This is a genomic window from Nakamurella lactea DSM 19367 (assembly GCF_000426645.1).
Classification (GTDB): Bacteria; Actinomycetota; Actinomycetes; order Mycobacteriales; family Nakamurellaceae; genus Nakamurella; species Nakamurella lactea.
In genome coordinates this window covers 215001-272671 of the sequence record NZ_KE384549.1, presented here as the reverse complement: position 1 = coordinate 272671, position 57671 = coordinate 215001, and the positions used below count along the sequence as shown (strand labels likewise).

The window sequence follows — 57671 nt, the reverse complement described above, 5'->3', positions numbered from 1 at the left end:
CTACAGTCGCCCCGTGCCGTCCCCAGCGCCGCCCGTCGAGCCGGAACCCCCGGCCGGGTCGGACACACCCGAGACGCATCGTCCGGCGGACTTCGGTCACGACCCTCGACCCTGGCGCAGCATTCTCGGCGACGCGATCTCGGTGCCCTGGCAGACGCTGCGGCTGCTCGGCCGGCACTTCCCCGCCTTGTTCGTCACCGCCTTGGCCGGGCTGGTGCTGCGCAGTCTGACCATCGATCTGGCGGTCACCGCCTCGTCGCTGTCCGGCCTGCTCGGGCAACTGGTGCTGGTACTCGCACCGCTGTGCGTCCTCACTTCGTACGTGGTGATCCTGCGGATCGTCCGGATCTCGCTGCCGGCGGTCGCGCCGGCCACCGCGGTCAGCCTCAGTGGCGAGCTGCCCCGCGGCCGTCGGGCCATTGCGGTGCGGGTGAACACCGCGCTCAACGAGATCGGTGGCCTGCTGATCCCGTTCCTGCTGGTCTACGCGACCAGCGGGCAATTGCGGTCGGACTACCTCGCCTACTCCAACGGGGTCCTCGACCAGGTGAACACCAACGCCGCCATCGCCGGTTTCTCCGGCGGCGTCGTCGATGACGGTGAGCTCGGCCGGCGGCTGCTGTGGGGAGCGGGAGCCTGGGTCTGGGTGCTGATCGGCGGTGCCTTCCTGCTCCGCACCGTGATGCCATGGGTGATCAAGAATCTGCACTGGGGCTGGCTCGGTCTGCTCGCGGCCTACGCCGAGTCGCTCTGGCTGATCAGTGCGACTCCGCAGATCACGAGCTTCCGTACCGCGTTCACCGGATGGGTCGGCGGGCGTGAGTTCGTCGTCTGGTGGCAGACCTGGTGGCACAGCCTCCTTGATCATCTCGGGCCGTTGTTGCCGGTGGCCCAGTGGATCGGCGCCCAGGTGTCGACGATTCTGGGCGGCGCCACCGCCTTGCTGGTGGTGCCGCTGTCCTGGCTCACCGTCGGCGCGGTGGTCTACGGACAGTTGATCGACGCCGGCGCCCAGATCTACCGACCGCGCTGGACGCAACGGGCCCGGACCCGCTGGGATCGACTCGACGCCAGGGTGCAACGGGCAGCCGGCGACTTCGGCAGCGGGCTGAGCAGCCGGTTCGGCCAGCTGGCAAAGGGCTTCGGCCTGATGCGCAGCTCCGGCATCGTCGCCATGGTGCTGTTCAGCCTGATGTTCCAGGCTGCCCAGTACCTGACCGGCGGGCTCTGGCTGGCCGAGCGTGCGCTGATCGGTCCGCAGGATCTCGGGCTGGTCTGGATGTCCATCGACCGCCCGCTACAACTGCTCAACGACACGATCACCACCATGGTGCTGCTGTGTGTGGTGGCCGCCGGGGTCGATCGCGCCGTCCGCGCCAGGGCGCTGGCCGCCGCCGGGGGGCCACCGAGGCCACCGAGGCCACCGAGGCCACCGAGGCCACCGAGGCCACCGAGGCCACCGAGGCCACCGAGGCCACCGAGGCCACCGAGGCCACCGATGACGGTCAGCGATGACGGTCAGCGACCGACGTCGGCTAGCCCGAGCGTCGGGGCCTGATACCGGTCCGCGATCCGCAGTTGCTGCGGCGTGGCATCCGCGGGGATCAGGAACAGCGCGGTGCCTGGCAGGTCGGCGGGTGCGCTCGGCTCCGAGGATGCCGTCGGCGCCGTCGCGGCGGGATCCGCCGGCGCCGGCGGCAGGTCGATCCGCAGACAATCGTTGAGATAGCCGTCGCCCAGGTCTCGCGGCCCGGCCGAATATCGACGCCCGTCCGAGGCCTGCACCGACAACCCACACAGGGTGGGCGTCTGGGTTGACGTCCGGAGTGTGCCGGTCAGTTGCCACGCCATGGTGCCCGCCGGCAGCGCTGTCCCGGGACCAGCGATGGCGGTGAGGTCCGCAGCGTCGAGGGGCGCGAGCTCGTCGAGGCGGAAGCTGCTGTCGCCCAGTACGATCCACCCGTCGGCGCCCGGTCCGACCTGCTGGTGATTGGCATGATCGAGGTATCGATCGCGAGCATCGGCACTACTCACCCAGACGGCCGCGGCGACCACCGGCAGCAGGGCGGCCAGCGCTACCGCGTTGCGCCGCCACCACCCTCGTCGCGACGTCATCCGCCGATGCCCGGTGTCACGGGCAGACTTTCGGGTCGGGCGACGAGCACCGGCTCGGTGCGCTCGGCCCATCGGGACAACTCGTCGGCGGCCGGCCCCAGCGGTACCACGGCCTGCGAGTCGAGTCGCTCGTCGACCGCCGCGGACACCAGCAACTGCAGGCCGGACGCATCCGGCGGTACCTCGAACACCGGCTGCACCCTGGTCGGGATCCGCGGTTCCACCTTCGTGCCGACGCACTCCTGGTTCCACCGGTCGGTGGCGGAGAACTGCCGGCCGGCGCTGTCGCGCAACACGTATCGCGAGATCGCCGTCGTCTCCGAACGCGCCTGCAGCACCGCCGTCACCACGATGAACACCGCACCGGATCCGGTCGTCGTCTTCGCCAGCGGCGAGCTGACGGTGACCTTGCTCGATCCGTCGACCCGCTCGACCGTCAGCTGGAACTGCCGGACCCGCACCGGCTCACCGATGGCGCCGGAGACCTCGAACGGTCCGTTACGCAGTTCCGGAGCCAACCGGTGGAAGGCGTCGGTGCCGCCCTGGGAGGTGCTCATCCAAGAGGCGAGGCCCAACGCCACCAGCATCAGGGTGAGCGCGGCGATCCGGCGGGACCACCGGCGCAGCCACGACCGCCGATCAGCCATCACCGCTCCCCGTGCTGGCGGCGGCCTTGGCGACGCCGACCTGCACCGGAACCGTCACCTCGGCGTGCGGTTCCCAGTTCAGCCACACCCAATTGCCCCCGGAGTCGCGGATCCGGTCGCTGTTGTAGACCGTCACCCGGAGCTCCGACGGCGTCGGCGCCGAATCCTCTTGCTCCCACAGGAATGCCACCTTCTCCGATACCCCCGGCTGCAGGTGCATGTTGGTGGCCCCGTCCCGGGTCAGGGCGACCCGGTCGGGCCGGTCGGCCTCGATGCCGGTCGCACCCTCGATGGTGAGCAGGCCGGGTTTGCCGTCGCCGAATCCGGTCGGCAACTGCGGGTCGTCCGCGGTCACGTCGACGATCGCAACCACGGCCAGCCAGTGCCGGTTCTTGTTCAGCGGCCTGATGGTGCCCAGCGAGTCCGCGGGCACCACCCGCGCGGAATCGATGGTGACGTTCCACGGCGCGCCCTCGATCAGCTGGCCGGGGCCGGCGAGCACCAGGCCGGGTTCGGGCTCTGTCCTGAGCCCGCCGAACACGCCGGTAGCGCCCACCACCGCGGCCAGCATCAGTGCGACGCGGCGGCGGTAGGACTGCCCGCCGGCCAGCTCGCGGACCTTGATGTTCCGGACCGCCGTGCGCAGGTCCCGCTGCGCTACAGCCCATAAGGGCTGTCCGGTGGCCGGATCCGTGACGGTCGGCGGTTCGGTGACGGTCGGCGGTTCGGTGACGGTCGGCGGTTCGGTGACGGCACCCAGCTCGCCAGCAATGCCCGGATCGGTGGCAGCGCCCGGGTCGGGCGGCTGGGGTGGAAGCGTCCCCCCGGACCGGGCCTCGGGACCCTGCTCGGAGGTCACCGGTGGAGCCTAACCGGAACGGCCGGGACTTTCCGGCTTTCCGCGCAGATCGAAAGGACGGGGGCCGGTGCGTCCGCAGCGGCCTTGCCGGTTCCGTCAGACCCGTGCGAACATATGTTCGTGTTGAATCCTCGGCCTGCGGCGACCATCCTGCACGCTGACCTTGACGCGTTCTACGCCTCGGTCGAGCAGCGTGACGACCCATCGTTGCGCGGCCGTCCGGTGATCGTCGGCGGCGGTGTGGTGGTGGCTGCCAGCTACGAGGCGAAGGCCCGCGGTGTCCGGACCCCGATGGGCGGCCGGCAGGCGCGCGCGTTGTGCCCGGACGCGATAGTGGTGCAGCCGCGGTTCGACGCCTACCTGCAGGCCAGCCGGAAGGTATTCGCGATCTTCGAGGACACCACCCCTGTGGTGGAGGGCCTGTCCATCGACGAGGCATTCCTGGACGTCGGTGGCCTCGGTCGGCTGGCCGGGACTCCGCTGGCCATCGCCGAGCGGCTGCGGCGCCGGGTGGCCGACGAGGTGCACCTGCCGATCACCGTCGGGGTGGCCAGGACGAAGTTCCTGGCGAAGGTGGCCTCCGGGGTGGCGAAACCGGACGGGCTGCTGCTGGTGCCGCCCGAAAGCGAACGCGAGTTCCTGCACCCGCTGCCGGTGGAGGCGCTCTGGGGCGTCGGCAAGGTGACCACCGCGAAACTGCACGCGCTCGGCCTGTACACGGTGGCCGACGTGGCCCGGACCGACGAGCCCGCACTGGTCTCATTGCTCGGCCCACATGCCGGCGCGCACCTGTCGGCGCTGGCGCAACTGCGGGATCCGCGTCCGGTCGAGGTCGGGCGACGGCGGCGTTCCATCGGTGCGCAGCGGGCACTGGGTCGCGGCCGGCACACAGTGGCCGACCTCGATGCCTCGCTGGTCACCCTCACCGACCGGGTCACCCGCCGGATGCGCAAGGCGCACCGCAGCGGCCGGACCGTCGTGCTGCGGCTGCGGTTCGCCGACTTCACCAGAGCGACCCGCTCCCGGACGTTGTGGCGGACAACCGATTCCACCGAGGCCATCCTCGGTGCCTGCCGCGAACTGCTGAGCCTCGCCCGACCGCTGATCACCGAACGCGGCATCACGCTGATCGGAATCGCCGTCACCAACTTCGATCGGCCGGACCAGCCCGAGTTGCCCTTCGACGACCGACCGGCGGCCCTGGACGTGGCGATGGACAGCATCAGGGACAAGTTCGGCGGCACCTCCGTCACCCGTGCGGTGCTGCTCGGCCGCGACCCCGACCTGACCGTCCCGATGCTGCCCGACTGACCCCCGGTGGCGCTTATCAACATCGCATCCGCTTGCGAACGCCGACGAGGTGGGACGGGTGTGACCCGAGTGTGCGATTTCGGAAGCGCCGGGCTGACGGTAGGTTGGCGATCATGGCGAGCGCGGACGCGATCGAACTCGAGGCCGGCGACTACACCGTGCGACTGAGCTCGCCGGACCGCGTGTACTTCCCCGAGACCGGCGCCACCAAGCTGGATCTGGCGAAGTACTACCTGGCGGTGGCCCCGGGCATCGTGAACGCACTGCGCGAGCGGCCATGCATGCTGCACCGATTCCCGAAGGGGCTGGCCGGCGACAAGGTGCACCAGAAGCGGGTTCCCAGCGGCGCTCCGCCCTGGCTGGAGACGGTCCGGGTGCATTTCCCGCGGTACAACCGGGACGCCGACGAGTTGTGCGTCACCAAGGCGGCCGACGTGCTATGGGCGGTGCAGATGTCGACCGTCGAGTTCCATCCCTGGAACTCCCGCCGGCCCGACGTCGAGAAGCCGGACGAGTGGCGCATCGATCTGGATCCGGGACCGGAGTGCCCGTTCGACCGGGTCCGCACGGTGGCCGCTGTAGCCCGCGAACTGCTCGACGAGCTCGGCGCAGTCGGCTGGCCGAAAACCAGTGGCGGCAAGGGAATGCACATCTACGTGCGAATCGAACAGCGCTGGGGCTTCACCGACGTGCGCCGGGCAGCGCTGGCCTTCGCGCGTGAGCTCGAACGCCGCGCCCCCGACGACGTGACCACCACCTGGTGGCGCCGGGACCGGGATCCGGCTGACTTGTTCGTCGACTACAACCAGAACGCCAGGGATCACACCATCGCGGCCGCCTACTCCGTGCGCGGCGTCCCCGATGCCCGGGTGTCAACGCCGATCCGTTGGGACGAGGTGGATTCGGTGGATCCGCGGGATTTCACGATCGCGACCGTGCCGGCCAGGTTCGCCGAACTGGGCGATCTGCACGCCGGCATCGACGACGCACCGTATTCGCTGCAGACGCTGCTGGAGTGGGCCGAGCGCGATGAGCGCGACGGCGCCGAGAACCCGCCGGACACCACCGATCTCACCGACACCCCGGAGGCCCCGTGACATCCACCGCCCGCGACGTATTGGCCACCCTGCCGGGTGGCGTCACCGTCGTTCGCGCGACCGAGGACGACATCCCGGCGATCGTCGCGATGCTGTTGGACGACGGGATCGGCAAGTCGCGCGAGACGGACCCGGCAGATCCCCGCTACCACAAGGCGTTCGCCGAGATCTCGGCCGATCATCAGCAGCTGTTGGTGGTGGCGATCGACCAGGCCGGTGTCAGCTGCGGGACGATGCAGTTGACCATCGTCCCCGGCCTGTCCCGGCGCGGCAGCAGCCGGGCCATCGTCGAGGCAGTCCGGATCGCCGGCTCACACCGGGGTTCGGGCCTGGGCACCGCGTTCATGCAGTGGGCCATCGAGTACAGCCGGGGCCGGGGTGCGAACCTGGTGCAGCTGACCACCGACCAACGACGGGTTGACGCACACCGGTTCTATCAGCGGCTGGGTTTCGTCGGTAGTCACCTCGGGATGAAACTGGTTCTCGAGCAACCGGAATGACGGCTGCCGCCGGTGCCGCTACCCGAGCCGCTCGCCGCCGGCCCCGCAGTCACGGTTCTCTGCTGACCAGCGCCGGCCTATCCCGCGCCCGGCGCGATCCTGGGATCACCGGTCCCAGGCAACAGGTGAGCGTCGGCGGCCACTCCAGGCCACACTGGAAGTCATGAATCGCCGTGAACTCGCCGAGGTACTGCGCCGGGCGCGCGGCCGACTCTCCCCGGCTGACGTCGGGCTGCCCGCCGGCGGCCGCCGCCGGGTGGCCGGCTTGCGCCGGGAGGAGGTCGCGCAGTTGGCCGGCGTCAGCTCCGACTACGTGGTCCGGCTGGAGCAGGCCCGCGGACCGCAGCCTTCCCCGTCGGTGCTCGGCGCGCTGGCCAGGGCGCTGCGGCTCAGCGACGACGAGCGGGACGAGTTGTTCCACCTGGCCGGCACTGCCCCACCGCTGCCCGGCCGGATCTGTCTGACGGTCCGGTCGAGCGTGCAGCGCCTGCTGGACCGGATGGCGGACCTGCCGGTGATGGTGATCAGTGCCAAGGGCGACATCGTCGCCTGGAATCCACTGGCCGCGGCACTGGTCAAGGACTGGTCCGAGGTGCCCGCCGGCGAGCGCAACATCATCTGGCAACAGTTCCTCGGCGATGACAGTCGGGTGGTGCTGGACGCCGAACAGCGGCAGGAGGCGCTCCTGGCTTCGGTGGGGACCCTGCGGACCAGCGCCGCCCGATACCCGCACGATCCGGGTCTGGCCAGGCTGTTGCGCGAGCTGCGCAGCGGCAGCCAGGCCTTCCGCGATCTGTGGAACAGCGGTGCCGTCACGCCGTGGCGCAGCCGCACCAAGACCATCGACCACCCGACCATCGGGCCGATCGTGCTGGAGTGCGACTCGCTACAGGTCCCGGCGGACGACCAAACCGTGATCGTCTACTCGGCCGAGCCGGGTTCATCCGCCGCCGAGGCCCTGGAGCTGCTGAGAGTCGTTGGATTGCAACGGATGACGGCGGACTCACGGCCGCAGTAGGCGCCACCCGAACCCGCGGGTTAGCCGACGGCGGTGCCGAACAGCGCTCCCACGCCGAAGGTGAACAGCAGGCCGGCAGCTCCTCCGATCAGCATCCGCAGCACGGCGTGGCGAATGTGGGACCGGCCGACCGTCGCGCTGATCGCACCCGCACCGGCCAGGGTGAGCAGGACGACCGCGAACGTCACCGGGATCCGCCAGGACGGCGGCGGCAGCAGGATCGCCAGCAGCGGCACGATCGCGCCGAGGGTGAAGCTCACCGCACTGGACAGCGCCGCGGTCCACGGGTTCACCAGATCGTCCGGGTCCAGCCGCAGTTCGGCGTCGACATGCGCGGCCAGAGCATCGTGCGCGGTCAGCTCCTCGGCGACCAGCCGGGCGGTCGAGCTGGACAGGCCCTTGCCCTGGTAGATCTCCGTCAGCTCGGCCAGCTCGGTGTCCGGGAAGGTCTCCAGCTCCCACTTCTCCTTCGCCAGCATGGCCCGCTCGCTGTCGCGCTGGCTGGACACCGACACGTATTCGCCGAGGGCCATCGACACCGCGCCGGCCACCAAGGCCGCGAGTCCGGCGGTGAAGATCTCTGCACGCTGTGCCCCGGCGGCGGCCACCCCGATCACCACGCCCGCCGTGGACACCACACCGTCGTTCGCGCCCAGCACGCCGGCGCGGAGCGCGTTCAGCCTGTCGCTGTGGTTCGGCGCGTGGGGTTCGTCCTGGTGCCGGTCCGGTTGTTGCCGACCCGCGTCCTCACCGTTGTGTTTCATGGTCGACATCGTTGCGCAACCGCGGCCGAGGCGACGGCCGGCATCCGCATTGCGCCGACATCCGGTCGGGCACCGCCGCAGGGTCAGGTCTTGGCCGGCAATGACCCGGCGTACCCGGTGCCCAGCTCGACCCAGTCAGCGAGTTCCTCGACCGTGTCCACACCCGGGACCTGCAGCCAGCCCGTCATCCGCCGACCGCCCATCACCGCGACCTCGGCGTTCGACCGAGCGACGATCTCTGCGGACTCCGCCGGGTCGACCCTGACCAGCAGCCCGCCCTTGCTGTTCGCCGCGATGGCCATGTGCCCGCCGATCAGAAAGGCGAGCCCGCCGAACATCTTCTTCTCGGTCAGGCCGATGGTGCCGGTCAGCAGGTCACGGATCCGGTCGGCGAGTTCGGCATCGAAGGCCACCACGTCAGCCTAGAAGGGTTTCGGTCGCCGCGCACCGATCGCCTTGGTGCCGATCAGCCGGCACCGATGTGCCCTAGCACCAGGCCGATCGGGATGCTGACGATCAGTGTCGCCAGCACCGCCCGATACAGGCCGGCGAGCAGCGGGCGGCCGCTGCCGCCGGCGCTGCGGAACTCGACGACCAGCGCCATCAGCAGCAGCACTCCCCCGAGGTCGCTCAGCACGGGGACACCGATCAGGATTCCGGCGATCACCGCGATATTGCCGAGATTCCAACCGATCAGCTGGCCCCAGCGCGCCCACCGGACGCTCGGAAGCGTCAGGTGGGCGCGCACCTCACCGAACGCACTCTGGGCCATGCCGCAGACCAGGACGAGATAGGCAGCGGTCCAGCTGCCGTGCTCGAGATCCAACGGCCCGGTGACGGCGGCGACCAGCCCGCCGAGCACCACCCAACCGGCGCCGACCAGCACCAGCAGCGAATTCCAGCGGCTGCCGGCAGGGCCGTCGGGCTGCGCAGCCGGGTCGGTTCCCCGGAGTGCATACGTCACCCCTGGATTTTACACAATGAAGTGTTGTGGAAATAGGCGGAGGACAGCGGCGCGGTGCCCAACGGCCGGATCAGCGCAGGAGTCCGACAGCGCGCTCAGCCACCCACCCGCGACGTTGAGTAAAACCGCGCGCTGATTCGTAGTTGAGGTGTGAGCGAAACCCGGCTGGACGCCGAGGAACAGTCGTTCGGCAGCCGCTACCGCGAGCTGACCGGCCCACTGACTGCGCATGTCCTGCGGCTGGTCGGCGGCGACCGCCAGCTGGCCGAGGACATCGTGCAGGAGACCATGTTGCGCGCTTGGACCAGGGCCGCCGAGTTGCCCGCCGCTGCCCAGCGACCTTGGGCCTTCACCACGGCCCGCCACCTGGCGATCGACGCGATGCGGGTGCGACGCGCCCGGCCGACCGGAACCTTCGCCGAACTGTCCGCGGCGCCGGCGTCGGACGACATCGACGCCGCGCTCGACGACGTACTGCTGGCCGACGCCTTCCAGTCGCTGAGCGCCGAGCACCGCAGGGTGCTGTTCGACTGCTACTTCCGTGGCCAGACCGCTGCCCGGATCGCCACCGATCGGGACCTGCCGCCGGGCACCGTGCGATCCCGGATCCATTACGCGCTGCGAGCTCTGCGCGCGGCGCTCAGCGAACGCGGGGTGACGACGCCATGACCTGCAGCATGGACAGCTATCTCGGGGCGTACCTGCTCGATGCCCTCGAGCCCGACGAGACCCGTTCCGTCGAACGACATCTGACCGAATGCCCGATCTGCCTGCAGGAGCTGGACGGTCTGGCCGAGACCATATCGCTGCTGGCACTGGTCGAACCGAGTACCGCCCGACAGCTGCTCGACGTTCACCGCATCCCGGAAGCCGATCCGTCCGGGGTAACCCGCCGGGCCCGCAGGTCCGCAACCGGACGGTCCATTGTCGGCGCCCCGCTCCGGGTGGCCGCCGCATTGTTCGCCGTGCTGGTCATCGCCGGAGGTTCGGCCGTGATCGACGGACCGAACCCGACGGCGGCCGCGGTGGTCCGGGCGGTGGACCCGTCCACTCACATCCGCGCCTCGGTGACGATGACCGGCGTCCGCGAGGGCACCGCGTTGCAGCTGCGGCTGGCCGGCGCGTACCCGGGTGGATGGTGCTCGCTGGTGGCCAGCTCGGCCGACGGCGCCCGCGACACCGCGGCGACCTGGGTGGCCGATCCGCGCGGGTTCGCCGACGTGAGCGGCACCACCGCCATCGCATTCGACCGGATCGCCGGGCTCGAGGTGGTCAGCGCCTCCGGTGACGTGCTGGTCCGGATCGAGCTGCCCGGACCAGACCGCTGACCGATCACCGATCCCCTTGGAGGAACAGCATGACCAGCATTCTCAGCATCCCGCCGGCGGCCCGCCGGCACGCAGTTGCCCTGGCCGCGATCGGCCTGCTCGCGCTCGCCGGCTGCGCCGGCCCGTCCGACGGGTCCACGTCGGCGGCCGCCGGATCCAGCGCTGCGGCGAGCATGACCAGCCCTGCGACGGGCGCGAATACCGTGTCGGTGCAGGACATTTCCGGCCGGAGCGGCGTGCTGACCGCCGCGGACGGCCGGACCCTGTACGTCAGCGATCAGGAAACCGGGACGGTGCGCTGTACCAGCGCGTCCTGCATCGCTATCTGGGTTCCGCTGACGATCCCGGCCGGGTCCGCCCCGACCGGCCCCGATCAACTGGCCGGACGGCTGGAAACGCTGCCGCGGCCGGATGGTTCCGCCCAGGTGTCGCTGGATCACCGGCCGCTCTACACGTTCGCCCTGGACCGCGGGGCCGGCCAGATCGGCGGCGACCAGCAGCGCGACAGCTTCGACGGCACCGACTTCACCTGGCGGGCGGCCACCGTGGCAGCGGCCTCGACGTCGGCGCAGACCAACGCGCCGACCAGCGGCGGCGGCGGTGGCTACGGATACGGCTACTAGAACGGCGGCCGGCTCCCCGCCGGCCGGAGCGCGGCTCCCTGACGGGTCGCCGACGTAATAGATTGGCGCGACTAGTCACGCAGAACTAGTCTGACGAACATGCCCTCACGACCCGTCACCAACCTGCTCGGACTTGCCGTGCTGGCGTACCTGACCCAACAGCCGATGCATGCCTACGAGCTTCAGCGGCGACTGCGCGACAACGACGCGGCGAGCACCTTCAAACTCAGCTACGGCGCGTTGTACAGCGTGGTGCGACAGCTCGCCGAGGCCGGCCTGATCGCGCCGACCCGCACCGGCCGGCGCGGCAATCTGCCGAAGCACACCGTTTATGAGCTGACCGATGCCGGTCGGGCCGAGACCCGCGACTGGCTCCGCGAGCTGCTCGGCCAGCCGCGGCACGAGTATCCGGCGTTCGCCGCGGCCCTGTCGCTGGTGGTCGTGTTGCCACCGGATGAGGTCGCCGAGCTGTTGCAGGCACGACTGGCCCAGCTGGCCGAACTGGCGGCCGGGATCCGGGAACTGATCGCGGCAACAGTGGACGGTGGAGTGGACCCGATCTTCCTCGTCGAGGACGACTACCGGGCTGCTCTGCTCGACGCCGAGATGGCATTCATCCACCGGTTGATCGCTCGGATCGCCGACCCGGCGGGCGGCTGGGCAGATTCCTGGCAGTCGTACCACCAGGACTCCGGACGACCGGACCAGCCGGCCGCCGAAACGGCAGACAAGGAAGAAAGCTGATCATGAGCAGACCCCGTACCGCGATCGTCATCGGCGGCGGAATCGCCGGCCCGGTCACCGCCATCGCCTTGCGCAAGGCGGGGATCGAGGCAACGGTGTTCGAGGCGAGGCCGCCCGGCACCCAGCACAACGGCGTCATGCTGACCCTGGCGACCAACGGCATCGATGCCCTTCGAGCCATTGGAGCCGAGGCCGCCGCCCTCGAGATCGGGTTCGCCACACCGGGAATCACCCTGCGGACCCACACCGGAAAGCGCCTCGGAGTCACCCCTACCGGAAGCACTCGCCCGGGGAGCACAGGCAGCCGGACGATTCGCCGGAGCGATCTCTACCGCGCGATCCATGCCCAGGCGGCCGACCGCGGCATCACCATCGAAGGCGGTCGCCGACTGGTCGCGGCGGACGACGGGCCCGAGGGCGTCTGCGCCGTCTTCGACGACGGCTCCACGGCCGAGGCGGACATCCTCATCGGGGCCGACGGGGTGCACTCGACGGTGCGCACGCTGATCGATCCCGGTGCGCCGCGACCCGCATACACCGGGCTGATCACCACCGGCGGCTACGCCCCGGCAACCGGGACGGCGACGGTCGGCGGCGACTACGAGATGATCTTCGGCAAGCGGGCATTCTTCGGCTACGCGACCGCGCCGGACGGCGAGAACTGGTGGTTCGTCAACCTTCCGCATCGCCCGGAACCCGGACGCGGCGAGGTCGAGGCGGTACCCGGCGCGCAGTGGCGCCGCACCTTCACGCAGATCTACCGCGACGACGCCGGGCCCGCTCTCGAGTTGATCTCGGCCACCCCTGACTTCGCCCCGATGACGGCGATCCACACCGTCCCGAAGCTGCCACACTGGCACCGCGGCCGGATGATCGTCGTGGGAGACGCGGCACATGCGCCGTCACCCACCTCCGGTCAGGGTGCGTCGCTGTCGATCGAGGACGCGGTGGTGCTGGCGCTCTCCTTGCGGGACAACGATTCTGTGTCCGCTGCCTTCGCCGGCTTCGAGTCGGTCCGGCGGCCGAGGGTGGAGCGGATCATCAAGGCGGCAGCGCGGATCAACAACAGCAAGGCGCCCGGGCCGGCCGGGAGGTTCCTGCGTGATCTCACGCTGCCCACCATCCTGCGGATGACGGCCGACAGCGCGAGCAACCGACGGGTGTTCGACCACCAACTCGACTGGGCTGACGATCACCGCACTCGCAGCGGTCCCCGCTGAACCGCCGTGACAGGATGGCCGGGTGCGGATCGGACTGCTGGGACCACTGGAGGTTCGCACGAACGACGACGCCGGACCCGAGGTACCGGGAGCCCGCCTGCGCGGGTTGCTGGTCGCCCTCGCACTCGAGCCGGGTCAGGTGGTCCCGAAGACGACGCTGATCGACTGGATCTGGGGCGAGAGCCCGCCCGCCGACGCGGCCAATGCCCTGCAGCGCTTGGCATCCCGACTACGAAAGGCGCTTCCGGCCGGCCTGATCGACGGGCGGCCGGACGGCTACCGGCTGGTCATCGACCCCGACCGGGTCGACGCCGTCCGGTTCGAACGGCTTCTCGGGCAGGCGCGCGCCGACGACGGTCAGGGCCGGGTGGAGCGGCTGCGTGCGGCCGTCGCCCTGTGGCGTGGTGCGGCCATGCAGGACGTCGGCCTGCCGGACAGTGAAGCGTTCGAGGCGGCGGTCACCCGCCTCGAGGGACTGCGACTGACCGCGCTGGAGGATCTGTTCGATGCGGAGATCAGCCTCGGCCGCGATGTCGACCTCATCCCGGAGCTGACCGATCTGGTGGCGGCGCAGCCGATGCGGGAGCGACTGGTCGCCGCCCTGATGCGCGCGCTCGCCGCCGCCGGCCGCAACAACGAGGCGCTGACCGTTTACGAGCACACCAGAGAAGCCCTGGCCGACGCGCTCGGCGCGGACCCGTCAGCCGAGCTGTCGGACCTGCATGTCGCACTGTTGCGGGGCGAGCTGGGGCGGCGGCAGGAGAACCCGAAGACGAACCTTCGAGCCGAGTTGACCAGCTTCGTCGGCAAGGACGCCGACATCGCCGCGGTCGGCGAGCTCGTCGCCGAGCACCGACTCACCACGCTGATCGGGCCTGGCGGTTCGGGGAAGACCCGGCTGGCCTCGGAATTCGCCCGCACCCAGATCGGCGGCCTGCCGGACGGCCCGTGGCTGGTGGAACTCGCGCCCGTCGGTCCGCACGCGGAGGTGGCGCAGGCGACCCTGGCCGCCCTCGGCCTGCGGGACGCCGTGCTCGGCGGGGCACCGGACGCGGACCCGACGGACCGGCTGATCGCCGCCATCCGGGATCGGGAGGCTCTGCTGATCCTGGACAACTGCGAGCACGTCATCGAGGCGGCAGCGGCGTTCTGCCATCGGGTACTCGGCGAGTGCCGACGCCTCCGGATCCTGGCGACCAGCCGGGAGCCGCTCGGCATTACCGGTGAGGCGCTGTGGCGGGTCGAACCGCTCGCGGTCCCCGCCGCGGACGCCGGCCCCGGCGAGATCGAGCTCTCACCGGCCGTGCAGTTGCTCCGGGACCGGGCCGGCATGGTGCGCGGGAACATTCCGACCGACGCCGCCACGTCGGTGACGCTGGTGCAGATCTGCCGTGCGCTCGACGGGATCCCGTTGGCCATCGAGCTCGCCGCGGCCCGGCTGCGCACACTGTCCCTTGATCAGGTCGCGCAGCGGCTCGACGACCGCTTCCGCCTGCTCACCAGCGGCAGCCGCACCGCGTTGCCGCATCATCGGACACTGCGCGCGGTGGTCGACTGGAGTTGGGAGCTGCTGACCGACGCCGAGCGGGCGGTGTTGCGGCGACTCGCCGTCTTCGCCGGTGGAGCAAGCCTGGAGGCCGCCGAATGGGTGTGCGCCGGCGACGATGTTCCACCCGGTGAGATACTGGAGTTGCTCACCTCGCTGGCCGAGAAGTCTTTGCTGACCACGGGTTCCGACGGTGCACCGCGTTTCCGGATGCTCACCATCATCAAGGAGTACGCAACGGAACGGCTTGCCGAGGCCGACGAAACCGATCAGGGCCGACGAGCGCATCTGGCCTACTTCACCGATCTCACCGAGACCGCGGCACCACATCTGCGGCACGCCGAACAACTGCAGTGGGCGGCCGTGCTGGCCGCCGATCACGACAACATCAGCGCCGCGATGCGCGGGGCCATCGCGGCCGGCGATGCGCGGGCAGCGATGCGGCTGGCGGCCGCCGCCGGTTGGTACTGGTGGCTCGGTGGCCGCCGGGCCGAGGGCCTCGAACTGATGACCGCTGCCACCGAGCTGCCCGGCGACGTCGACGACCACATCCGCGCCGTCGCCTACGGGATGATCGCGCTCTACGTGACCTCGGGGCAGGGTGACGAAACCGTTGGCGCCGAGTGGATCCGGCGCGCCTATCAGTTCAGCCGGCAGGGGCGCCGGGACCATCCACTGCTGGAATTCGTCGACGCCATGGAAAGCCTGCTGCACGGGCTGGAGGCCGGGCTGGCCGCTTTCGAGCGGCTGCGGGACAGCGACGACCCCTGGGTGCGGGCGATGGGTCGCTGGCAGAGCGGCAAGATGCGCATCATGCTCGGCCGGGGCGGCCCGGACGTGGAGGCCGACCTCGAGACCGCGCTGGCGGAGTTCACCGCGATCGGCGAACGTTTCGGGATGTCACTGGCGCTGTCCGAGCTGGCCGCGTGGCTGGCGGTGCGGGGCGACTTCACCGGTGCCTGCGCGCGTTACGACCAGGGCGTGCACGTTCTCACCGAGATCGGCGCGGTTGAGGACGTGATCGAAATGCTGACCCAGCAGGCCCTGGTCCACCGGCTGAACGGTGACCCCGCCGCCGCCACCTCCGCTGTCCGCGAGGCCGAACGGATCGCCGAGGGCGTCACCTGGCCGTACGCCCTGGTCTCCATCGCACTGGCCAAGGCAGAGCTGGCCCGGCAGGACGGCGATCGCGAGCAGGCGCGGCGACTGATCGACCGTGCGACCGCGCTGCTCGGCGAACTCGCCGCAATGCCGTACATGCAATCCATGGTCCATCAGCAGCTGGGCTATCTCGCCGAGGATCTCGCCGAGGCACGCACCCACCGGCTGGCCGCCTGGCGGGCGGCGGCCGGGATGATGGCGCCGACCATCGTTTCCCGGGTCCTCGTCGGCGTTGCCGACCAGGCCGCCCGGGCCGGGAACCACGAGCAGGCGGCGCGGCTGCTGGGAGCCGTCGCCGTGCTGCGCGGAACACCGGATCGCTCGAACCCTGACGAGGCGCGGGTCGAACAACAGGCACGGCGTCACCTCGGCGAACAACGATTCGCCGAGGTGACGCAGCAGGGCCGGTCGGCCGATGTCTCCGACCTGGTGGAAGCGGTCCTGTCGTGACGTTGGTGGTCGTCAGCTGATCTTGCGCCGGTAGACGCGCATGGCCAGCACATAGGTGAGAACGAGAATGCCGACGCACCAGGCCAACGCAATCCAGATGTCGTTGCCGACCGGCTGCCCGGCGAACAGGCTGTGGATCGTGTTGACGATCGACGTGACGGGCTGGTTCTCGGCGAAGGCACGCACGGGACCCGGCATGGTGCTCGTCGGCACGAAGGCTGAGCTGATGAACGGCAGGAAGATCAGCGGATACGAGAAGGCGCCGGCTCCCTCGGCGGTCTTCGCCGACAGGCCGGCCAGGATGGCCAGCCAGGTCAGCGCCAGTGTGAACAAGGTCAGAATCCCGGCAACGGCCAGCCAGGCCAGCAGATCGGCCGAGGTCCGGAATCCCATCAGCAGACCGACCAGCACGATGATCGCGACGGTGATCAGGTTGGACACCAACGAGGTCAGCACATGCGCCCAGAGGACGGACGACCGCGCGATCGGCATGGAATGGAACCGCTCGAAGATGCCGCTCTTCATGTCGGTGAACAGCCGGACGGCGGTGTAGGCGATGCCCGAGGCGATGGCCATCAGCATGATGCCCGGCAGCAGATAGTCGACGTAGTTGTCGGTGTCGGTGCTGATGGCGCCGCCGAACACGTAGACGAACAACAGCATCATGGCGATCGGGGTGAGCGCTGTGGTGATGATCGTGTCCATGCTGCGGGTGATGTGACGCATGGAGCGGCCCAGCATGGTGGCCGTGTCCGTGACGAAATGGGTGCTCATGACTGGTCCTTGACGGTGTCGATCGCGCCGGTGGTACCGACGAGGGTGAGGAAGATTTCTTCGAGGGTGGGCTGCTTCTCGACGTACTCGACCTTTGCCGGCGGGAGCAGTTGCTTGAGCTCGGCCAGCGTGCCGTTGGCGATGATGTGTCCCTGATGGAGGATGGCGATCCGGTCGGCCAGTTGCTCGGCCTCGTCCAGGTACTGGGTGGTGAGCAGAACGGTGGTGCCCTGGTGCGCGAGTTCCTGAACCACCTGCCACACCTCGAGTCGTCCCTCCGGGTCCAGGCCCGTGGTCGGCTCGTCGAGGAAGATCACCCTCGGCCGACCGATCAGGCTCATCGCGATGTCCAGCCGCCTGCGCATGCCTCCGGAATAGGTCGACACCCGCCGGCCGCCGGCTTCGACCAGGTTGAACCTGGCGAGCAGATCGTCGGCGACCCCGCCGGGGTTCGTCAGGTGCCGCAGCTTGGCGACCAGCACCAGGTTCTCCCGGCCGGACAGGATCTCATCGACAGCGGCGAACTGCCCGGTCAGGCTGATCGACTCCCGAACCCGCGTCGGGTCGGTGGTGACGTCCAATCCCTCGACGGTGGCGGTGCCGGCGTCCGGCTTCAGCAACGTCGACAGGATTCTCACGATGGTGGTCTTGCCGGCTCCGTTCGAGCCGAGCAGGGCGAAGATGCTGCCCGTTGCGACGTCGAAGTCCACGCCGCGCAGGACGTGCAACTCCCCGTATGACTTCTCCAAATGCCGCACCCGGATCGCCGGATCGCGGTCCCGCAGCGGTGTTCTTGCGTTCTGTGTTGTGGTCATGGAACAACCTTGAACGGACCGGCTGACACCGCCCTGACATGCCCCTGACACAGGTCCTGACACGGAATTGCGTGTCGCAGGTCATCGGCATGGCTGGTCGGCGGCTTCCGCATCCCGGGCCGGCCCCGCCACATCGGCATCGGCAGAACCCACGCCGGAACCTACGTCACACTCCTGATCCAGCACCTCGACATCACCATCGCCGAGACCGCCCCGGCCGAATCCTCCGCCAACTCACCCTCGACCCCACCCGCGACTACCAACCCCAAAAACACGACACCGGACCTACGAAAACGTAGGTCCGGTGTCGCCGATGTCCCGAGACATCACATGGTCGGGCTGACAGGATTTGAACCTGCGACCCCTTGACCCCCAGTCAAGTGCGCTACCAACCTGCGCCACAGCCCGTTACTGCGTTTTGGTGCTCACCCGTCGACAGCCTGTTCAGGCGGAGCACCGACATCAGACTCTACTACGAGTTCACCCGGCTCCTGCGCCGCCTCCATCGACCTGCTGGCGAGCGGGCCGCCGCCCGCTGACGGCCGGGCCTCGCAACGCAAATAGTGGTTCGCAGGGTGAACTTCCGTTGCGAACCACTGGTGGCGTTGCGAGGCTTGCCGCGGCACCCTACCCAGAGCGGGCTGCGCCAACATCCGGGCGGGCTGGGCTGGAATCGAGCGGTACCCGACCCGCACCGGCACGGCCTGTGCTGGCCAACAACACTCCCGCCACCACCACCCCGCCGCCGATCAACTCCCCCGCACTGACGGACTCGTGCAGCACCAACCAGGCCGCGCTCATCCCGATCACCGGCACCAACATCGAGAACGGCGCCACCACGCCGGCCGGATGCCTGGCCATCAGCGCGGTCCAGATGCCGGAACCGAGCACCGTTCCGATGATCACCGTGTAGGCAAGACCGACCAGGGCGCCGACGCCACCGGGGGCCCCGAGGGTGGTCAGCGAGGTACCGATCCGGTCGGGACCCTCGACGATCAGCGCCAGTGCCAGCATCGGAACCGGCGGGATCACCGACATCCAGAGCGTCAGGTGCAGCGGATTCGGTGGCTTCGCCTGCCGGCTGCAGACGTTGCCGATGGCCCAGCCGAACGCACCGGCGAGAGTGAGCAGAAACGGTATGACGCCGGCATTCTCGGCTCGCTGCCAGCCGACGACGGCCAGTCCGGCGACGGCCAGCAGCACCCCGGCCATCGCTCGGCCGCTGACCCGTTCCCGCAGGAATGTCGCACCGAGGATCACCGTGAACGGGGCCGACGCCTGCAACACCAGCGAGGCGAGGCCGGTGGGCATCCCGGCCGACATGCCCCAGTAGAGGAACAGGAACTGCAGGGTGCCGAACCCGATGCCGTAGCCGATCAGCCAGCGCGCCGGCACCGCCGGACGCGAGACGAACAAGATCGTCGGCACGGCGATCAACGCGAACCGCAGGGCCACCAGGAACATCGGCGGGAAGTGCACCAGGGACGCGTGAATGGCGATGAAGTTGACTCCCCACATCGCGGCGACAGCGATCGCAAGCAGGCGGTGACGAACAGGCATGGGTCCATCCTGAAGGACGGGACTGTTCAACACCATCGATATCTACTACACCAACTATGTAGTCTTGCTACATGGACGTCCGGCATCTGGAATTGCTCCGCGAGCTGGCCGACCGCGGCAGCGTGACGGCTGTGGCGCGGGCCACCCACCGCACCCCGTCAGCCGTCTCCCAGCAGTTGAAGGCCGCGCAGCGGGAGTTCGGCCTACCGCTGGCCGAGCCGGCCGGACGCGGCCTGAAGCTCACCGAGGCCGGCCGGGTACTGGCCGACGGCGGCCGACAGATCGCCACCGCGGTGGAACGGGTCAGGGCGGACTGGGATGCCTACCGAGGGCAGCCGAGTGGCCCGGTGAGCATCGCGGCACTGCCCAGCGCAGCGGCCTTCCTGCTCCCCGGCGTCATCGACGATCTCGGCGACGTCCCGATCACGCTGCGGTGCACCGACATCGACATCGCCGAGGCCGAGTTCGGCGGCCTGGTCGTCGACCACGACATCGTGATCGCGCACAGCCTGACCAGCAGGGCACCGGCCGGCACCGAGGGGCTCGTCACCGTGCAGTTGGTCCGCGAGCCGCTGGACATCGCGATGGCTGCCACCCACCCGTTGGCCCGCCAGAAGTCACTCCGGCCGAGGGACCTGATCGATCAGGAGTGGATCGGGGTGCCGTCCGGCTTCCCGTTCGACACCGTGCTGCTGGCCATCGAGCGGGAGACCGGTATCGCACCGAGGGTGGCTCAGCGGCTGCGGGACAACCGGCTGATCGAGTCGTTGGTGGCGGCCGGCCGGAAGATTGCGATCCTGCCGAGGTTCACCACGCCCACCGACGGCGGCATCGTACTGCGGCCACTACTCGATATCCCGTCCGGCCGTTACATTTTCGCGGTGGTGCGCACCGATCGGGCGCAACGGTTGGCGGTCCGTCGGGTGGTCGATGCGTTCGTCAGCGTGGCGGCAAGGGTGGGGCGGGAGCAGGCCTGATCCGACCGGCCCACCCGCCGATGCCGCCCGCCCCGCAGCTGCCGCGGCTCCCGATCAGCCGTCGGCCGACCGCCGCGCACTCATCCCGGCGACGCCCTCGATCATCAGCTCGAGGCCGAACTCGAACCGCTCGTCGCTGCCACCGTTCGTCATCACCGCGACGTGGTCGATCAGGTTCGGGTATCGCTCGTGCGGCAGGCCGGCGAAGTACTCGCGAATTCCGGCGATCCAGTCCTGGCCGTGTTCGTATGTGCTGCGACCATCACTGCCGGCGGCCGCGGCGAACTTCTTCGACATCAGCCAGCCCTCGAAGGCATCGGCGCCGATGTACAGGGCGAGTCGGTCGATCAGCCAGGAGGCGATCTGCGGCGGAACCCCGCCGGTGATCATCGCATCCAGCAACCGTTCGGTGATGTCCAGCATCCGGGGGCCGGAGGGAATCTCGGCGAAGCTCAACCTGGCCAGATCCTGGTGCTGCGCATAGGTGCGGTAGACCTGCATCGCCCAGGTTCGGATGACGTCCTGCCAGTCGTCGCCGTGCATCTGCGGAACCTCGAGGTCAGCCATCACCGACTCGTGCACCATCGTGAGCACTTCCTCCTTGCTCGCGACGTAGGCGTAAAGACTGGCGGCGCCGGTGCCCAACTCCGCCGCGATGCGGCGCATGCTGACCGCCTCCGTGCCCTCGGCGTCGATGATGCCCAGCGCTACCTCGACGATCCGCTCCCGGCTCAATTGGTTACGCGGCCGCGGCTGGGGCCGGCGCGCCTGCCAGGGCGGGAACGGAAACCCCTCGTCCCCAGGGGCGACGTCGGCGATCCATCGATTTCCACGGCTCATACGAACACTGTACTTGACACGAACACTGTTCGCTTGTAAAACAGTGTTCGTCATAGGAACAGCGTTCGTCTCGAACATCGTTCGTCAAGATTCTCTGGGAGACCGTCATGACCACTGTTTCCGGCGCACCGGGCCGCACCCTGGAACCCGCGCCCTACCGTTGGCGCTGGGCAGCGCTGTTCGTCGTCCTCGCCGCCGAGGTGATGGACCTGCTCGACGCCCTGATCACCACCATCGCCGGACCGACCATCGTCCGCGACCTCGGTGGTGGCGACACCTTGATCCAATGGCTGTCCGCCGCGTACACCCTGGCGATGGCCACCGGGCTGCTGATCGGCGGCCGGCTCGGCGACATCTACGGCCGCAAGCGAATGTTCAGCATCGGGATGGCCGGCTTCACGGTGTTCTCGGCGCTGTGCGCCTCGGCCACCTCCCCCGGCATGCTGGTGATCTGCCGAGTGCTGCAGGGCCTGTTCGGGGCGATGCTGCTGCCGCAGGGACTCGGCGTCATCAAGGAGGTGTTCCCGCCGAAGGAGGTGGCGAAGGCCTTCGGCATGTTCGGGCCGATCATGGGCCTTTCCGCCGTCGGCGGCCCCATTCTGGCCGGCTGGCTGGTCGATGCGGACCTGTTCGGCCTCGGCTGGCGGGCGATCTTCGCGATCAACGTGCCGATCGGGCTTGCCGCGGTGCTGGCGGCGCAGAAGTTCCTGCCGACGAACCGGCCGCGCCCGACCCTGAAGCTCGACCTGCCCGGCGTGGTGCTGGCGGCCGCCGGCATGTTCCTGTTGGTGTACCCGCTGGTGCAGGGCCGTGAGCACGACTGGCCGGCCTGGTGCTTCCTGATGCTGGTCGGTGCGGTGGTGGCATTCATCGCCTTTGCCGTGCTGGAGATCCGTCGCGACCGCAAGGGTCGCCCGACCCTGGTGGTGCCGAGCCTGTTCGCCAAGCGCGCCTTCACCGGCGGTCTGCTCACCGGCCTGGCCTTCTTCAGCGCATTGATGGGCGTCGGCCTGGTCTTCACCCTCTTTGTGCAGTACGGATTGGGCTTCAGCCCGTTGAAGGCGGGCCTGGCCGGCCTGCCACAGGCCATCGGCATGATGGCCGGATTCGGTGTGGCGCAGGCACTCAACGCCAAACTCGGCCGTCGGCTGATGCTGATCGGCTCGACCGTGGTCGCACTCGGGATGGTCGGATTCGTGCTGACCATCAGCTGGGCGGGGGCCGGCATCGGCCTCTGGTCGATGGCACCCGCGCTGTTCGTGGTCGGCATCGGGATGGGGATGACGATGGCGCCGTTCTTCGACATCGTGCTGGCCGGCGTCGACGACGACGAATCCGGGTCGGCCTCCGGCACCTTGACAGCGGTGCAGCAGATCGGCGGCGCGGTCGGTGTCGCGGCACTGGGCACCATCTTCTTCAGCGCCCTCGGCCACAGCTCGGCCAGTACTCAGGTCGGCGCCTTCGGTGGCGCCGCCCAGGCCACGATGTGGGCGGCCGCCGGCCTGGTCGCGATCTCCTTCCTGCTCACCTTCCTGCTGCCCAAGCACGCCCGCCCGCAGCACAACGAGCTCGATGGCGACGACCTCGGGGTACCAACTTCGACTTCGTCACCCACGGGTGGTGGGGCGAAGACGAAGTAAGTACCCCGAAGAAGACGGTTACCGCACCGTCAGCGTCGCGTGGCCGGTGGAGCGTTGGATGCTCGGATCGGTCGGGACGAAGGTGGCGATGCCTACGGCCTTCGTCCCGGCCGGCACGGTGACGATCTGCTTCGCCACACCCTTGTCCCCCGGCGCCAACTCGACCTGGCCGACCTTGTCGCCATTCAGGTTGAACGACACGGTGCCGACGGCCGGCAGGACCGTTCCGGACGCGACCCTGGCGGTCATCGTCAGCGTGCTGGCCTTACCCGCCTTCTTCGCCGACAACGTCAGCTCGGTGACCGAGAGTGCCTTGTAGATGCTGACCTTCAACGGATCCGAGGCTGACGAGTGATGAACCTTCGGGTCGTCGGGAGTGAAGGTGGCCACCACCGCCGGGGACCCGGCCGGCTGATCGTGCGGGACCGCCACGGACGCCCTTCCGGTGGCGTCCAGCACCACCGTCCCCCAGGACGTGTCCCCCGAGGTGAACTCCACCGAGCCGGTCGGCGCCGAATCGTCCTCGGTCGTCACCGTTGCGGTCAGCGTGATGTCGGCCTTCGAGCCGTATGTCTTGGACGCCGGGACGGCGGTCAGAGTGGTGCTGGTGGCCAGCACCGGGTCCGACGAGGTCGGGGTGCGGGCCAGATCCAACGCCGCACCGAGGTTCGTCAGCGGCCGCAGCCGGTAGCTGTACTGATAGTCCTTGTCCGGGAAGAGCTTGTACTCGTCGTGGGTCTGGGCGCCCCAGCTGTTGTCGCCACCGACCCCCATCTGATGCAGGTTCAGCCGCAGGATCACGTCATCCCGAGGCGTGAGCTGGTAGTCGTGCCGCGCTCCCGACGACAGGTCTTCGGGGGTGAAGTGCGAGGCGTTGACCTCCAACGGTTCTGCACCGGGCAGCGGCTCGGCCGCGGCCAGCAATCCGATCCCGTCGTCGTTGGTCAGCGCGACCCAGCGGACGTCGGTCTTGTTGCCGTTCTCCTGCGGGCGCAGGTACGGCGTCCACTGGTCGTCAACGGTCGAGTGGTACCGCCCGATCAGCGAGCCGGTCTTGCGGTCGACCATGTTCTCCTGCGGCCCGCGGCCGTAGTAGTCCAGGTTCTCGAACTCACCGGGGACCGACAGCAGCATGCCGACCTCGGGGATGTACGGCAGCGTCGAGGCGCCCGGATGGAACCCGTTGTCCACCTTCACCTCTCCGTTGCCGAACACGGTGTAGGTGGTGGTGTAGGTCGAGACCGTCGACGTCGGCAACGTCCCGGTGACGGCGATGGTGACCGCCCGGTCGCGCAACTTTGTGACGGTGACCCCGGTGACGGTGCGGTTGTCACCGGCATGACGCCAGGTCGCCTGCCTTGATGGCTGCCCGTTGCCCACGTCGTTGTCCGTCGGTGCCCGCCAGAAGTTCGGCTGCGGACCGGATTTCACCAGCTGCACCCCGGCGGCGGTGTACGAGCTGATGGTCCCGGTGGCCTTGTCCACGGTCAGCGCAAAGTCCTGGCCGGTGACGGTGACCGCCGCCGCCGTGTCCTGCGAGGTGACCGCGGGGACCGCCGACAACGGCTGCTCGGTGACGGCGGGCGCGTTGAGATCCACCGGGATCTGGTCGGCGGCGATCTCATAGCCGGCGGCCGCCCAGGGCAGGTCGGCCTTGGTGGTGAACGACAGCTCGATCCGATACTCGGTGCCGGGGGCCGGATCTGCCGGCCGGGTGAACGGAATCGTCAGCTGCCCGGTGGCACCGGGAGCCACGTCCAACTGGTCGGCCGTCAGCGTGCCCTGCTGGACCGCCTTCCCGTCAGCCGTCAGTCGCCAGGTTCCGGTGTAGGCGTTCGCGTTGGTGAACAGGAACTCGTTCTTCAGCTTCACCTCACCGGCCGCCGGATTCGTTCCGGCGGAGGCGTTCAGCTCCTGGTAGACCTTCTTCACCTCGATCGCCTTACCGGCGATCACCCGGTCGGGGCTGACGATGCCGTCGCCGGAGAACGCGCCGTCGTTGGGGTTGTCGCCCCAGTCGCCGCCGTAGGCCAGGTAGGTCGGCTGGTCCGGCTGGATCTCGGCGTAGTGGGCGGTCGGCGCGTCGAACCACAGCTGCACACCGGAATCGGACGAGGTGCGATCGGCGGTCTGCAGCTCTGTGGCGGTCAACGCCCGGTCGTACAGCCGGGCCGTCCGGATGGTGCCGGCGAACACCCGGCTGGGGTTCTCGGCGTCGGTGCCGATGGCCACCGGCGCACCGTTGCTCTCCGGCACAGCGGTCGTGTCCGTGGTCGCCACCTGCAGGCCGTCGATGTAGAGCCGCAACTGGTTTGCCGCATCGTCGAAGACGCCGGCGACGTGGTGTTCGCTCCCTACCCAGTCGGCCGGCAGATCCGCGGTGGCCGCGATCCACTTACCGCCGGCATGGATGAAGAATTCGAGCGTGTCGTCGGTCTGCTTGAGCGCGTACTGGGTGTCGCCCTTGGCCAGGATGGGCTGATGGCCGCCGATCGCGGTCGGCGTCACCCAGGCCTCGACGGTGAGCGAGGAGTTGATGTCAAGGCCGTCGGACTGGCCGAAGGTCGCCGAACCGTTCAGCCCGGTCGTCGGGTCGAAGGACGCGGCCGGGGCCAGCTCGCCGGTCAACGCCGACGGTCCGGTCTCGGTGATCTGCTTGCGAACCGGCGTCCTCCAGCGCAACGCCTGGTCGACGAAGTCCCAGATGAAACCGCCCTGCAGCACGGGGTTCTGCCGGATCACGTTCCAGTAGTCGGCGAGGTTGCCGGTGGAGTTCCCCATGCTGTGCGCGTACTCGATCATGATGTACGGCCGGGTGTCGTTGGGGTCGTCGGCCCGTTGCTGGATCCTGGCCGGACTCTCGTACATCGCCGACCGGATGTCGCTGACCTCGGGCCGGTTGTCGCCCTCGTACTGCACGATCCTGGTCGAGTCGTAGGACTTGATCCAGTTGCGCATATTGACGAAGTTGCTGCCGCCGCCGGCCTCGTTGCCCAGCGACCAGATGATCACCGACGGATGGTTCTTGTCCCGCAGCACCATCTGTTGGGCCCGGTCGAGGGTGGCGGCCGTCCAGTCCGGGTTCGACGTCGGGTACTGGTCGCGGATGCCGTGGGTCTCCAGGTTGGTCTCGTCCAGGACGTACAGCCCGTATTCGTCGGCCAGCTCGTACCAGGTCGGGTTGTTCGGGTAGTGCGAGGTCCGGTCGGCATTGATGTTGAGCTTCTTCATGATCGTGATGTCCTTGATCATGTCCGCCTTGGTCAGCGCCGTGCCGTGGTCCGGGCTCATCTCGTGCCGGTTGGTGCCGCGCAACGAGATCGGCTTGCCGTTGATCTGCATCAGGCCGTCCCGCATGGTGAATTCGCGGAAGCCGATTCGGTTCGACATCGTCTCGATGATGGCGCCGGACGGGTCCTTCAGCTGCAGAACCGCGGTGTACAGGTTCGGGTGCTCGGCCGACCAGAGCGCCGGCGCACTCACCGGTTTGCTCGCGGTGCCGGAGACGTCCTGACCGGCCGGGTTCGCTGCGATGTCCAGGCTCTGGGCCAGTGGCGCGTCCCAGACGGGTTTCTTGTCGGCGTCGTACAGCTGGGTCTCGACGGTGTAATTCCCGGTCGCGGCAGCGCCGTAGTTGCGAAGGTTCGCGGTGACGCCCAGGTCGGCGTTGGTGTAGTTGTCCCGCAGCGTGGTGTCGATCCGGAAGTCCCGCAGGTGCACGGTCGGGGTGGAGAACAGGTAGACCGACCGGAAGATGCCGGACAGCCTGATCATGTCCTGGTCCTCCATCCAGTCGCCGTCCGGGTACTTGTAGACCTCGACCGCGATCTGGTTGCTGCCCGGGTGCAGGTACTGGGTCAAGTTGAACTCGCTCGGCGTGTACGAGCCCTCGCGATAACCGACCTTGACCCCGTTGACCCAGAGGTAGAAGGCCGCCTTCACCCCTTCGAAGTGCACGAAGGTGGTCCGGCCATCCCAGTCGGCAGGCAGATCGAAGTTGCGCCGGTACTGGCCGACCGGGTTCACCTTGCTCGGCGCCCGGGGCGGCTGGGCGTTCTCGTTCTGACCGTTGGCGCCCCACCACGGGTAGGTGATGTTGACGTAGATCGGGTTGTCGTAGCCCGACAGCTGCCAGTTGCTGGGCACGGCGATCGAGTCCCAGCCGCTGTCGTCGACGTCAGTCGCGAAGAAGTTCAGGTCACGGTCGGCCGGCTTGTCGACGTGCTGGAACTTCCAGGTGCCGTCCAGCGACTCCCGAAACGGTGAATCGGTCCGGTCGGCGGCCAGCGCCTGATCCAGCGAGGCATAGGGCATCAACGTCGAGTGAGCCGGCTCGGAGTTCACCTGGTAGATCGGAATGTTGTTGTCCCACTCCGGGTATCCGTTCACCGGCGGGTCCCAGTCCGGATTCGGATCGACGGTCGGCGCCAGATAGCCGGACGCGGCAGCCGGCGCCGCCGCAGTCTGCCGCGCCGGCCCGGCTTGCTGCGCCGGGCCGGCTTGGGCCAGGTCTGCTCCGTTCGCCGCGGCCGGCGCCATCGCCACCACGAGGGCGACGGCGGCGACTGCGGCCGTGCCCCAGGTGCGCTTCCTGCTGATGATCCCGCCCACGGTGCGCATGGCATCTCCCTCGTCTGACGACAATGTCCGGCGCGAGTGACGGGGGCCCGATCCACCGGGACAGGACCCCACCACCTGCCCGGTCACCATGTCGTAAAAGGTTCGATGTTGGCAATATCTGTTCGAAAGTGCGCCCGTTCGGAGCATCCATGTTGCGGTGCGTCACCGTCGGGCGCTGTCCAGGGCACAGCGCTGCCGCCGAGAACGGCGCTGTCGGTGACACCGGGCAGAATCGACGCCGGAAGGAGAGCCATGTCGAACATCTCGATCGCCTCACCCATCGGGCCGCTGTCGTTGTCCGCGGCGGACGGACACCTGACCGGGGTCGCGTTCGTCGGCAATTGGTCGCCGGACGCCCGCGGATCCGCCGTCATCCCCTCCGCCGACAGTGAGGTCTCCGGAGTCGCCGGATCCGATTCGACCGAACCGGTGCTGGCCGAGGCGGCCCGTCAACTCGCCGAATACTTTGCCGGCAGCCGCACCGAGTTCGACCTGCCGCTGGCCGCCGAGGGCGACGCCTTCCACCGCGGGGTCTGGCAGCTGATCGCCGAAATTCCTTATGGCGAAACGGCTTCGTACGGTTCGATCGCGCTGCGACTCGGCGGGATCCGACTCTCCCAGGCGGTCGGCAGCGCCACCGGCGGCAATCCGTTGGCGCTGGTGGTGCCGTGCCACCGGGTGGTGGGCAGCGACGGCTCGTTGACCGGGTTCGGTGGCGGCCTTGATCGCAAGCGCTTCCTGCTGGCGCTCGAGGAGAGCGACGAGATCAAGGCGTCCAGGTTGTTCTGACGCGTCCCCCGGGGGTTCGCGAAACCGGCTCATCCCGGTCCGGTCAACCGACCTTGTCGACTCAACCCTGGCCACGCCCGAAGACGTGGATCTCATCGCCACCATCACCGACCTGGACTACGTGCACGCCTACGAAGAAACCCTGACCGCCGAATCGGTGGAGGCCATCGACTTTGTCGAGGACACTGAACACAGCGAACCCGAGGAGACGCCATGACGATCACGGACCCGAAGCCGCAGGCCACAACGCCGCGCAAGGTCATCCGCGTGCCCCGCAACGTCATCGAGGGCGCCAAGCTGCAGGTCACCCTCGATCGTCGCCGTGGCCGCACTACCTCAGCGATCATCCGCAAGATCGCAGAAGCGAAGCCCGCGCGCTGACCTCGCATCGAACATTAGTTCTATCTTGGCATGTGGAATACCTGAACCAACTACCCCACCCAGCAACCAACCGCTTCGGCCGGCCGGTACGAGCTACCCGGTGATTCTGAGGCTCATCTGCCCTGACGGCGCCGAGGAATTGGCGACCCGGCAAGTCGGTCAAATGGACCGACTTGCCGGCGAGGTACTCGTCAGTGGGGAAGCCACTCCCGGCGATCCCCGATCACTCGTGCACGCCTGGCTACGCCACGAAGACGTCGCCCGGGTACTTCGCCGGCGGCCAACCTCTGCCGATGATGCTCCTATATCTGTCAACGCCGAACCGCTGACCCAGCCCCCCAGAACCCGAAACGAATGAGAAATGATCACCACCGGCGGGTATCACGCTGCAACGGTCACGCCACGAACGGTCGGGGCTGGGCGACGCCGCCGTTGCGTTGCGGCCTCCATATCACACTGTTACGCGGCGCTGGCCGGCGGGGGATCCTGGCCGGCGCCACGTCGGGATCGGGGAGGATTGGCCATGAGAACTGACATCAGTGGGCACGACGGAGTGAGCCGCTCGCACCGAAGGGTGAATCCGAGCATCTCCAGAATCTTGATTCTATTCGGATTGCTTGTCGTCGGGAGCACAATCGTTAATCTGCCTGCGACCGCGAGTGCCGCCAACACACCCGACCCGGACTGTAGAATCACCGTGACGTACATGCCAGATCCAGCTCAATCTCCGATGCTGCGACAAGCGAAGCCTGCACTTACCAACCATTCATTCGGCTGCGAGAACGGTGCATATGTTGGCGTCCGTCCGCTCGGAGAGCCGATCAACGGTGGACACATCATACTCGGTCCCAATCAGGGCTATGAGACCACGGACCCGTCAGGTGGAGACAGGTTCACGGTCCAGCTTACCAAGATTGCTGGGAGTCCTCCCGGCCAAGGCAAACTTGCATTCGGCTACATATTTAGCGCAATGCATCGTGCTCAAGCCACAAGCCAGGTAACACCGTACCTGCTTTGGTCGGACAACAAGACCAAAGCTTGCCGATACGCAGACATTCATCCCATCTCGTACACCTTTCACTGGAGCTGTGCCACGATGCAGGGCGCATCGGGAGGGCTGAACGGGACAATGAAGTACACTATCCCGGGGTACCAGGCGATCGTCACGTTCTCATTCCGGATCGGAATGCTGAGTTGGGCGTAGAGAACGTTAGCCGTTGGGGAGTGCCGTCGCCAACTGGCCGATGGAGCCAATCACGCGACCCGAGTTTGGGCAAACCCAGGCGGGTTGAGCATCAACAACTCTTGCGCTGAGCGGGTGAGTATCGGGGTGTATTGGGCAGTTGGGCCAGTTGGTCGCGTGTGTCCCCCGGGATTCATCAATCTCCCATGACTGTATCTGGTCCGTGACAAAGACAATTTGCTCGGTCCTCGTAGTTGACCGATGGATGTAGATTCCTACGGCACCGCCATCGTTGCTTTGAAGATATGCCGAGGGCGTTTCCGGGTCACCGGTCCAGCACTGATCTGAAACAACGGGCAAAGTGCGGCCGGTGCTGACGAGATCGTCGGACACCGGTTTCATGGCCATGGTGAGCGCGCTATCCATCGCCTTAGCATATCGAATCGGTCCGCACCACGGCGATCTGGAACGTCGTGCTGCGTCACGGGGATCGGATCGGGTGCTGCCACTTCCGCCGGAGGTTTCGGCCGTGTTCGCCGACCTGCGTAGTCGTGGCCCATGAACGCTAGGCTGTCGCAAGCCAGTTGCGGTATTGGTCGGCGAGTTGGTCGTGGCGTAGGCATCGTTGCCTGCGGCCACCGATGGTGCTGGTTTACGCCCCACTTCTGCGCGCTGTCAATGGACCACTGGGATCTGGCGCCGGCCAGGGTCTCAACTCCCCGGGTCGGGGATACCTACAGGTGGGAGATGGTGACGGCGTGTGCTGTCGGGTCCACGGTGATCACCGGGAGACCGCGGCGCATCTCCTCCCCGACGGTGGCGCAGTGCCGCCGGCGCTGTGGGCGCGGTCGTGCGCGGGTCGTGCGCGGGTCGTGCACAGCGATGAGCGCGTCGCTGTTGCGGGGATCAGCCTGTTCCGGTCGTGCAGCAGTCGCAGTGCCCGGTTACGCGACGCAGGCCGCGACCGCTGCCGCGATGCGCTTGGCCCGGGTCTCCGGCTTCTTGGCCTCCTCGATCGATCTGACCCACTCCTTGCGGTGGGTATAGGCCATCGCGTCGAATGCCTCGCGGGCGCCGGCGGTCGCCGTCAGCGCGTCGGCCAAGTCGTCGGGGACCTCGACGGTGCGGGGCGCGGTGTCCAACTCGATCGTCACCTCGACCGCGTCGCCGGCCGTCAACCCCGATCCGGCCCGGTGCTCCGCCGAGACCCCGAGCCAGAACTCGCCGCCCATCAAGGCGATCGAGTTCCGGTAGCTGTACTCCCCCAGGGTGACGACGACCTTGGGTCGCCGCCCGCCACCGAGTTCCTCGACCAGGTCCGCCGGCACCCTGATCCCCGTGGTGTTGGCGCCCGTCGCCTCCAGCTCCGCCCGGAATTGCATGTCCCACCGCACCTTTCGCCGATGGCATCCACCCTAGCGGGGTCGATCATGAAGCGCTGCCCACGCACCGCCCTTCGCGATGATCATGATGCGTTGCCCGGCGAATCGGACAAATCTCCGGTCTTGCGGGCAGTGGGCCACGATCAACACGGATCACGGACCACGGATCGACACCGGTCACGGACCAACATCGGGCCCGGGGCGACCGGCGCCGGATCAGTTGGTGCGACCGCGCTTCTCCCTGACCCGCACGTTGATCCGGATCGGCGAACCGGCGAACCCGAAGTCCTCCCGCAACCGGCGTTCGATGAAGCGCCGATAGCCCGCCTCCAGGAAGCCGGTGGTGAACAGCACGAACGTCGGCGGACGATTGGCCGCTTGGGTCGCGAACAACACCCTCGGCTGCTTACCGCCACGGACCGGCGGCGGTGTCGCCTGGATCAGTTCCTTGAGCCAGCCGTTCAACTGCCCAGTGGGGATCCGCTTGTCCCAGGAGGCCAACGCGGTCCGCAGGGCCGGTGCAATCCGGTGAACGCCGCGCCCGGTGGTCGCGGAGATGTTCACCCGCTCTGCCCACGGCACCCGGTTCAACTCCCGCTCGAGTTCGCGGTTGCTCTCCTGCCGGCGATCGGCATCGACCAGGTCGGCCTTGTTCAGCGCGATCAACAGCGCCCGGCCCGACTCGGCGACCATCGAGATCACCCGCTGGTCCTGCTCGGTGATCGGATCCGCCGAATCGATCAGTACCACCGCGACCTCCGCGGCCTCCAGTGCCGACTGGGTGCGCAGCGAGGCGTAGAACTCGGTGCCCTTGGCGGTGCGGACCTTGCGCCGCAATCCGGCGGTGTCGACGAATCGCCACACCTCGCCGTCGAGTTCCACCAGCGAGTCGACCGGGTCGACGGTGGTGCCGGACACCGAATCGACGACCGACCGGCTCTCGCCGGCCAGCTTGTTGAGCAGCGACGACTTGCCGACGTTCGGCTTGCCGACCAGCGCGACCCGACGGGGGCCGGCGACGGTACCGAACTGCTCCGGCGGCGCTGTCGGCAGCTTCTCCAGGATCCGGTCAAGCAGATCCCCCGACCCACGGCCGTGCAACGCCGATACCCCGAACGGTTCGCCGAGCCCAAGGCTCCACAGGTGCGCCATGTCCGACTCGGTGCGCTCGTCGTCGACCTTGTTGGCCACCAGGATCACCGGTCGTTTCGATCGGCGCAGCACCTTGGCGATCGCCTCGTCGGTGGCGGTGGCTCCGACCGAGGCGTCGACCACCACGACCACCACGTCGGTGGAGGCCATCGCCCGGTCCGCCTGTGCCGCGACGGCGGCCTGCAGTCCCTTGGCGTCCGGTTCCCAGCCACCGGTATCGACGACAGTGAAGCGCTTTCCGCGCCACAGCGCATCGTAGGACACCCGGTCGCGGGTGACGCCGGGGATGTCCTGCACCACGGCCTCCCTCCGGCCGATCACCCGGTTCACCAGGGTGGACTTGCCGACGTTGGGCCGACCGACCACAGCCACCGTCGGGACGTACTCGCCGCCGGACTCCCCCGCCTGGTCGGCGCCGTCGGCGGTGTCCTCCCAGCCGGCGAACTCACTCTCGTCCGACCAGCTGCCGTCCGCCGGGTCTGCCGGCCCGCCGGATCCGCGGAAATCTGTTGCGGCGCCGTCGTTACCGGCGCCTTCCAGCTCAGTCACGAGATGTGCCCTTTTCTGCCAATTCGTTGTCCAGTTCGGCCACCAGAGCCGATAGGTGTTGCTGGATCGTCGAGGTTGCGGCCTCGACAGCCTTCTTGCCGGCACCGGGCGGCACCTGGAACGCGTCGCCGATCAGCACGTCGACCTGCGGTTTGAACCGCCGCCGGGATCCTTCCGGTCTGGCGGTGCCTCGGATGGCGACCGGCACCACGGTCGCGTTCGCCCTGACCGCCAACCAGCCGGCGCCGTTGAACACGTTCTCCACCAGCCCGGCTCCGCGGGTGCCCTCCGGGAAGATGCCGATGCACCCGCCGGCCTTCAGTTGGGCAAGCGCGTCCAACAGCGGTTTGCGGTCGGGCACGTCTCGGTTGATCGCGTATTGGCCGACGTTCGTCAGCAGCCAGCCCAACGGCCCCTTCACCGCCTCCGCCTTCACCAGGAACGAGACCCGGCGCGGCAAGATGCCGAAGAGCACCGGCCCGTCGATGAAATTGCTGTGGTTGGCCACGAAGAGCACGGCGCCGGTCGGGGGCACCCGGTCCAGCCCGCGGATCCGGTTGCGGTACAACAGGGTTCGCAACGCCACCCCGATCCGACGGCCGCGATCCATCCCCTTCCGCCCGGAGTGCTCCGGAGTCGGGTCGGCGGCGCCGGGCAGCCGGAAGAAACTCCCGCGGTCAGATCTTTCCGCCCCGGTCAATTGATCCCCCGTTCCGCCGCAAAGGCGAGGATCTGTTCGACGACCTGATCGGCGGTCAGGTCCGAGCTGTCGAGATGAATCGCGTCGTCGGCTGCCCGGAGCGGGGCGGTGGCCCGGCCGGAGTCGACGGTGTCCCGACGATTCAGGTCGGCCCGAACTGCGTCCAGATCGTTCGGTGCGGCCGGCACGTTGACCGCACCGTTCTGCCGATGACGGCGGCGCGCACGTTCGGACTCGTCGGCGGTCAGATACACCTTCAGTGTCGCATCGGGTGCGATCACGGTGCCGATGTCCCGGCCCTCGACCACCATCCGCCCGGTGTGCGCCAGCTGCTGCTGTCGTTCCATCAACCACTCCCGCACCGCCGGGTTCGCCGACACCGGAGTCACCGCGAGAGTGACGTCCCCACCGCGGATCTGCGCGGTCACGTCGTCGCCGTCCAGGTCGTGTTGCTGCCGATCGGGATCGGTGGGCGAATGGAACTGCACCAGCGGCAGGTGGTCGGCCACCGCGGCCTCGTCTGCCGGATCGACCCCGGCCCGCAGTATCGCCAGGGTGACGATCCGGTACATCGCGCCGGTGTCGAGGTAGCCGGCCCTGAGCTGTCTGGCCAGGTGCTTGGCGACGGTGGACTTCCCCGTCCCGGACGGCCCGTCGATCGCGATCACGAATCGGTCGATCAGTTCGGTCACAGCGTCACAGCCCGATTGTTCGCCTCCGCGGTCGCTCCGGGCCGGGATCGGACGCTCCTGCATCGCCTCCGATCCCTTTACCTCCGCTCCCCGTCGGCTCACAGCCCGACAGCCTTGTACAGCAAGGAGATCTCCACCGGGTTCAGCTTGCGCAGGGTGCCGGGCCGCTGGTGCCCCAGCTGCACCTCGCCGATCTGGGTACGGACCAACCGGGACACCGGATGCCCGGCGGCGGCGAGCATCCGGCGCACGATGTGCTTGCGGCCCTCGTGCAGCACCACCTCGACGACCGCCCGGTTGTTGTGCACGTCGACGACGTCGAACGAGTCCACCTTGACGATCCCGTCGTCCAGCTCGATCCCGCGGTGCAACCGCCGGCCGAGATCGCGCGGCACCGGTGCGGGGATCTCCGCCATGTAGGTCTTGGTGACCCCGAATGACGGGTGGGTGAGTCGGTGCGCCAGTTCGCCGTCGTTGGTGAGCAGCAGCAGTCCCTCGGAATCCATGTCCAGCCGGCCGACGTGAAACAGCCTGGCCGAATCCTTCCACTCCTCGACGAGCTCGCCGACGTGCGGGCGACCCTGCTCGTCGGACATGGTGGACAGCATCCCCGGCGGCTTGTTCAGCGCCAGGTAGACCTGATCACCACGCATCTGGATCCGGTTGCCGTCGACGTGCACCACGGCGTTGTCCGGGTCGATCCGCAGTCCCATCTCCCGGACCACGATGCCGTCGACCTTGATCCGGCCGTCCCGGATCATCTCTTCGGCCTTACGGCGGGACGCGACACCGGCCGCGGACAGCACCTTCTGCAGCCGGACACCGTCCGATCGTTCGTCGTCGGTGAATTCGGGCGCGCGGGTCTTGCGCGCCGGGTGCTTGTAGGGGTCAGACATCGTCGATCGCATCCACTTCCGGCAGTAACGGGCCGATTTCGGGGAGCTCTTCCAGGGAGTTCAGCCCCAGTCGCTCGGTGAACAATTCGGTCGTCCGGTACAGCATCGCACCAGTTTCGCCGTCGGTACCAACTTCTTCGATCAGCCCGCGGGCCACCAGGGTGCGGATCACCCCGTCCACGTTCACGCCGCGGACACCGGCGATCCTCGCCCTGGTCACCGGCTGTCGATAGGCAATCACCGCAAGGGTTTCCAGCGCTGCCCGGGACAATCGGGTCTGCTGTCCGTCCAGCACGAACCGTTCGACCACCGGCGCGAACTTCTCTCGGGTGTAGAACCGCCAGCCGCCGCCGATCTCTCGTAGATCGATGCCGGAACCGCTGTGCCGCAGCCGATCGGCGAGCGCTAACAGCTCGGTCCGCACCTGGGTGGACGTCCGGCCGACCGCCACCGCCAGCGCCTGCTCGCTGACCGGGCTGTCCACCACCAGCAGCACCGCCTCCAGGGCCGCCGCCAACTCGTCGTCGGCGATCGCCGGCTCGGCCACCGCTTCGGCCTCGTCGAGCTCGACCTCCTCCGGCCCGGCCGTGCCCGCCTCGGTCGCCTCCGGCTCGATCACCTCGGCCGCACTCACCCCGATCCCGGTCACCTCGGGAACAGTCGTCAGACCCGTTGTGCCCGGATCGCTCTCGCTACTCACTCGTACTCCTCATCGGTGGCGATACCGGCGGCCGCCGCGTCCTCGGAATCGCCGGTCCAGCGGACCGTCAGCATGCCGAGCGGCTCCGGTTGGTCGAAGGCGACCGCTGCCTCCCGGTACAGGTTGAGCAGGCCCAGGAACCGGGCCACCACCTCCATGGTGCTCTCGCAGCCGGCGACCAGCTCCGCGAAGGTCATCCGACCGTGTCCGGACAGCAGCTCGCGGATGACGGCGGTGTGCTCGGCCACCGACACGGTCGAGGTGTGGATGTGGTCGAGCGACACACTCGGCGGCGGCTTCGGGCGGAACACGGCGGCCGCCATCTCGGCGAAGGCCGCAGCGTCCATCCCGATCCGCACCTCCGGCAGCAGCCCGAGATAGCGATCCTCCAGCGTCACCGCCCGCGGATAGCGGCGCAGGGCACTGGCTTCCAGTTCCCGGAACAACCCGGCGACCTGTTGGAAGGCGCGGTAGGCAAGCAGCCGGGCGAAGAGCAGGTCCTTGGCCTCAAGGTAGGCCAGCTCCTCCGGGTTCTCCAGGTCGGCATCCGGCAGCAGCCGGGCCGCCTTGAGATCCAGCAGGGTCGCGGCCACCACCAGAAAGGCGGTCACCTGCTCCAGATCCCAGGCATCGTCCATCGCCCTGGTGTAGGCGATGAAGTCGTCCGTCACCCGATGCAGCGCCACCTCGGTGACGTCCATCCGATGCTGACTGATCAATTGCAGCAACAGGTCGAACGGCCCGTCGAAGTTGTCCAGCCGGACCCGGAACGCCGCCCGGTCGCCGGTGGCCGCAACGGGTGGTCCCTCGGGTGGTGTCTCGATCGGAGGCAGGGCGTCCGGATCGGCCACCACGCCACCGGGGGTCACCGCGCGATCACTTCCCGGGCCAGCGCCCGGTAGGCCTCGGCGGCCGGTGAGGTCGGCGCATAGGAGGTGATCGGTTCGCCGGCGACAGTGGTCTCGGGGAACTTCACCGTCCTGGCGATCACCGCGTCGAAGACCTGATCGCCGAACCGCTGCACCAGCATCGCGACGACGTCGCGGGCGTGCACGGTCCGGCCGTCGAACATGGTGACCAGCACGCCGTCGATGGTCAGCTCGGGATTGATCCGCTCCTGCACCTTCTCCACGGTGTCGACCAGCAGTGCCACGCCGCGCAGCGAGAAGAACTCGGCGGCCACCGGCATGATCACCCCGTGCGAACAGGCCAGTGCGTTGACCGTGAGCAGGCCCAGTGACGGCTGGCAGTCGATCAGCACGTAGTCGTAGGCGTGCAACACCGGTCGCAGCGCACGGGCCAGGGTCTGCTCCCGGCCGACCTCGTTGATCAGCTGCACCTCGGCAGCCGACAGGTCGATGTTCGCCGGGATCAGGTCGAGGTTCTCCACGTCGGTGCTCACCAGCACGTCGGAGATCGCGGTGGTCTTCTCCAGCATCAGGTTGTAGATCGTCCGGTCCAGCTCGTGCGATGGCACCCCGAGACCGGCCGACAGCGCGCCCTGCGGGTCGAGGTCGACCAGCAACACCCGGCGGCCGAAGCCGGCCAGCGCCGCGCCCAGGTTGATGGTCGAGGTGGTCTTGCCGACCCCGCCCTTCTGGTTGCACATGGCGATCACCCTGGCCGGTCCATGGCTGCTCAGCGCGGCTGGTTCGGGGATCGTCCGCAGCGGTCGACCGGTCGGGCCGATCTCGCCGTCGGCGGGCTTGGGCGCCGGCGCGGCAGCCGGGGGCGCCGGCGCGGCAGCCGGCGCTACTGGGGCGGCGGCAGGCGGCGCCGGCGTGGCGGCAGGCGACACCGGCGCGGCGGCAGGCCGATCCTCGGTCGGGGCGGTCCGTTCCTGGGTCGGGGCAGCACCGTGAGTGCTGGTGTCGGGGTGGGCCGGCGTGGTGGGCGCTGCGGCCGGGGCTTGCTGGGCGGGGCGAGGATCCGCGCTGGCGGCGATCCAGGCCCCATCATCCGGTTCGGTCATCGGCTCAACGAACTCCCAGTCCTGTCGTGTCGTCATCCCGACGAACGTCAGGCAAGACTATGCGGACTCGCCGATGAGCACCAACGTCACCGCGCCGCGAGCGTGTCCCGGCCGGTCATCCGGCCCGCAGTGCGAACTGCTCGCGGTGCCGGCGCGGGCTGGTGCCGAGTTCGTCGCGGAAGTGCCGCCGCAGCGAGACGGCCGACCCGAAGCCGCTGCGCTCGGCGACGGTGTCGATCGCCAGGTCGGTGGTCTCCAGCAGTCCGCGGGCATGATCGAGCCGTTGCGTCAGCAGCCACTGCCCAGGGCTGACGCCGGTCCGCTCCCGGAACCGTCGGGTGAAGGTGCGCCGGGACAGGGCCACTGCCGCGGCCCAACGATCCAGGTCCACCGGCTCGTCGAGCCGCAGGCGGGCCCAGCTCATCGCCTCGGCGATGTCGTCCCGCAGGTCGGCCGGCACCACCGGCAGCTCGATGTGCTGCGCCTGGGAGCCGCCGCGGTGCGGCGCCATCACCAGCCGCTTCGCCAATTGCGCAGCGGGTGCGGCGCCGTGATCGGAGCGCACCAGATGCAGGCAGCAGTCCAGCGCCGCGACCGTGCCGGCCGAGGTCACCACGTCACCGAGGTCCGTCCACAGCACGTCGGAGCGCACCTGGACGGCCGGGTACGCGGCGGCGAGCTGGGCGGCGGCGTGCCAATGGGTGGTGACGGTGCGGCCGTCGACGATGCCGGAGGCGGCCACCACGAAGGCACCGACGCACAGTCCGACGATCCTGGCGCCCCTGGCGTGTGCGGTGCGGACCGCGAGCGACAGCGCGGGCGGCACCGGTCGGTCACGGTCCCAGCTGGGGATCACCACGGTGTCGGCACCGTCGAACGCCGACAGGTCGTGGTGCACGGCGATGTCGAACCCGGCCTTGGTCCGCAGCGGGCCGGCCGTCAGGCCGCAGACGGTGACGTCGTAGTCCATCGGGATCGACCCGGTGAGCTCGGAGCCGAACACGATGGTCGGCACGGACAGATGGAACGGGCTCATCTCTTCGAAGGCCAGGACGGCGATCCGGTGCGGCATCGACCGATCGTAGCCGCATTTGGCCCGAACTGACCGAACGGTGTCCTGCAGGCCACTGGTCGCGGCGGTGTCGGCAAGCTGAGATGGAGCCATGACAGCTGCCGGCACTTCCACCACCCAGACCACCCCGATCGAGTTCCTGCATGTCGGCGGTCCGACCGTTCTGCTGACCGTGGCCGGGCTGCGCATCCTCACCGACCCGACCTTCGATCCGCCCGGGCCGCATCCGGTCGGCGAGCGCTCGCTGCTCAAACTGACCGGTCCGGCAGTGGCCAGGGCCGATCTCGGCCGCATCGATCTGGTGCTGCTCTCGCACGATCAACACCCGGACAATCTCGATGACGAAGGCCGGGTCGCGCTCGCCGAGGCGGGGCAGGTGCTGTCCACACCCGCTGCGGCGCAGCGCATCCCGGGTGTCACCGGCCTGCAGCCGTGGGACTCGGCTGACGTCTCGACACCGGACGGTGGTGCGCTGACGATCACCGCGGTGCCGGCCCTGCACGGGCCGCCGGGCGCGGACGCCGAGACGATGTCCGGTCACGTCACCGGCTTCGTGCTCAGCGGGGCGGACCTGCCGACCGTGTACGTGTCCGGCGACAACGCCTCGGTCGGTCTGGTCCGGCAGATCGCGCAGCGGTTTCCCTCGATCGACGTCGCCGTGCTGTTCGCCGGTGCCGCCCGCCGGCCGGGTCTTGACGATCCGCTGACCCTCACCGCGGATGACGCGGTGCTGGCCGCGCGGGCGCTCGGCGGGCCGCTGGTGGTACCCGTGCACACCGAGGGCTGGCTGCACTTCACCGAGGGCCCCGGCACCCTGGCCCGGGCATTCCTGCAGGCCGGCTTGCAGCACCTGCTGCGAATCCCACTGGCCGGCGTGCCGCTGCAGACCTGAGGGCGACTCACAGCGACCCACGAACGACAGGAATCTGCCCGATATCGGGCAGATTCTTGCGTTAGGCCGGAGCAGAGCGCAGAATCACCGAGTGCCCGACCCCGAGCTGATTGCGCGCATCGCGGCGACCACCGGTCTGGCGAGCGCCGAGGCAGGGCGGGTCATCGATGACGTGCTCGCCTACTACGCCGAATCCGTCGACGCCTTCGTGCGCCGACGGCACTCGGAGTTGCAGCTGGCGGGCATCCGCAACGCTCAGGCGTTCGCGCAGATCGCCGGCGAGCTGAAGACACGGGTGGTCGGCGCACCGAACCTCAGCGAGCGGCAATTGCGTCGCATCGTCTACAGCTGATCCACCGAAACGAAGGAGACACACATGTGCGGAATCGTCGGCTATCTCGGTGACCAGCAGGCCGCCGGGATCCTGGTCGAGGGGCTCTCCCAGTTGGAGTACCGCGGCTACGACTCGGCCGGCATCGCGGTGCTCTCCCCTTCCGGCGTCAAGGTAGTCCGGACCGTCGGCCGGGTGCGCGACCTGCAGGCCGCCCTGCCCAAGCGGCTCGGCGGCAAGGTCGGGATCGGCCACACCCGATGGGCCACCCACGGCCCGGCGACCGAGCCGAACGCGCACCCGCAGGCCAGCCAGGACGGGCGGATCCAGGTGGTGCACAACGGGATCCTGGACAACGCCGCCGCCCTGCGCGAGTCGCTGACCACCGCCGGGGTGACGCTCAGTTCGGACACCGACACCGAGGTGCTGGCCCATCTGATCGCGCGATCACCGGCGAAGACGTTGGAGGACAAGGTGATCGAGGCATTGAGCCACGTCACCGGGACCTACGCGATCGCCGTGCTCAGCGCCGATCACCCGGACCGGGTCGTGGTGGCCCGCAACGGTTCCCCGCTGGTGCTGGGCATCGGCGAGAGGGAGATGTTCATCGGCAGCGACGTCGCCGCCCTGGTCCGGCACACCAGCCAGGTGGTGCATCTGGACGACGGCGAGTTCGCCACCGTCACCCGCGACGGTTTCAAGACCTTCACCGCCGACAGCATCGAGACCGGGAAAACCCCGGAACAGATCGAGATGACCGCCGAGGAACTGCAACTCGCCGGCCACTCGCACTACATGTACAAGGAGATCCTCGAGCAGCCGTCGTCGGTGGAACGAATGCTCCGCGGACGGCTGGACGAACGGTTCGCCACCGCCCGGCTGGACGGCCTGCAACTCGATCCCCGTGAGCTGCGCGGAATCCGCCGGGTCAAGGTGCTCGGCTGCGGTTCCGCGTTCTATTCCGGTCAACTCGGGGCCGCCCTGATCGAGCAGCTGGCCAGGGTGCCGGCCGACGCCGAGGCGGCCTCCGAATTCCGCTACCGCAACCCGATCATCGAGCCAGACACGCTGTACGTAGCCGTCAGCCAGTCCGGCGAGACCGCGGACACGCTGTTCGCCGTGCGGGAGATCCAGCGCAAGGGCGGCCGGGTGGTCGGCCTGGTCAATGTGGTCGGCTCGTCGATCGCCCGGCAGTGCGACGGCGGGATCTACCTGCACGCCGGCCCGGAGATCTCGGTGGCATCGACCAAGGCGCTGACGCACATGTCGCTCGGCTTCGCACTGCTGGCCCTGGCACTGGGCCGGGTCCGGGACCTGTCGTTCACCGACGGACTGCGGATCATCAACGGGCTCAAGCGGATTCCGGACCAGATCAGCGAGATCATCGACAGCGAACCGCACATCACCACCGTCGCCAAGGGACTGGCCGGCGCCGAGAGCCTGTTCTTCGTCGGCCGGGTGCACGGCTTCCCCGTCGCCCGCGAGGGCGCGCAGAAGTTCAAAGAGATCTCCTACCGGCACGCCGAGGCGTACCAGACCAGCGAACTCAAGCACGGCCCGCTGGCGCTGATCAGTGAGACGTTGCCGACCGTCGCGGTGATCCCGGACGACGAACTGCTGCAGCGCAACATCGGTGCGGCCCACGAGATCACCGCCCGCCGCGGGCCCCTGGTCGTCATCACCCATGCCGGCGTCGACCTCGGCAATCTGGACGCCGAGCGGATCGACGTGCCGAAGAACGAACCCGAGCTGGACCCGATCCTGCTGACCATCCCCACCCAGCTGCTGGCCTACCATGCGGCACTCGAGCTGGGCCACGACATCGACCGCCCCCGCAACCTGGCGAAGTCCGTCACCGTCGAGTAACCCGGCACGGCGCTTATCAACATCTCCGCCGCTTGCCAAATCGACGAATTCCGTCACACCCGTCCCAAACGGGCCCACTTCGAGAGCGCAAGCGAAGATGATAAGCGTCAACGGGCGCGGGGATGTGAGGTGGCGTAGACCTCGCGCAGGGTGTCGACGGTCACCAGGGTGTAGATCTGCGTCGTCGTCACTGAAGCGTGACCCAGTAGTTCCTGAACCGTGCGGACATCGGCGCCGCCCTCCAGTAGGTGGGTGGCGAAGGAGTGCCGCAGGGTGTGCGGAGACACGTTGTCCGCCAGGCCGATCCGTTCGGCGACGTCGTGCAGCACCTGCCAGGCGGACTGCCGGGACAACCGGGATCCGCGGACGTTGAGCAACAACGCCGACGACCCGCGGCCGGCAGTCACCAACGCGGGTCTCCCCCGCACCAGGTACGCCTGCACCGCATCGGCGGCGTAGGAGCCGACCGGCACGATCCGCTCCTTGGACCCCTTGCCGAACAACCGGACAACACCCGCCGCCGGGTCGATGTCGTCCACATCCAGCCCGACGGCCTCGGAGATCCGGGCACCGGTGGCGTACAACAACTCCAGCAGCGCCCGGTCCCGCAGCCCCCGCGCGTCGTCGGTGCCGACCGATTCGAGCAGCCGGGCGATGGTCGCCACGTCCAGCGCCTTCGGCAATCGCTTGGCCGGCGTCGGCGGGTGCACATCGGCCGAGGCATCGACGGTGACGGCGCCCTCGGCCACCAGGAACCGGTGCCAGCCGCGGATCGCCACCACTGCTCTGGCCGCGGACGACGCCGCCAGCGGCGGATGCTCGGCGGTGCCCTCACGCAGCACCGCCAGATGCTCGGCGACGTGCCGCGGTTCGACGCCACCGATATCCGTCACTCCGGCGTCGGCCAGCGCGGTGAGGTACCTGGTCAGGTCACGGCGGTAGGACAGCAGGGTGTTGCGGGCCACGCCGCGCTCCACCGCAAGGTGATCGAGATAGCCGCGCAACGATCGTTGCAGCTCGGACGATGGCTCGGCATGGGCCGGGGCATCGGCCCCGGGCCCACCCGTCACCGCGTCGTTCACCAGTGCGGGTCCGGGGTCAGGTCCGGCGCATCGGGGCTGACGACGGCCGGTCCGGCCGTCCACGGATCGTCGGCCGGCCTTCCGGTGCCGCCGGTCCGGACCAGCAGGTCGGCCGCCAGCAGCCCGGCGACCGCCGAGGCGTTGACGATCCGGCCGGCCAGCACCGCGTCGACCGCTTCGGCCAACGGCACCCGGACAACGCGCAGATCCGCTTCCTCGTGGGCGATCTCGCCCTGCCGGCCGACGTCGGCCAGCCCGCGGGCCAGGAACACCCGGACCGCCTCGGTGGTGAACCCCGGCGAGACCGCAACGTCGACCAGTACCTCCCAGTCGGTCGCCGTCAGCCCGGTCTCCTCGGCCAGCTCGCGCTTCGCCGTCGCGAACGCGTCCTCACCGTCGATGTCCATCAGGCCGGCCGGCAGCTCCCACAGCCGATGCCCCAGCGGGTGCCGGTACTGCTCGATGAGCACCACCTGCCCGGCATCGTCCAGCGCCACCACCGCCGCAGCCCTGTCGTGTTCAACGACCTCGCGACTGGCCACGCCACCACCGGGCATCTCGACCCGATCGATCCGGACGCTGGCCACCACGCCGTCGAAAACCCGCTCACTGGAACGGGTCTCGAAGTCCGTCATCAGCGTTCGGCGGTGACGACGGCCCGGCGATCGGCCACCCCGGCCGGCTCGGCGGCCGAGTCGCCAACGGGGTCCATCGGCAGCCGTTCGGACTCCAGGTAGTCCAGCGATGCCCGGACGAAGGCGGCGAACAGCGGATGCGGCCGGGTCGGCCGGGACTTGAACTCCGGATGCGCCTGGGTGGCGACCAGGAACGGGTGCTGCTCGCGGTCCAACTCGACGAACTCCACCAGCGATCCGTCCGGTGAGGTGCCGGACAGCTGCAGGCCGGCCTTCTCCAACTGGTCGCGGTAGGCGTTATTGACCTCGTAGCGGTGCCGGTGCCGCTCAGAGACCTCGGTGGCGCCGTAGATCTCGGCGACCAGCGACCCGGGCGTCAGCCTCGCCGGATAGGCACCGAGCCGCATGGTGCCGCCCATGTCCTTCTCACCGGCCACCACGTCGGCCTGGTCGGCCATGGTGGCCACCACCGGGTCGGCCGCATTGGCATCGAACTCGGCCGAGTTCGCCCCGCCGAGGCCGGCCAGGTTGCGGGCGGCCTCGATCACGATGCACTGCAGTCCGAGGCACAGCCCGAGGACCGGGATCCGGTTGATCCGCGCGTAGCTGATCGCCCCGACCTTGCCCTCGATCCCGCGCACCCCGAACCCGCCGGGGATCAGCACGCCCTGGACGTCCCCGAGCGCTGCGGCCGCACCGGACGGCGTCGCGCAGTCGTCGGACGGCACCCAAACGATCTCCACCTTGGCCCGGTGCGCGAAGCCGCCGGCCCGGATCGCCTCGGTCACCGACAGGTAGGCGTCCGGCAGGTCGATGTACTTGCCCACCAACGCGATCCGCACGGTCTCGACCGGCTCGTGGACCCGGGTCAGCAGGTCGCCCCACTGGGTCCAGTCGACGTCGTGGAAGCTGAGCCCCAGCCGACGCACCACGTAGGCGTCGAGGCCTTCGGCGTGCAACACCTTCGGGATGTCGTAGATGGACGGGGCGTCCGGGCAGGCGGTGACCGCCTCCGCGTCGACGTCGCACATCAACGAGATCTTCGCCTTCAGCGCCTCCGGGATCTCCCGGTCGCTGCGGCAGACCAGCGCATCCGGCTGGATGCCGATGTTGCGCAGCGCCGCCACGCTGTGCTGGGTCGGCTTGGTCTTCAGCTCGCCGGAGGGCGCCAGGTACGGGATCAGCGAGACGTGCAGGAAGAACACGTTGTCCCGGCCGAGGTCGTGCCGGACCTGCCTGGCCGCCTCCAGGAACGGCAGCGACTCGATATCGCCGACGGTACCGCCGATCTCGGTGATCACCACGTCCGGCGCGGTCTCGCCCTTGCCGGGCACCGCCATCGAGCGGATGCGTTCCTTGATCTCGTTGGTGATGTGCGGGATCACCTGGACCGTGTCGCCGAGGTACTCACCGCGCCGTTCCCTGGCGATCACCCTGGAGTAGACCTTGCCGGTGGTGACGTTGGCGTGCTCGGACAGCTCACGGTCCAGGAACCGCTCGTAGTGCCCGATGTCCAGGTCGGTCTCGGCGCCGTCCTCGGTGACGAACACCTCGCCGTGCTGGAACGGGTTCATCGTGCCCGGATCGACGTTGATGTACGGATCGAGTTTCTGCATCGTCACCCGCAGTCCGCGCGAGGTGAGCAGGCGGCCGAGACTGGAGGCGGTGAGCCCCTTACCCAGCGACGAGGCGACGCCGCCGGTGACGAAGATGTGCTTGGTGACATGCGCCGATTGCGGCAAGGCAACTCCCGTGGTTGGCCCGAACGAGCTGTGCGGATCGGTGAAATCGCGGTGTCGAGCACCGCTACATCCACGGGATTTCACTCTAACCCACCGGGGCCGTTCCCGGCCACCGCTGGAACCTCGGCGTGCCGGAGCACACCCGCCGGCCGGGCTTGCCCCCGGACGACGAACGGGACGCCCGATCGGGCGCCCCGTTCCTCGGATCTGCGGAGTGCGTCAGTTGACGGCGAGCGCCGGAATCGGCGCCTGCGCCCCGTCGCCGACGCCGTACTGGCCGACGCCACCGCCGTTCTGCTCGACCAGGCCGAGCACCGCGGCCAGTCGGCCGGTGGAGGCCTGGGCGTCATCGACGGTGCTCACCGCGCCACTGCGGGAAGCGTCGCTGCGGACCGCGCCGACCGCGCCGGTCGCGCCGTCGGATCCGCTGCGCCCGACCACCACCACGCCGCCGGCCGCCTGCTTCAGCTGGGTGGCCATGTCGGCGACGACGGTCGCCCGGTCGGCCTCCGAACCGCCGGTGGCCGCGCCGCCGGTCAGCACCAGCACCAGCCGCCCGGGGCTCTGGGTGCCGGACGCGGTGATGAAGCCGCCGGTGGACAGCGCCGACAGCGCCGCCGTCGCCTCGTCAGCCTTGGCGGTTGCCTTGCCGTTCTTGTCGGTGAGCAGCACCGACCCGAGCACCGCGCCGGCCATCGTGCCGGAGGACGCGACCTCCGGGATGGTCGCGCCGGACGGCAGCGACTTGGCCAGCAACGCCTGCAGGTCGGCCGACCGGTTCGGGTCGGTGAAGTCCGTGGTGAGTTGGATCTGCGAGGTGACGGTGGCGCCGGACCGGGACAACAGACCGAGGATCGCGTCCCGGTCGCCCGGATCGGCATCGACCGTGCTGATCAGCACCACGGACGCCTTCGGCAGCGTGCCGCGGACCGCCAGCGGCGCGATGTCGTCGGCGAACTTCTCGCCAGCCGTCACCTGCTTGGTCAGATCGTCGGTCTGTTGCTGCAGCTGATCGCGCTGATCGGTGATCTGGGTCAGATTGCTCTGCTGCCCGACCAGGATCGGCGACTGCACCTTGGTGGCGCCGAGCACGATGCCGAGGGCGAGCGCGAGAAACACCGCCGCGATCGAGACGATGTGGGAACGCATGGAGATCATCTAGAACAGCCCCTTGACCCAGTCGGCGAATTCGTTCCAACGGGCCCTCGCCAGATCGGCGTAGGTCCCGGAGACGTCGGAGTAGTACACGGCCACGGCCATCGCGACGACGGCGGCGAGCACCAGGAACAGCACCGCCCACCAGGAGACCTTCGGCCGGTACAGCTTGCTCACCGCGGACGCCTCGACCACCTTGTCGGCGACCCGCAAGCGGACCAGGAAGCTGGAGGCCGTCGAGCCGCGGCCGCGGTCCAGCAGCTCGGCCAGCGACGCGTGCATGCCGACCGTCACCATCAGGCCGGCCTCGTGCTCATCGGCGAGCAGCAGGGCCAGATCCTCCGGGGTGCCCGATGCCGGGAAGGTGACCGCCCCGATGCCCAGATCCTGCAGCCGTTCCAGCCCGGGCGCGTGCCCGTCGGTGTCCGCGGGGATGACGACCTCGCCCCTGCTGCGCAGGGTCTCGTCCTCGATCCGGTCGGGGTTACCGACGATCACGTCCGGGGCGTACCCGGCCTCCATCAGCGCATCGGCGCCGCCGTCGACCCCGAACAGCACCGGTCGGTAGTCGCGGATGTACTTCTTCAACGACTTGAGTTCGGCGGCCGCATCCGCGGTGCCGGCCACGATCAGCACGTGCTTGCCGCTGATCTCCGTCGCCAGGTTCGGGATGCCGACGCCGTCCAGCAGCAGGGTCCGTTCCCGCTTCATGTACTCGATGGCGTTCGCCGCGAACGCCTCGAGCTGGGCGGACATCCCGGACTTCGCCTCGATCATCAGGTCGGCGACCGACTCCGGGGTCAGCTCGATCCCGCTGGCGATCTCTTCCTCACCGACGTAGATGGTGCCGCCGTCGATCCTGATCCGGGCGCCGTCCTTGAGCCGGATGAACACCTTGTCGCCGGCCTGGTCGATCAGCGGGATGCCGGCGGCCACCAGGATCTCCGGGCCCAGGTTCGGGTACCGGCCGGAGATCGACTCGGCGGCGTTGACCACGGCGGTGACGCCGGCCTTGACCAGTGCATCCGCGGTCGCCCGGTCGATGTCGGTGTGGTCGAAGATCACGATGTCGCCGTTGCCGACACGGCCGATCAACGAGTCGCTACGACGAGCAACCCGTGCGACGCCTGTGACTCCTGGTAGAGCGTGAGGCTGGCGTGACAAGAGTTTCATATGTGGCATGGTGGCAGAAACGCCTGCCGAACGGTGGAGGCGCGACGCATCCGACCCGGTGAATTAGGCGGTCGCGCACGGTGACGACCCGGCCAATGGGCCGGCCACCGGGTCGCCCGGCGGCGGCAGTGGGGTCAGCCGGCCGCGGCGAGCAGGTCCTTCGCATGCGCCAGCGCGGTGTCGGTGTCGGTGCCGCCGAGCATCCTGGCCAGCTCGGCCAGCCGGTGGCGACCGTCGACGACGGTGACGGACGACGTGCCCACGCTGCCGTCCTGGCCGGCATCAACCACCACGTGCCGGTCGGCGAACGCCGCGACCTGAGCCAGGTGCGTCACCACGATCACCTGATGGCTCCGCGCGAGCATGGCCAACCGGCGGCCGATCTCGGTGGCCGCCCGGCCGCCGACCCCGGCGTCCACCTCGTCGAACACCAACGTGCCAACGGTGTCGGCACCGGCCAGTACCACCTCGAGAGCGAGCATCACCCGGGACAGCTCGCCGCCGGACGCGCCCTTGGCGATCGGCAGTTCCGGCGCCCCCCGATGCGCCGTCATGACGATCTCGACCTGGTCGATGCCGTCGGGACCGGCGTGCACCCGTTCGGTCTTCTCACCGCGGCCGATCACCAGGGTTTCGGCCGCCCGGCCGCCGTCATCGGCGGTGCCGTCCGCTACCAACCGATGGCTGACGGCGACCCGCACCTTCGCCCGGCCCATCGCCAGGTGCGCGAGTTCAGCGGTGGCGGCCTCGCCGAGCCGGCCGGCCGCCTCGGTACGCCGCCGGGACAGCTCGACGGCCAGTTTCGCCGTCCGCGCGCCGAGCTCGGTGACCCGCTCGGCGAGCGCCGCCAGTGCCTCGTCCGAGGAGTCAAGCGATGCCAGCTCCCGGCGGGCATCGGCCGCCCAGGCCAGCACTGCGTCGGTGTCGGCGCCGTACCGGCGCGACAGCGCACGCAGCACCGCCTGCCGGGACAGCGTCTGCTCCAGCGCGGCCGGGTCGTCGTCCAGTTCGTCCAGGTATGACGAGAGCTCGGCGCCGACCTCGGTGAGCACGGACATGGCCTGGTGCAGGGCCGGCGCCCAGTTCGTCAGCCGCGGGTCGTCGCTGCCGGCCAGCAGGTGCTCGGCGGCGCCGACCAGGCCGACCGCGTTCGCGGCGTCCGAGGTCACGTCGCTGCCGGACAGTGCCTCCAACGATGCGGCGGCTGCGCTGCGCAGCGCATCAACGTTCTCCAGCCGGCGGACCGTCGCGTTGAGCTCGGCGTCCTCCCCCGGCAGCGGGGCGACCTGGTCGATCTCGGCCAGGCCCATCCGCAATAGTTGTTCGCGCTGGGCGAGTTCCCGGGCCCGCCCGGTCCGGTCCGCCAACTCCGCGGCCGCGGCCTGCCAGCCGGCGCGGGCGTCGCGGTAGCCGGCCACCAGGTCGGCCAGACCGGCGTAGCGGTCGAGCACCTGTCGTTGGGCGGCGGGCTGCAGCAGCGAGATCGCTTCCGATTGCCCATGGACCGCCAGCAGCGGCTCGGTCAGCTCGGCCAGTGCCGCCAACGGGGCCGTCCGGCCGCCGATGTGCGCCCGCGACCGGCCTTCCGCGGACACCGTCCGCACGCAGATCACCGAGCCGTCGTCGTCGAGGGCACCACCGGCCGCGCCGACCGCCGCCGCCAGCGTGTCGCCGGTCGGCGTTCCCGCGGGAACGTGCCACCTGGCCTCGACGGCGGCCTTCTCGGCTCCGGCCCGCACCCTGGCCGCATCACCGCGGCCACCGCCGGCCAGGCCGAGGGCGGTCACCACCATCGTCTTGCCGGCGCCGGTCTCGCCGGTCACCACGGTGAGGCCGGGGTGCGGCTCGATCACGGCGTCGGAGATCACTCCGAGGCCGGAGATCCGCAATTCGCTGAGCATTGCCGCAACGCTAGTGCCGTTGGTCGCGCCAGCCGTGCACCGGGAGGGCGAACTTGCGGACCAGCCGGTCGGTGAACTGTTCGTCGCCGATCCGGGCCAGCGCCACCGGGGTGACGCCGCGGCGGACGTGCACCCGGCTGCCCGGCGGCGCGTCGAACGACCGGCGGCCGTCGCAGGCCACCGTGCCGTCGTGTCCATCCGGGTCCAGGTGCACGGTGACCGTCGAATCGGGCCCGACCACGGCCGCGCGGGCGAACAACGCATGCGCGTTGAGCGGCGCCACCAGCAGTGCCTCGACCGCGGGCCAGACGATCGGACCGCCCGCCGAGAACGCGTACGCCGTCGATCCGGTCGGCGTGCTGATCAGCACCCCGTCACAGCCGTAGGCGGACAGCCCGTGCCCGTCGACCTCGACGACCACGTCGAGAATCCTTTCCCGGCTGGACTTCTCCACGCTGATCTCGTTCAGCGCCCAGCAGGTGTAGACGATCTCGCCGGCGACTTCGACGGCGACGTCGACCGTCATCCGGTCGACGAGTCGGTAGCTGCGGGCGACGATGGCGTCCAGCACCGCGTCGATGTGGTCGGCGTCCACCTCGGCCAGGAAACCCACCCGGCCGAGATTGACCCCCAGCACGCCGGCGCGCAGCGGCCGGGCCTGCTCCGCGGCGCGAAGCAGGGTGCCGTCGCCGCCCAGCGCCAGCACCAGCTCCACCGGCCGGTCGTCGCTGACGGCCAGGCCGAGATCCGGCCCTTCGTCGGGCAGCGCGACCAGGGTCACGCCGGCCTCCGCGAGTCGGTCGGCGGCTTCGGTGACGACCTCGCGGATGTCGGCCCGACCGGTGTGCGCGACCAGCAGCACCCGACGCTCCGCCTGCTCCCGACCGACGGTCGGGGGAATGGTTGAAGTCATTGCGGCCCTTCCGCGACGGCCTGTTCGATGCGCTGAGCCGCGTCCGCGTCGGTCGGGGCATCGGCGCGCAGGTGGACGAAGTACTCGACGTTGCCACTCGGTCCGGGCAGCGGTGATGCCTGCACCCCGGCCAGCCCGCGGCCGAGCCCGGCGGCGGCGGCCACCACGGTGGACACCGCGTCGGCGCGCAGCTCCGGCGAGCGGACGACACCGCCGGCTCCGAGCCGTTCCTTGCCGACCTCGAACTGCGGCTTCACCATCAGCACCAGGTCGCCGGCCGGCTCGGTGCAGGCGATGAGGGCGGGCAGCACCACCGTCAGCGAGATGAAGGACAGATCGGAGACGGTCAGGCCGACCCGCCCACCGATGTCGTCGGGCGTCAGCCGGCGGACGTTCGTCCGATCGAATACCTGGACCCGCTGATCGTTCTGCAGCCGCCAGATCAGTTGTCCGTAGCCGACGTCGACCGCCACTACCTCGCGCGCGCCCCTGCGCAGCAGCACATCGGTGAAGCCACCCGTCGAGGCCCCGGCGTCCAGGCATCTGGCGCCGTCGACCTCGACGTCGGCGAACGCATCCAACGCGCCGATCAGCTTGTGGGCACCACGGGAGGCCCAGTTCTCGTCGGTCTCGTCCGCGGTGACGAGCAACGGCGCACCCGGATCGACCGCGGTGGCGGGCTTGGTCGCGGTGCGTCCGGACGCCGTCACCCGGCCCGCCGCGATGAGTTCGGCGGCGTGCTCACGGGAGCGGGCCAACCCGCGCCGCACGAGTTCGGCGTCCAGCCGGGCACGACGCACCTCAGCGACCCGGACGGTCGCCGGTCCGGGCGTCGACCGGTGCCGGACCCTTGTCCGGTTGGGTGCCGGCGAGGGCGGCGGCCAGCCCGGCGTGGATGCGGCCGTAGATCGCCGGCTGCTCCGGCTCCGGGACCGAGTCCAGCGCGTCGATGTCCGCGTCGACGGCGGCCAACGGGTCGGTGGTGTGCGGACGTGGATCCACTCGCGTCTCCTAACGGGCCGTTCCGGCTGTTCTCACGGTAGTGCAGGGGCCGATCAGCCCGCGGTTGCCTGGGCGTCAGCGCGGCTGATGTCGAGTCGGTCCAACGCCTTCCCGGCGGCGGCGTCGGCGGCGCCGACCCGGATCGGCTCCCCCGCTCCCGGTCGGCTCCAGGCGGCGGCCAGCAGCGCCGCCAGCGCGCCGAGCACCGCCGTGTCGCCGGTGTTTGCCTCACCCGTGCTCGACAGCGTCAACAGGTCGTCGTCGCGGGTCACCTGCCAGCCGGCCGGCTCGGTCCCTGGAGCCGGTGCATCGGTCGAACGGGGATCCGGCAGCGCGACCACCCGGGCCGGATCCGTCAGCCCGCGCAGATCGAGACAGACGTGCGTCGGACGCCGGTGGGCGGGCGCGAGCAGCAGATCGCTGGCGCTGTTGACCCCGGTGAGCGGCATCAGGGCCGGCAGACCGGCCACGCCGGCGGCTTCGATATCGGTGTCCAGCCGGTCGCCGACCACCAGCGGACGCTTCGACCCGGCCCGTTCGATGGCACTGTCCAGTAACGGACGCGCCGGTTTGCCGGCCACCCGCGGCCGGCGGCCGGTGGCGGCGACCAGCGCCGCCACCATCGCGCCGTTGCCGGGCAGCAGACCTCGGTCGGTCGGCAGCGTCGAGTCGGAGTTGCAGGCTACCCAGTCGACACCGGCCCGCAGCGCGATGCAGGCCTCCGCCAGCTGACGCCACCCGGTGTCCGGCGAATGACCCTGAACGACGGCCACCGGTTCGTCGGCGGCCTCCTCGACCGGGATCAGGCCGACCTCGGCGATCGCCTCATGCAGGTACGGGGCGCCGACCACCAGCACCCTGGCGCCCGCCGGATGACTGGCGGCCAACATCTCGGCGGCGACGTGCGGGGAGGTGAGGACGTCATCGTCGGACGCCTGGATCCCCATGTCCGACAAGCTCTTCGCGACCACCGCGGGCGGACGCGAGGCATTGTTGGTGACGAACATCGTCGCCATTCCCATGGCTCTGGCCGCGGCCAACGCCTCCGGAACGAACGGGATGACGGTGCCGCCCAGGTAGACCGTCCCGTCCAGATCGAGCAGCGCTGCGTCGTAGGTCTCGGCCAGCGGCCTCATCACCGTTCCGGTCCGTCCTCGTCCTGACCTTCGCCGGTATCAGCGCCGTCGGCGGCGCCATCATCGGCGCCGGGGTCTGTGTCATCAACGTCCTGGACGTCCCCTGCCTCGGCCTCGGCCTCGGCCTCGGCCTCGGCTTCGGCGTCGTCAACGTCGTCGACCTCGGCTCCGGCGCCGTCAACGTCGGCGGTGTCATCACCCTCGACGTCGTCGTCCTCTGCGTCAGCGTCGACCTCGGCGCCGTCAACGTCGGCGGTGTCATCACCCTCAACATCAACGTCAACGTCAACGTCCTCGGCGTCGTCAACGTCGTCGGTGTCATCGTCAGTGCCGCCGTCGCCTGCGGCAACACGCTCCGCCAGTTCGGTGATCCGGTCGGCCGCGTCGGTGTCGTCCTCCGTGTCGGCGTCGTACGCCTTCATGAACCAGTTCAACGCGTCCGCACGGCGATCGGCGCCGGCCATCAGATCCGCGTAGGCATAGAGCAGCCGGGCGTCCGCGCCCCCGTCGGTGACGCCGGCTTCCTCGAGCATCACCATGGCGGCATCGAGCTGCCCGAGATCTGCCCTGGCTCCGGCCACCACCACCGTCATCTCGATGGCACCATCGGCGTCGAGCTCGGCCGCCTCGGCCGACCGCGAGAGTTCGATCGCCTTGTCCGGGTGACCGAGAGCGCGCTCACAATCGGCCATCACCGCCAGGTGTCCGGGGCCGCCGCCCATCCGGCGGGCAGCGCGCAGCTCCGAGATCGCCTCGGCCCATTGACCGGCCCGGTAGGCAACCAGCCCGACCGTCTCCCGGACCACGGCGATCCGCCCACCCTTCTGCCGGGCCGCCCTGGCATGGCGCCAGGCGAGCTCGGGATCCTCGTCGGCGAGCGTGCCGGCAGCGACCAGATGCCGGGCAACGAATTCGGAGCCTTCTTTGCTCAGCCCTCGCAGATCCCGTTTGACGTCGGGAGCCAGATCATCGATGTCGACCCATTCCGGGATCTGCGGCCAGGTCTCACCGCGATCCTCCTCGCGGACCCGCGAGCCACGGTCGGGCTCCCGGCGCTGCGGACGTTCGTCAGACCGACGATCGGGACGATCGCGATAGGCGGGACGGTCGCCCCGATCCTGGTAGGCAGGCCGGCCGCCGGACGACGTCCGACCATCGCGGTCGCCGTAGGACGCGCGGCCGCGGTCGTCACGCCGATCCCGGTCCGACCGGCTGCCGCTCTGTGGGCGATCCGACCGCGGCTGACGATCGTCGCGCGCCCAGGATCCGCCTGCTGCCGGGGACTCGCGGCGAGCCGGCCGCTCGCCGAACCCCGCACTCAGGTCGCCGCCGAATCGGTTCGGCCGCTCCGGGCGTTGCCCGTGCCGGTCCTCACGTGTGGGGCGGTCGTCACGGGTGGGGCGGTCGTCGCGTCTGGGCCGCGCGTCCGGGAGATCGCGGCCACCGCCACGAGTAGATCGATCGTCCCGACGTCCCCGCGAGTCACCGAACGGACGCTCCCGATCGTCCCGGCCAACCCGGTCATCCCGACGGCCACGGTCGTCGGTGCGGCCACGGTCGTCGGTGCGGCCACGGTCGTCGGTGCGGCCACGGTCGTCGGTGCGGCCACGGTCGTCGGTGCGTGGGCGGTCGTCCCGTCCCCGAGACCCTCCGGCCCGATCGTCACGTGACGATCTGTCGTCGCGTGGGCGCCAGGTTCGCTCGTCGTTGCGACCGGCCGAACCGCCTCGGTACGAGCGGTCGTCAGAGCGCGCCCCTGACCCTCGTGGTGCCCCGGCTCGGAACTGTTGGTCGTCGCGTCGATCGCCGCCGCGGTCCGGACGATCGCCGCCGCGGTACTGGTCGCCACCACTTCGAGAGCCGGGCCCCGAACTCCGATAGGGCCGGTCGTCACGCCTGGGAGCCGAATCTCCGGAAGCTCCGCGGTACGGACGGTCGTCACGTCCGGTACTCCGGTACGGACGCTCGTCTCGTCCCGAGTCCCGGTACGGACGCTCGTCGCGCCCCGTACTCCGGTACGGACGCTCGTCTCGTCCCGTACCGCGGTACGGACGGTCGTCTCGTCCCGAATCCCGGTAGGGACGGTCGTCGCGGCCGCCGCGAGCGGCGCCGCGCCGATCGTCGCCGCCCGTTCGCCGGTCATCGCCGCGTTCGGGCCGGTCGTCCCGAGAACGCCCAGTCCCGCCGCCGCTTCCGGATCCCTGCCGATACGGCCGGTCCCCGGAGCCGGTAGGGCGCGAGCCCGTGGATGCTCCGCCGGCCGATCCGCCCCGGTATCCGCCACGCGCGTCGCGCGCATCCCCCTGACGAGAGTCCTGCCCCTGGTACCGAGATCGGCCGGAGCTCGAACGGCCACTATCGGACGCACGGGCCGGTCGATCGCTACGGCCGCCAGCACCTTCGGAGCCGCCGCGCGCGTTGCGTGCGCCGCCACCGGCGTCACGCCTCCTGCGGTCGCCGCCGCCGGCACCGTCCCTGGGGGTCTCACCGTCGGTGCTCACGAAGCTCTCCTCTATGCATCTGACGGCAGTCGCCCGATCTGGACGTACGTGCCGGTGGTACGGAATCAGGGTATCCAGGCTCGGCGGGAGACCGCCTGGCCGGCCGCTCTGCCCCTGGCCCACAGTAGTGGCCGGCAACCGCACCGGCCACAATCGACCGTGCCCGGAAACCACAAAAGGGGGACCCTGATGGGTCCCCCTTTTGGGAATGAATGTCCGGCGGCGACCTACTCTCCCACACCGTGGCCGGTGCAGTACCATCGGCGCTGAAGGGCTTAGCTTCCGGGTTCGGAATGGGACCGGGCGTTTCCCCTTCGCTATGACCGCCGTAACTCTATGGAATTCAGGTCATGATCATACTCAGCAAGCTGGATGATCACGGTTACCCGTATCTCCAGAGCTGCACAGTGGACGCGTAGCATTTTTGTGGTAAGTCCTCGGCCTATTAGTACCGGTCAGCTGCACACGTTGCCGTGCTTCCACTTCCGGCCTATCAACCCGGTGGTCTAGCCGGGGGCCTTACCCCACAAAGGGTGGGAGTCCTCATCTTGGAACGAGCTTCCCGCTTAGATGCTTTCAGCGGTTATCCCTTCCGAACGTAGCCAACCAGCCGTGCTCCTGGTGGAACAACTGGCACACCAGAGGTTCGTCCGTCCCGGTCCTCTCGTACTAGGGACAGCCTTCCTCAAGACTCCTGCGCGCGCGGCGGATAGGGACCGAACTGTCTCACGACGTTCTAAACCCAGCTCGCGTGCCGCTTTAATGGGCGAACAGCCCAACCCTTGGGACCTACTCCAGCCCCAGGATGCGACGAGCCGACATCGAGGTGCCAAACCATGCCGTCGATATGGACTCTTGGGCAAGATCAGCCTGTTATCCCCGGGGTACCTTTTATCCGTTGAGCGACACCCCTTCCACAAGGTGGTGCCGGATCACTAGTCCCGACTTTCGTCCCTGCTCGATCCGTCGATCTCGCAGTCAAGCTCCCTTGTGCACTTACACTCGAAACCTGATTGCCAACCAGGCTGAGGGAACCTTTGGGCGCCTCCGTTACTCTTTAGGAGGCAACCGCCCCAGTTAAACTACCCACCAGGCACTGTCCCTGATCCGGATTACGGACCTAGGTTAGGTATCCAATACGACCAGAGTGGTATTTCAACGTTGACTCCACAGACACTGGCGTGCCCGCTTCAAAGTCTCCCACCTATCCTACACAAGTCGAACCGAACAACAATACCAAGCTATAGTAAAGGTCCCGGGGTCTTTCCGTCCTGCCGCGCGTAACGAGCATCTTTACTCGTAGTGCAATTTCGCCGAGCCTATGGTTGAGACAGTAGAGAAGTCGTTACGCCATTCGTGCAGGTCGGAACTTACCCGACAAGGAATTTCGCTACCTTAGGATGGTTATAGTTACCACCGCCGTTTACTGGGGCTTAAATTCTCAGCTTCGCTCCCGAAGGAACTAACCGGTCCTCTTAACCTTCCAGCACCGGGCAGGCGTCAGTCCATATACGTCGTCTTGCGACTTAGCATGGACCTGTGTTTTTAGTAAACAGTCGCTTCTCTCTGGTCTCTGCGGCCGAAACGTGCTAGCCCGCAAGGGGCTTCACACACCTCGGCCCTCCTTCTCCCGAAGTTACGGAGGTATTTTGCCGAGTTCCTTAACCATAGTTCGCTCGATCACCTTGGTATTCTCTACCTGACCACCTGTGTCGGTTTGGGGTACGGGCCGCTCAGAGCTCGCTAGAGGCTTTTCTCGACAGCATAGGATCACTCTACTTCGCCTCAATCGGCTATGCATCGGGTCTCAGATCAACATTCCGGCGGATTTGCCTACCGAAACTACCTACACCCTTACACCAGTATTACCACTGACTGGCGGAGCTACCTTCCTGCGTCACCCCATCGCTTGACTACTACCGGTTCGGGTCGCGCGCTCCCCAACGTTGTCCCCGAAGGGACTTGCTGGTTCGGGCGCTTAGCATTACCGGGCTCGTCATGGGCGCTCTTTCGCGGGTACGGGAATATCAACCCGTTGTCCATCGACTACGCCTGTCGGCCTCGCCTTAGGTCCCGACTCACCCTGGGCGGATTAACCTGGCCCAGGAACCCTTGGTCATTCGGTGGAGGAGTTTCTCACTCCTCATTCGCTACTCATGCCTGCATTCTCACTCGTGTGGCCTCCACGACTGGGTTACCCCGCCGCTTCGCTGGCCACACGACGCTCCCCTACCCATCCATACGACTGGACCCACTAGGTGGGCCGATCACAAGTATGAATGCCGCGGTTTCGGTGGTGTG

The 57671-nt window shown here is 68.9% G+C and carries 50 protein-coding genes, 1 tRNA gene and 2 rRNA genes (1 of these 53 only partly in view); 19 read left to right on the top strand and 34 right to left on the bottom strand.

Translation table 11 applies throughout. The annotated features are described in order from the left end of the window. Window positions 1–13 precede the first annotated feature (13 nt). Entirely contained in the window at window positions 14–1558 is a 1545-nt protein-coding gene (locus K340_RS36455) for a hypothetical protein (RefSeq protein ID WP_029138294.1), read from the top strand. Here the strand turns inward: K340_RS36455 and K340_RS0122125 are convergent. The 3 genes from K340_RS0122125 to K340_RS0122115 are packed head-to-tail and all read right to left on the bottom strand — an operon-like array spanning window position 1519 to window position 3621. Then, a complete protein-coding gene (locus K340_RS0122125; protein WP_029138293.1) occupies window positions 1519–2115 on the bottom strand; it encodes a hypothetical protein in 597 nt (198 codons plus the stop codon). The two genes, K340_RS36455 and K340_RS0122125, sit on opposite strands and share 40 nt — an antisense overlap. Beyond that, window positions 2112–2762 carry a DUF4352 domain-containing protein gene (locus K340_RS0122120; RefSeq protein WP_029138292.1) on the bottom strand — a complete coding sequence of 217 codons (651 nt, stop codon included), beginning with the start codon at window positions 2760–2762 and terminating at the stop codon, window positions 2112–2114. Before K340_RS0122120 ends, K340_RS0122125 begins: the two co-directional genes overlap by 4 nt. Next, window positions 2755–3621 (bottom strand): hypothetical protein, encoded by an 867-nt coding sequence (locus K340_RS0122115; RefSeq protein WP_029138291.1) that lies wholly within the window; start codon window positions 3619–3621, stop codon window positions 2755–2757. The genes K340_RS0122120 and K340_RS0122115 overlap by 8 nt, the downstream gene beginning before the upstream one ends. A gap of 114 nt (window positions 3622–3735) precedes the next feature. Between K340_RS0122115 and dinB the strand changes: the two genes are divergently transcribed. The 4 genes from dinB to K340_RS0122095 all read left to right on the top strand — a co-directional run bounded on the left by dinB (window position 3736) and on the right by K340_RS0122095 (window position 7547). Continuing rightward, the gene (dinB, locus tag K340_RS0122110) at window positions 3736–4932 is read left to right on the top strand and encodes a DNA polymerase IV (RefSeq protein ID WP_029138290.1); all 1197 of its coding nucleotides are present in this window, start codon (window positions 3736–3738) and stop codon (window positions 4930–4932) included. Between the two features lie 113 nt (window positions 4933–5045). Continuing rightward, entirely contained in the window at window positions 5046–6029 is a 984-nt protein-coding gene (gene ligD, locus K340_RS0122105) for a non-homologous end-joining DNA ligase (protein WP_029138289.1), read from the top strand. Beyond that, window positions 6026–6529 carry a GNAT family N-acetyltransferase gene (locus tag K340_RS0122100; protein WP_211229584.1) on the top strand — a complete coding sequence of 168 codons (504 nt, stop codon included), beginning with the start codon at window positions 6026–6028 and terminating at the stop codon, window positions 6527–6529. The genes ligD and K340_RS0122100 overlap by 4 nt, the downstream gene beginning before the upstream one ends. Before the next feature lie 163 nt (window positions 6530–6692). Next, window positions 6693–7547: a helix-turn-helix transcriptional regulator gene (locus K340_RS0122095; protein ID WP_029138287.1), complete on the top strand. Its 855-nt coding sequence runs from the start codon at window positions 6693–6695 to the stop codon at window positions 7545–7547. A 20-nt stretch (window positions 7548–7567) separates the two neighbouring features. Here K340_RS0122095 and K340_RS0122090 read toward each other — a convergent pair whose 3' ends face one another. The 3 genes from K340_RS0122090 to K340_RS0122080 form a co-directional block, all read right to left on the bottom strand. After that, window positions 7568–8320, bottom strand: coding sequence for a VIT1/CCC1 transporter family protein (locus tag K340_RS0122090; protein ID WP_037366144.1), 753 nt, complete (start codon window positions 8318–8320; stop codon window positions 7568–7570). Window positions 8321–8394: 74 nt separating this feature from the next. Then, entirely contained in the window at window positions 8395–8724 is a 330-nt protein-coding gene (locus K340_RS0122085) for a TfoX/Sxy family protein (RefSeq protein WP_029138285.1), read from the bottom strand. A gap of 53 nt (window positions 8725–8777) precedes the next feature. Beyond that, window positions 8778–9275, bottom strand: coding sequence for a hypothetical protein (locus K340_RS0122080; RefSeq protein ID WP_029138284.1), 498 nt, complete (start codon window positions 9273–9275; stop codon window positions 8778–8780). 150 nt (window positions 9276–9425) lie between these two features. Here K340_RS0122080 and K340_RS0122075 point away from each other — a divergent pair, with 150 nt between their 5' ends. The 6 genes from K340_RS0122075 to K340_RS0122050 all read left to right on the top strand — a co-directional run bounded on the left by K340_RS0122075 (window position 9426) and on the right by K340_RS0122050 (window position 16347). Further along, complete coding sequence (locus K340_RS0122075) at window positions 9426–9944, top strand: sigma-70 family RNA polymerase sigma factor (protein ID WP_029138283.1); 519 nt, start codon at window positions 9426–9428, stop codon at window positions 9942–9944. Further along, window positions 9941–10603 carry an anti-sigma factor family protein gene (locus K340_RS0122070; protein ID WP_029138282.1) on the top strand — a complete coding sequence of 221 codons (663 nt, stop codon included), beginning with the start codon at window positions 9941–9943 and terminating at the stop codon, window positions 10601–10603. Before K340_RS0122075 ends, K340_RS0122070 begins: the two co-directional genes overlap by 4 nt. A gap of 29 nt (window positions 10604–10632) precedes the next feature. Then, entirely contained in the window at window positions 10633–11226 is a 594-nt protein-coding gene (locus K340_RS32410) for a COG4315 family predicted lipoprotein (protein WP_051267210.1), read from the top strand. 99 nt (window positions 11227–11325) lie between these two features. Further along, window positions 11326–11970, top strand: a complete 645-nt coding sequence (locus tag K340_RS32405; RefSeq protein ID WP_051267208.1) for a PadR family transcriptional regulator — start codon at window positions 11326–11328, stop codon at window positions 11968–11970. A 2-nt stretch (window positions 11971–11972) separates the two neighbouring features. After that, window positions 11973–13190 carry an FAD-dependent monooxygenase gene (locus K340_RS0122055; protein ID WP_037366141.1) on the top strand — a complete coding sequence of 406 codons (1218 nt, stop codon included), beginning with the start codon at window positions 11973–11975 and terminating at the stop codon, window positions 13188–13190. A gap of 22 nt (window positions 13191–13212) precedes the next feature. Beyond that, complete coding sequence (locus K340_RS0122050) at window positions 13213–16347, top strand: BTAD domain-containing putative transcriptional regulator (RefSeq protein ID WP_029138280.1); 3135 nt, start codon at window positions 13213–13215, stop codon at window positions 16345–16347. Window positions 16348–16359: 12 nt separating this feature from the next. Here K340_RS0122050 and K340_RS0122045 read toward each other — a convergent pair whose 3' ends face one another. From K340_RS0122045 to K340_RS32400, 4 genes are all read right to left on the bottom strand, one after another. Next, window positions 16360–17121: an ABC transporter permease gene (locus tag K340_RS0122045; RefSeq protein ID WP_029138279.1), complete on the bottom strand. Its 762-nt coding sequence runs from the start codon at window positions 17119–17121 to the stop codon at window positions 16360–16362. Then, window positions 17118–17936: an ABC transporter ATP-binding protein gene (locus K340_RS0122040; RefSeq protein WP_051267205.1), complete on the bottom strand. Its 819-nt coding sequence runs from the start codon at window positions 17934–17936 to the stop codon at window positions 17118–17120. The genes K340_RS0122045 and K340_RS0122040 overlap by 4 nt, the downstream gene beginning before the upstream one ends. A gap of 331 nt (window positions 17937–18267) precedes the next feature. Further along, window positions 18268–18344, bottom strand: a tRNA-Pro gene (locus tag K340_RS0122030). Window positions 18345–18563: 219 nt separating this feature from the next. Further along, on the bottom strand, window positions 18564–19496 hold the full coding sequence (locus K340_RS32400; RefSeq protein WP_051267202.1) for an EamA family transporter: 933 nt from the start codon (window positions 19494–19496) through the stop codon (window positions 18564–18566). A 71-nt stretch (window positions 19497–19567) separates the two neighbouring features. Between K340_RS32400 and K340_RS0122020 the strand changes: the two genes are divergently transcribed. Beyond that, the gene (locus K340_RS0122020) at window positions 19568–20473 is read left to right on the top strand and encodes a LysR family transcriptional regulator (RefSeq protein WP_029138277.1); all 906 of its coding nucleotides are present in this window, start codon (window positions 19568–19570) and stop codon (window positions 20471–20473) included. A gap of 54 nt (window positions 20474–20527) precedes the next feature. On the opposite strand, the gene K340_RS32395 is transcribed toward K340_RS0122020, so the two are convergent. Beyond that, window positions 20528–21313 (bottom strand): TetR/AcrR family transcriptional regulator, encoded by a 786-nt coding sequence (locus tag K340_RS32395; protein ID WP_161632162.1) that lies wholly within the window; start codon window positions 21311–21313, stop codon window positions 20528–20530. Window positions 21314–21420: 107 nt separating this feature from the next. Between K340_RS32395 and K340_RS32390 the strand changes: the two genes are divergently transcribed. Next, window positions 21421–22953 carry an MFS transporter gene (locus K340_RS32390; protein ID WP_084614761.1) on the top strand — a complete coding sequence of 511 codons (1533 nt, stop codon included), beginning with the start codon at window positions 21421–21423 and terminating at the stop codon, window positions 22951–22953. An 18-nt stretch (window positions 22954–22971) separates the two neighbouring features. Here K340_RS32390 and K340_RS32385 read toward each other — a convergent pair whose 3' ends face one another. Beyond that, on the bottom strand, window positions 22972–27573 hold the full coding sequence (locus K340_RS32385; RefSeq protein ID WP_051267199.1) for a glycoside hydrolase family 2 TIM barrel-domain containing protein: 4602 nt from the start codon (window positions 27571–27573) through the stop codon (window positions 22972–22974). A gap of 252 nt (window positions 27574–27825) precedes the next feature. Here K340_RS32385 and K340_RS0122000 point away from each other — a divergent pair, with 252 nt between their 5' ends. The 3 genes from K340_RS0122000 to K340_RS36115 all read left to right on the top strand — a co-directional run bounded on the left by K340_RS0122000 (window position 27826) and on the right by K340_RS36115 (window position 28743). Then, window positions 27826–28362 carry a methylated-DNA--[protein]-cysteine S-methyltransferase gene (locus tag K340_RS0122000; RefSeq protein ID WP_029138276.1) on the top strand — a complete coding sequence of 179 codons (537 nt, stop codon included), beginning with the start codon at window positions 27826–27828 and terminating at the stop codon, window positions 28360–28362. A gap of 85 nt (window positions 28363–28447) precedes the next feature. Next, complete coding sequence (locus K340_RS37345; RefSeq protein WP_281170752.1) at window positions 28448–28579, top strand: hypothetical protein; 132 nt, start codon at window positions 28448–28450, stop codon at window positions 28577–28579. Further along, window positions 28576–28743: a hypothetical protein gene (locus tag K340_RS36115; protein WP_154674425.1), complete on the top strand. Its 168-nt coding sequence runs from the start codon at window positions 28576–28578 to the stop codon at window positions 28741–28743. Before K340_RS37345 ends, K340_RS36115 begins: the two co-directional genes overlap by 4 nt. Window positions 28744–30870: 2127 nt before the next feature. Here K340_RS36115 and K340_RS0121985 read toward each other — a convergent pair. From K340_RS0121985 to K340_RS0121945, 9 genes are all read right to left on the bottom strand, one after another. Beyond that, the gene (locus K340_RS0121985; protein WP_029138275.1) at window positions 30871–31308 is read right to left on the bottom strand and encodes a YdeI/OmpD-associated family protein; all 438 of its coding nucleotides are present in this window, start codon (window positions 31306–31308) and stop codon (window positions 30871–30873) included. Between the two features lie 216 nt (window positions 31309–31524). Beyond that, a complete protein-coding gene (gene der / locus K340_RS32380) occupies window positions 31525–33009 on the bottom strand; it encodes a ribosome biogenesis GTPase Der (protein ID WP_245599679.1) in 1485 nt (494 codons plus the stop codon). Continuing rightward, window positions 33002–33619 (bottom strand): lysophospholipid acyltransferase family protein, encoded by a 618-nt coding sequence (locus tag K340_RS0121975; RefSeq protein WP_084614759.1) that lies wholly within the window; start codon window positions 33617–33619, stop codon window positions 33002–33004. Before K340_RS0121975 ends, der begins: the two co-directional genes overlap by 8 nt. A gap of 86 nt (window positions 33620–33705) precedes the next feature. Beyond that, a complete protein-coding gene (gene cmk / locus K340_RS0121970) occupies window positions 33706–34389 on the bottom strand; it encodes a (d)CMP kinase (protein WP_029138273.1) in 684 nt (227 codons plus the stop codon). Window positions 34390–34499: 110 nt separating this feature from the next. Then, window positions 34500–35297, bottom strand: coding sequence for a pseudouridine synthase (locus K340_RS0121965; RefSeq protein WP_051267197.1), 798 nt, complete (start codon window positions 35295–35297; stop codon window positions 34500–34502). Further along, on the bottom strand, window positions 35290–35997 hold the full coding sequence (scpB, locus tag K340_RS0121960) for an SMC-Scp complex subunit ScpB (RefSeq protein ID WP_084614755.1): 708 nt from the start codon (window positions 35995–35997) through the stop codon (window positions 35290–35292). The genes K340_RS0121965 and scpB overlap by 8 nt, the downstream gene beginning before the upstream one ends. Then, window positions 35994–36866 carry a segregation and condensation protein A gene (locus K340_RS0121955; RefSeq protein ID WP_084614753.1) on the bottom strand — a complete coding sequence of 291 codons (873 nt, stop codon included), beginning with the start codon at window positions 36864–36866 and terminating at the stop codon, window positions 35994–35996. Before K340_RS0121955 ends, scpB begins: the two co-directional genes overlap by 4 nt. Further along, window positions 36863–38005, bottom strand: coding sequence for a ParA family protein (locus K340_RS32375; RefSeq protein ID WP_245599677.1), 1143 nt, complete (start codon window positions 38003–38005; stop codon window positions 36863–36865). Before K340_RS32375 ends, K340_RS0121955 begins: the two co-directional genes overlap by 4 nt. 79 nt (window positions 38006–38084) lie before the next feature. Continuing rightward, window positions 38085–39041, bottom strand: a complete 957-nt coding sequence (locus K340_RS0121945; RefSeq protein WP_029138268.1) for a GlxA family transcriptional regulator — start codon at window positions 39039–39041, stop codon at window positions 38085–38087. Between the two features lie 91 nt (window positions 39042–39132). Between K340_RS0121945 and K340_RS0121940 the strand changes: the two genes are divergently transcribed. The 3 genes from K340_RS0121940 (at window position 39133) to glmS (ending at window position 42130) form a co-directional block, all read left to right on the top strand. After that, entirely contained in the window at window positions 39133–39933 is an 801-nt protein-coding gene (locus K340_RS0121940; protein WP_051267195.1) for an MBL fold metallo-hydrolase, read from the top strand. A 91-nt stretch (window positions 39934–40024) separates the two neighbouring features. Further along, window positions 40025–40285, top strand: coding sequence for a hypothetical protein (locus K340_RS0121935; protein ID WP_029138266.1), 261 nt, complete (start codon window positions 40025–40027; stop codon window positions 40283–40285). Between the two features lie 24 nt (window positions 40286–40309). Continuing rightward, window positions 40310–42130: a glutamine--fructose-6-phosphate transaminase (isomerizing) gene (gene glmS, locus K340_RS0121930; protein ID WP_029138265.1), complete on the top strand. Its 1821-nt coding sequence runs from the start codon at window positions 40310–40312 to the stop codon at window positions 42128–42130. Window positions 42131–42237: 107 nt separating this feature from the next. On the opposite strand, the gene xerD is transcribed toward glmS, so the two are convergent. From xerD to K340_RS0121860, 13 genes are all read right to left on the bottom strand, one after another. Continuing rightward, window positions 42238–43212 (bottom strand): site-specific tyrosine recombinase XerD, encoded by a 975-nt coding sequence (gene xerD, locus K340_RS0121925; RefSeq protein ID WP_281170751.1) that lies wholly within the window; start codon window positions 43210–43212, stop codon window positions 42238–42240. After that, window positions 43209–43847, bottom strand: coding sequence for an NUDIX domain-containing protein (locus K340_RS32370; protein ID WP_051267193.1), 639 nt, complete (start codon window positions 43845–43847; stop codon window positions 43209–43211). Before K340_RS32370 ends, xerD begins: the two co-directional genes overlap by 4 nt. Beyond that, complete coding sequence (locus K340_RS32365) at window positions 43847–45589, bottom strand: CTP synthase (protein ID WP_051267191.1); 1743 nt, start codon at window positions 45587–45589, stop codon at window positions 43847–43849. Before K340_RS32365 ends, K340_RS32370 begins: the two co-directional genes overlap by 1 nt. A 219-nt stretch (window positions 45590–45808) precedes the next feature. Continuing rightward, entirely contained in the window at window positions 45809–46747 is a 939-nt protein-coding gene (locus K340_RS0121910) for a copper transporter (RefSeq protein ID WP_029138263.1), read from the bottom strand. Then, window positions 46748–47917: a putative cytokinetic ring protein SteA gene (steA, locus tag K340_RS0121905; protein WP_154674423.1), complete on the bottom strand. Its 1170-nt coding sequence runs from the start codon at window positions 47915–47917 to the stop codon at window positions 46748–46750. It lies immediately after the preceding gene. Between the two features lie 134 nt (window positions 47918–48051). Continuing rightward, window positions 48052–49818 (bottom strand): DNA repair protein RecN, encoded by a 1767-nt coding sequence (recN, locus tag K340_RS32360; RefSeq protein WP_051267189.1) that lies wholly within the window; start codon window positions 49816–49818, stop codon window positions 48052–48054. 10 nt (window positions 49819–49828) lie between these two features. Next, on the bottom strand, window positions 49829–50731 hold the full coding sequence (locus K340_RS0121895; RefSeq protein WP_051267187.1) for an NAD kinase: 903 nt from the start codon (window positions 50729–50731) through the stop codon (window positions 49829–49831). Next, window positions 50728–51531 (bottom strand): TlyA family RNA methyltransferase, encoded by an 804-nt coding sequence (locus K340_RS0121890; protein ID WP_029138260.1) that lies wholly within the window; start codon window positions 51529–51531, stop codon window positions 50728–50730. The genes K340_RS0121895 and K340_RS0121890 overlap by 4 nt, the downstream gene beginning before the upstream one ends. Window position 51532: 1 nt before the next feature. After that, on the bottom strand, window positions 51533–51733 hold the full coding sequence (locus K340_RS0121885; RefSeq protein ID WP_029138259.1) for a hypothetical protein: 201 nt from the start codon (window positions 51731–51733) through the stop codon (window positions 51533–51535). 53 nt (window positions 51734–51786) lie between these two features. Continuing rightward, a complete protein-coding gene (locus K340_RS0121880) occupies window positions 51787–52869 on the bottom strand; it encodes an HAD-IIA family hydrolase (protein ID WP_029138258.1) in 1083 nt (360 codons plus the stop codon). Then, window positions 52869–53675, bottom strand: coding sequence for a tetratricopeptide repeat protein (locus K340_RS32355; RefSeq protein ID WP_051267185.1), 807 nt, complete (start codon window positions 53673–53675; stop codon window positions 52869–52871). Before K340_RS32355 ends, K340_RS0121880 begins: the two co-directional genes overlap by 1 nt. Before the next feature lie 1909 nt (window positions 53676–55584). Next, window positions 55585–55701 (bottom strand): 5S ribosomal RNA (gene rrf / locus K340_RS0121870). Window positions 55702–55795: 94 nt separating this feature from the next. After that, window positions 55796–57671: ribosomal RNA gene (locus K340_RS0121860) — 23S ribosomal RNA — on the bottom strand (it continues 1234 nt past the right edge of the window).

Bases quoted from the DNA above. Each gene is read 5' to 3' on its own strand.
- K340_RS0122125 (WP_029138293.1), bottom strand. From the start codon at position 2,115: ATGACGTCGCGACGAGGGTGGTGGCGGCGCAACGCGGTAGCGCTGGCC.
- K340_RS0122120 (WP_029138292.1), bottom strand. From the start codon at position 2,762: ATGGCTGATCGGCGGTCGTGGCTGCGCCGGTGGTCCCGCCGGATCGCC.
- dinB (WP_029138290.1), top strand. From the start codon at position 3,736: ATGTTCGTGTTGAATCCTCGGCCTGCGGCGACCATCCTGCACGCTGAC.
- ligD (WP_029138289.1), top strand. From the start codon at position 5,046: ATGGCGAGCGCGGACGCGATCGAACTCGAGGCCGGCGACTACACCGTG.
- K340_RS0122095 (WP_029138287.1), top strand. From the start codon at position 6,693: ATGAATCGCCGTGAACTCGCCGAGGTACTGCGCCGGGCGCGCGGCCGA.
- K340_RS0122090 (WP_037366144.1), bottom strand. From the start codon at position 8,320: ATGTCGACCATGAAACACAACGGTGAGGACGCGGGTCGGCAACAACCG.
- K340_RS0122070 (WP_029138282.1), top strand. From the start codon at position 9,941: ATGACCTGCAGCATGGACAGCTATCTCGGGGCGTACCTGCTCGATGCC.
- K340_RS32410 (WP_051267210.1), top strand. From the start codon at position 10,633: ATGACCAGCATTCTCAGCATCCCGCCGGCGGCCCGCCGGCACGCAGTT.
- K340_RS32405 (WP_051267208.1), top strand. From the start codon at position 11,326: ATGCCCTCACGACCCGTCACCAACCTGCTCGGACTTGCCGTGCTGGCG.
- K340_RS0122055 (WP_037366141.1), top strand. From the start codon at position 11,973: ATGAGCAGACCCCGTACCGCGATCGTCATCGGCGGCGGAATCGCCGGC.
- K340_RS0122045 (WP_029138279.1), bottom strand. From the start codon at position 17,121: ATGAGCACCCATTTCGTCACGGACACGGCCACCATGCTGGGCCGCTCC.
- K340_RS0122040 (WP_051267205.1), bottom strand. From the start codon at position 17,936: ATGACCACAACACAGAACGCAAGAACACCGCTGCGGGACCGCGATCCG.
- K340_RS32400 (WP_051267202.1), bottom strand. From the start codon at position 19,496: ATGCCTGTTCGTCACCGCCTGCTTGCGATCGCTGTCGCCGCGATGTGG.
- K340_RS0122020 (WP_029138277.1), top strand. From the start codon at position 19,568: ATGGACGTCCGGCATCTGGAATTGCTCCGCGAGCTGGCCGACCGCGGC.
- K340_RS32395 (WP_161632162.1), bottom strand. From the start codon at position 21,313: ATGAGCCGTGGAAATCGATGGATCGCCGACGTCGCCCCTGGGGACGAG.
- K340_RS32390 (WP_084614761.1), top strand. From the start codon at position 21,421: ATGACCACTGTTTCCGGCGCACCGGGCCGCACCCTGGAACCCGCGCCC.
- K340_RS32385 (WP_051267199.1), bottom strand. From the start codon at position 27,573: ATGCGCACCGTGGGCGGGATCATCAGCAGGAAGCGCACCTGGGGCACG.
- K340_RS0122000 (WP_029138276.1), top strand. From the start codon at position 27,826: ATGTCGAACATCTCGATCGCCTCACCCATCGGGCCGCTGTCGTTGTCC.
- K340_RS36115 (WP_154674425.1), top strand. From the start codon at position 28,576: ATGACGATCACGGACCCGAAGCCGCAGGCCACAACGCCGCGCAAGGTC.
- K340_RS0121985 (WP_029138275.1), bottom strand. From the start codon at position 31,308: ATGCAATTCCGGGCGGAGCTGGAGGCGACGGGCGCCAACACCACGGGG.
- K340_RS0121975 (WP_084614759.1), bottom strand. From the start codon at position 33,619: ATGGATCGCGGCCGTCGGATCGGGGTGGCGTTGCGAACCCTGTTGTAC.
- K340_RS0121965 (WP_051267197.1), bottom strand. From the start codon at position 35,297: ATGTCTGACCCCTACAAGCACCCGGCGCGCAAGACCCGCGCGCCCGAA.
- K340_RS32375 (WP_245599677.1), bottom strand. From the start codon at position 38,005: ATGACGACACGACAGGACTGGGAGTTCGTTGAGCCGATGACCGAACCG.
- K340_RS0121945 (WP_029138268.1), bottom strand. From the start codon at position 39,041: ATGCCGCACCGGATCGCCGTCCTGGCCTTCGAAGAGATGAGCCCGTTC.
- K340_RS0121940 (WP_051267195.1), top strand. From the start codon at position 39,133: ATGACAGCTGCCGGCACTTCCACCACCCAGACCACCCCGATCGAGTTC.
- glmS (WP_029138265.1), top strand. From the start codon at position 40,310: ATGTGCGGAATCGTCGGCTATCTCGGTGACCAGCAGGCCGCCGGGATC.
- K340_RS32370 (WP_051267193.1), bottom strand. From the start codon at position 43,847: ATGACGGACTTCGAGACCCGTTCCAGTGAGCGGGTTTTCGACGGCGTG.
- K340_RS0121910 (WP_029138263.1), bottom strand. From the start codon at position 46,747: ATGATCTCCATGCGTTCCCACATCGTCTCGATCGCGGCGGTGTTTCTC.
- steA (WP_154674423.1), bottom strand. From the start codon at position 47,917: ATGAAACTCTTGTCACGCCAGCCTCACGCTCTACCAGGAGTCACAGGC.
- recN (WP_051267189.1), bottom strand. From the start codon at position 49,818: ATGCTCAGCGAATTGCGGATCTCCGGCCTCGGAGTGATCTCCGACGCC.
- K340_RS0121895 (WP_051267187.1), bottom strand. From the start codon at position 50,731: ATGACTTCAACCATTCCCCCGACCGTCGGTCGGGAGCAGGCGGAGCGT.
- K340_RS0121880 (WP_029138258.1), bottom strand. From the start codon at position 52,869: ATGAGGCCGCTGGCCGAGACCTACGACGCAGCGCTGCTCGATCTGGAC.